Here is a 56,520-nt window from a genome sequence, read left to right as displayed (position 1 = left end):
GCAGCAGCACGACGCTCGACTGCTGGCTCCACTTCTGGTCGGCCGACGAGATGAACTCGTCGATGACCGACTGCGCGCCGTTGGCGAAGTCGCCGAACTGCGCCTCCCACAGGGTGAGCGTGTCGGGGCGCTCGACGGAGTACCCGTATTCGAACGCCATCGCCGCGTACTCGCTCAGCAGCGAGTCGTAGACGTAGAAGCGGCCCTGGTCTTCGGCGACGTTCGCCAGCGGCAGCCATTCCTGACCGTTGGCACGGTCGTGGAACACGGAATGCCGCTGCACGAACGTGCCACGGCGCGAGTCCTGGCCGGCGAGGCGGACGTTCGTGCCCTCGATCAGCAGCGAACCGAACGCGAGCAGTTCGCCGAAGCCCCAGTCGATGGCGCCGTTGCGGCTCATCTGGTGGCGCTTGTCGAGCAGCTGCTGCAGCTTCGTGTGCACCGTGAAGCCCTCGGGCTTGTTGACGAACGCGTCACCGATCCGGTGCACCGTGTCGACGGTGACCCCGGTCGTCTCGGGCTCGCCGACGGCGACGTCGACCGTGCCCGTGTCGGTGTTCACGATGCCCGACGAGCCGGTCTCGGCCGCGTGGGTCTCGGCGAACGCGATCTCGAGACGGTTCTGGAAGTCCTGCTTGGCCTTCTCGTACTCGTCCTCGGTGATGTCGCCGCGACCGACGAGCGATTCGGTGTACAGACGACGCACCGACCGCTTGGCCTCGATGAGGTTCGTCATCAGCGGCTGCGTCATCGACGGGTCGTCGCCCTCGTTGTGACCGCGGCGGCGATAGCAGACGAGGTCGATGACGACGTCGCGCTGGAACTCCTGGCGATAGCGGAAGGCCAACTCTGCAACGCGGATGACGGCTTCTGGGTCGTCGCCGTTCACGTGGAAGATGGGCGCCTGGATCGTCTTGGCGACGTCGGTGGCGTACACCGACGTGCGGGCGTCCTGCGGCAGCGTCGTGAACCCGACCTGGTTGTTGACGACGACGTGCACGGTGCCGCCCGTGCGGTAGCCGCGCAGCTGCGACATCTGCAGCGTCTCGACCACGACGCCCTGGCCCGCGAAGGCTGCGTCGCCGTGCACCAGGATCGGCAGCCACGAGAACGTTCCGAACGGCAGGCGGTCCTGCTTGGCGCGGACGATGCCCTCGAGCACACCGTCGACCGTCTCGAGGTGCGACGGGTTGGCCGCGAGGTACACGGGCAGCTCTTCACCGGCATCCGACACGAACGTGCCCTCTGTGCCGAGGTGGTACTTCACATCGCCCGAGCCGCGCTTCGAACCGATCGCGACCGATCCCTCGAACTCGCGGAAGATCTGGCTGTACGTCTTGCCGGCGATGTTGGTGAGGACGTTCAGGCGACCACGGTGCGCCATGCCGATGGCTGCGCCGTCGAGGCCCGCCCCGGCCGCACCCTGAAGAATCTCGTCGAGCAACGGGATGAGCGACTCGCCACCCTCGAGGCTGAAGCGCTTCTGGCCGACGTACTTGGTCTGCAGGAAGGTCTCGAACGCCTCGGCCTCGTTGAGCTTGCCGAGCACACGCATCTGCTCGTCGTGACCCGGCTTTTCGTACTTGACCTCGAGGTTCTGCTGGAACCACGCCCGCTGGGCGGGGTCTTGGATGTGCATGTACTCAATGCCGATCGTGCGGCAGTACGAGTCGCGCAGCACGCCGAGGATGTCGCGCAACTTCATCGTGCGCTTGCCGCCGAAGCCGCCGGTGACGAATTCGCGGTCGAGGTCCCAGAAGGTCAGGCCGTGCGACTCGATCTCGAGGTCGGCATGCGTGCGCTGCACGTACTCGAGCGGGTCGATGTCGGCCATGAGGTGGCCGCGCACACGGTAGGAGTTGATGAGCTCCTGCACGCGGGCGGCCTTGTCGATCCGCTCCGCGAGGTCGACGTTGATGTCGTTGGCCCAGTGGATCGGCGCGTACGGAATGCGCAGCGCCGCGAAGATCCCCTCGTAGAAGCCGCGCTCGCCGATGAGGAACTCTTGGACGATCTTGAGGAATTCGCCGGAACCAGCGCCCTGGATGACGCGGTGGTCGTAGGTGCTGGTGAGCGTGATCGTCTTGCCGATGCCGAGCTCGATGAGCGTCTTGGCACTCGAACCCTGGAACTCGGCCGGGTAGTCGAGAGCGCCGGCGCCGATGATGGCGCCCTGGCCCTTCATGAGGCGAGGCACCGAGTGCACGGTGCCGATCCCGCCGGGGTTGGTGAGCGAGATCGTCGTACCCGCGAAATCGGCCGCGGTGAGCTTGTTGCCGCGTGCTCGCTTGACGAGGTCTTCGTACGCGGCCAGGTACTCGTTGAACGTGAGCGACTCGGCGTGCTTGATGGACGGGACCATCAGTGCGCGGGTGCCGTCGGGCTTGGGGAGATCGATCGCGATGCCGAGGTTGATGTGGGCCGGCGCGACGACGGCGGGCTTGCCGTCCTGCTCGGTGTAGTACACGTTCTGGCTCGGGAACGCCTTGAGCGCCTGGATGAGCGCCCAGCCGATCATGTGGGTGAAGCTCACCTTGCCGCCACGCGTGCGCGACATGTGGTTGTTGATGACGATGCGGTTGTCGATCATCAGCTTCGCCGGAATCGTGCGGACGCTCGTCGCGGTGGGTACCGTGACGGACTCGTCCATGTTCGACGCGAGGGTCTTCGACATGCCGCGCAGCGGTGTGATGACGTCCTCGCCGACTTCCTTCTCCTCGACGGGAATCGCTTTGGGTGCCTGCGCCGGGATCGGCTGCGGGGCAGCGGGCTTGGCGGTCGTGCGTGCGACGGGCTGTCCGCCGGTCGCGGCGGGCTGCGACGCGGTCGCGGGGGCGGCCGGTGCGTCGGCGACAGGGTTCTTCGCGGGGGCGGGCGCTGCCGGTGCGGCGGCCTGCTCCTCCGTCGCGCCGTGCCCGGCGTGATAGGCCTCGAGGACGGGCCACCACTCCTTGTCGACTGAGTTCTTGTCCTCACGGAACTGCTCGTACAGCTCGGCCACGAGCCATTCGTTCGCCCCGAATTCGCCTTCGCTCGAAGTTCCCACGCCGGTCACCGGACTGGACACGGATTCGCCTGCTTTCATCGATGAAATTCCGTCGGTGCGGGCGATGCGAGCTCGCGTGCGCACACGTTTCTCTAGGTTATCTCAGTTCGCGGGGGTCGATGCGGCCCGCCGGCGCTCTGCTGGGCGGTGCGTGGCCGAACTTCGGCGGCGTCGGTAGCGTGGGCCCCATGCAGTTCTCGGGCGAACGACCCACGGTCGACCTCACGTATTCCGACGTGTTCCTGACGCCTCGGCGCTCGGCGGTCACGAGCAGACTCGACGTCGATCTGTCGCCCCGCGACGGGACGACGGCGACCATCCCGCTCGTGTCGTCGAACATGAACTCGGTCACCGGGCCGCGACTGGCCGCGACCCTCGCGCGCCGCGGCGGACTCGGCGTGCTGCCGCAGGACATGCCGCTGCAAGAATTGGATGCCGCGATCCGCTGGGTCAAAGACCAGCCGGTGCCGTGGGACACCCCGCTCGTGCTGCCGCCGGACACGACCGTCGCCGACGCCGCGCAGCTGCTCCCCGCCACCGACGGGCACGGGATCGTGGTCGCGGCACACGAGTCGCCGCACGTCGACGACATCCTCGGCATCGTGCCCGCCAGCAGGCTCGGCACGGCTCTGCCCGACGCGAGACTCGGCGACCTCGCCCGAGGCCGCGCCGCATCCATCGACGCCGACGACGTCGCCGATGCCCGTCAGGCCTTCGACCTGTTGGTCGCTGCCGAGGCCGAAACCGTGTGCGTGCTGCACCACGGGTACCTCGTCGGCACGTTGTCGCAGCGGTCGGCGCTGCGCTCCACCCTCTACCGGCCGGCGGTGGACGCCGACGGCCGACTCATCGTCGCCGCCGCGATCGGCATCAACGGCGACGTCGCGGCGAAGGCCCGCGCGCTCGCCGCGGCCGGCGTCGATGTGCTCGTCGTCGACACGGCTCACGGCCACCAGGAGGGCATGCTCGATGCGCTGCGTGCGGTCGCCGAACTCGGGCTCCACGTGCCGATCGCGGCAGGCAACATCGTGACGGCCGACGGCGTCCACGACCTTGTCGACGCCGGCGCCAACATCCTCAAGGTCGGCGTCGGGCCGGGTGCGATGTGCACGACCCGCATGATGACCGCAGTCGGGCGGCCCCAGTTCTCAGCGGTGCTTGAGACGGCGCAGGCCGCCGCCGAGCACGGTGCGCACGTCTGGGCCGACGGCGGCGTGCGCTACCCCCGCGACGTCGCACTGGCGCTCGCGGCGGGGGCGGCGTCGGTCATGATCGGCTCGTGGTTCGCCGGAACGATCGAGGCACCGGGCAGGCTGCAGGTCGATGCGGCCGGCCGGGTCTACAAGGAGTCGTGGGGCATGGCATCCACCAAGGCTGTGCAGGGGCGCTTCGGTCGCCTCGACGCCTACGAGCGTGCCCGCAAGGAGCTGTTCGCCGAGGGGATCTCGTCGTCGAAGATCTACCTCGATCCGCTGCGGCCTTCCGTCGAGGACCTGCTCGACATGATCACCTCGGGTGTGCGCTCTTCGTTCACGTACGCCGGAGCGGCGACGGTGCCCGAGTTCCACATCCGTGCCCTGGTCGGGCTGCAGTCGGCCGCCGGCTACGAAGAGGGCAAGGCGCTCCCCGTCAGCTGGTAGGCCACTCGCTGCGCAAGATGCCCATGACCACCGAGTCGTAGCGTTCGCCCCGCACGACGCGCGCGTCGCGGAAGCGCGCCTCTTCGCGGAAGCCGAGGCGTCTGCCGACGGCGAGCATGCGCTCGTTGCCCGACCAGGTCGAATAGTCGAGCCGCACGACGTCTGTCGCCCTGAACAGGTAGTCGGTCCAGAGGGCGAGCGCGGCCGTGCCGACGCCGCGACCGCGCTGCTGCGGGTCGTAGACCGTGATGCCCATGCGCCGCCAATCCGAGACCTCAGACTCCCAGTGCCACGACACGGTGCCGAGCATCACGTCGGGCTCAGCGATCGTCGCGATGACGGCGCGCTCCAGCGGCGCACGTGACGCGTATGACCCGTCGGCGAGCGATGTCGCGAGCCGATCGCACACGCCGTCGACCTCGGTGGCGGAGAGCTTCGGAAAGTACGGCCCGTCCCAGCGGTGCCAGTCCTGATCGGGCTGCAGCCACTGCCGGTACTGGTCGAGGTCGCCGGGCCCGAACGGGCGGATGCCGAAGGTATCGTCACGGCCGATCCAATGCATGGGATCGATCCTCGCATCCGAGCGTTCTCATGGCGTCAGTACCGTAAACTCGTCGCATCATGGACGACCCTCCTAGTTGTAGACGCTCGCCCCACCGACCCTTCTTCGCCCTGAGCGGGGGTGACGCGTGATGGATTACGTCATGTTGGGCGTGGGGCTGCTTCTGACAGTCGGCACCGGGCTGTTCGTGGCGAGCGAATTCGCGCTCGTCAACCTCGACAGGGCCGACCTCGAGGCCAGGCAGGCCGCCGGCGAAAGCCGACTCTCGCTGACGATCGCGGCACTGAAGATCACCTCGACCCACCTCTCCAGTGCGCAACTGGGCATCACACTCACGACGCTGCTCACCGGTTACACGATGGAACCGGCGCTCTCGAATCTGCTCGCGCCGATCTTCAGTGCGTGGGGTGTTCCGGAGTCCGCATCGCGCGCGGTCTCCACGGTGATCGCGATGTCGGTCGCCACCGTCTTCTCGATGATCATCGGCGAACTCGTGCCGAAGAACTTCGCGCTCGCCGTCCCACGGCAGACCGCCAAGCTCGTCATGCCGTTCCAGGTCGTGTTCACGACCGTCTTCAAGTGGGCCATCGCGGCGCTCAACGGCAGTGCCAACGCGGTGCTGCGTGGGATGGGCATCGAGCCCAAGGAAGAGCTGTCGGGTGCGCGCACCGCCGAAGAGCTTTCGAGCCTCGTGCGCCGGTCGGCGAGTGCGGGCGTGCTCGAAGAGGACACCGCCTCCCTGCTGGACCGCACGCTCACCTTCGCGCGTCTCACGACCGCCGATGTCATGACCCCGCGCCCCAGCGTGCACGCCGTACACGTCGCCGACAGCGTCGAAGAGGTCGTGCAGTTGGCACGCCGCACCGGTCACAGCCGTTTTCCGGTCTACGACGACTCGATGGATGACATCACCGGCATCGTGCACCTCAAGCAGGCCGTCAGCGTGCCTCGCGATCGCCGCCGCGACGTGCCGGCGGCCGCGATCGCCGAGGAGCCTCTGCGGGTGCCCGAAGCGGTGCACCTGGATGCGGTGATGTCCGAGTTGCGCAGCCGTGGCTACCAGATGGCCATCGTCGTCGATGAATACGGAGGGACGGCCGGCGTCGTCACCCTCGAAGACCTCGTCGAAGAGATCGTGGGCGAAGTGCTCGATGAGCACGACCGCAACCTCGCCGGTGTCGTGCGTGCCGCGGGCGCCGTCATCTTCCCCGGCGACCTGCGACCCGACGAAGTGCTCGACCGCACCGGCATCCGCGTACCCGAAGGCGACGTCTACGACACGGTCGGCGGTTTCATGATGTCGTCGCTGGAGCGCATTCCGCTCGTCGGCGACGTCGTCGAGCTCGAAGACGGCACCCTGTCGGTGCAGCGCATGGACGGTCGTCGCATCGACCGTGTGAAGTTCGTGGCGCACCCCGTGCCCGAAGGAGCCTCGATCGAAGGAGGTGAGCGTCGATGAGTGATTGGGCAGGCCTGGCATGGCTGGTCGTGCTGCTCGTGGCGAACGCGTTCTTCGTCGGCGCCGAGTTCGCCGTCATCTCTGCGCGCCGATCGCAGATCGAGCCCCTCGCCGAGAAGGGATCCCGCGCAGCGAAGACCGCGCTGTACGCGATGGAGCACGCGACCCTCATGCTGGCGACGAGCCAGTTGGGCATCACGATCTGTTCGCTGCTGATCCTGAACGTGTCGGAGCCGGCGATCCACCACCTGCTCGTCTACCCGTTGGGGCTGACGGGCTGGGGCGAGGCCATCATCGACACCGTCGCGTTCGTCATCGCGCTGCTGCTGGTGTCGTACCTGCACGTCGTGTTCGGCGAGATGGTGCCGAAGAACCTCGCGTTCTCGGTTCCCGACCGCGCGGTGCTGCTGCTGGCGACCCCGCTGGTGTGGGTGTCGAAGCTGTTCTACCCGGTGATCGTCGCGCTCAACTGGATCGCGAACCACATCGTACGACTGTTCAAGGTCGAGCCGAAGGACGAGGCCGCGTCGACCTTCACGCTCGACGAGGTCGCCACGATCGTCAACCAGTCGCGCATCGAGGGTGTGCTCGACGATGCGTCGGGCGCGGTCGCCGCGGCGGTCGAATTCACCGACAAGAAGGCGCGTGATGTCGCTGTGCCACTGTCGTCGCTCGTGACGCTCCCCGAGGGGGCGACTCCGGCCGACGTCGAGCGCGCCGTGGCCAAGCACGGTTTCTCGCGGTACGTCATCATCGACGCCGAGGGGGCGCCGCTGGGCTACGTGCACCTGAAGGACGTGCTGCGTGAGACCGAGGGTGAGGATGCCGCGCGCGCGTTCGAGCCGATCAAGCCCAAGCGCATCCACCACATGGTGCCGGTCGCCGAGACGACCGACCTCGAGGACGCCCTCGCGCTCATGCGCCGATCGAGCCGCCACCTCGCGCAGGTGCGCGATGCGCGCGGCGAGATCACCGCGGTGCTGTTCCTGGAGGACATCATCGAGGAGCTCGTGGGTGAGGTGCAGGACGCGACGCGTCGCGGCTACTGACCCTCCGCATCTCCGCATGTAGACGCGAACTCCGCAGCATCCATCCCGGATGCTGCGGAGTTCGTCGCAGACTGCGGAGTTCGCGCGCGGGTGCTATGCCCGCCGCCGCGCTCGCACGTACTGGGCCGGCCAGATCTCGGCATCCTCACCGAGTTCGCCGGCGGCGCGGAGCCCGAAGTGGGGGTCGCGCAGCCATTCGCGCCCGGCCAGCACGATGTCGGCGTCGCCCGCCTCGAGCACCTGCTCGGCCTGCGGGCCGCTCGTGATCTCGCCGACTGCGCTGACGAGCGCGCCGGTGCCACGGCGAACGGCGGCGGCGAGGGCGACCTGGTAGCCGGGGCCCGTCGTGATCCGGGCTTCGGCGACGAGTCCGCCGCTGGAGATGTCGAACGCGGCCACACCGCGCTCGACGAGCCAGCGGGCAACCTGCACGGTCTGTTCGACATCCCAGCCGCCATCGACCCAGTCGGTCGCGGAGAGGCGCACGAGCACGGGGGTGTCGCCGACGGCGTCGCGCACGGCATCCACGACCCGCAGCAGCAGGCGCGCGCGGTTCTCGAGGGAGCCGCCGTACGCATCGGTGCGCTGATTGGACAGGGGAGAGAGGAACTGGTGCAGCAGATACCCGTGCGCGGCGTGCACCTCGAGCATGCGGAATCCGGCCGCCACGGCGCGCACGGCAGCCGCGGCGAAGGCGGATACGACCGCGTCGATGCCGTCGAGATCGAGGGCCTCCGGGGTGTCGTACCCGGTGAAGGCCACCGCTGAGGGCGCGACGGTCGTCCAGCCGCCCTGATCAGCGGGAACCGATCCGCTCTCGGGTGCGAACGGCGCCCACGTCGACGCCTTGCGGCCGGCGTGTGCGAGCTGCACCGCAGGGACGGCCCCGCGTGCCTCGATCGCGGCGGTGATCGGCGCCCATGCGTCGCGCTGTTCGTCGTTCCACAGCCCTGTGTCATCGGGTGAGATGCGTCCCTCGGGAACCACGGCGGTGGCCTCGGCGATGACGACGCCGGCGCCGCCTGACGCGAATTGCGCGAGGTGCACGTGGTGCCAGTCGTTGGGCACCCCGTCGGCTGCCGAGTACTGGCACATGGGCGCGACCCACAGCCGGTTGCGCACCGTCACACCGTGCACGTCGATCGGGGTGAACAGCAGGCTCATGGTCTCTCCAGCGGTCAGGGCGCGCGGCCGAGGTAGGGTGACGCCATGATGGGCGCGTGGACGGCGGACGACACTGCGGGCGTCCTGTCTGAGCCAACCGGCTCCGACGACAAGTATTCCCGTGGCGTTCTGGGGGTGCGAACCGGATCGGACCGGTACCCGGGCGCAGCGGTGCTCGGCGTCGAGGCGGCGTGGCGCACCGGCGTCGGCATGGTGCGCTACCTCGGGCCCCGTCGCGCCGCCGACCTCGTGCTGCACCGCCGCCCCGAGACCGTGTGTGCGGACGGTCGGGTGCAGGCGTGGCTGATCGGGTCGGGCACGGATGCCGCGGCCCGCACATCGGACGAGACCGCGGCGCTGCGGGAGATCTTGCGGGGCGATGTGCCGGTGGTGGTCGACGCGGGCGCCCTCGACCTCGTGGGAGACACGTCGGCGCCCGTCATCGTCACGCCGCACGACCGTGAGCACGACCGTCTGCGCGACGTGTTCGGGCTGGCATCCGTCGACGGTGATCGGGTGGATGCCGCGGTCGAGACCGCTCGGGTCGCCGGTGTCGTCGTGCTGCTCAAGGGGGCGATGACCGTCGTCGCCGACCCGCACGGGGCGGTGCACCGCATCGACGTCGAGACACATCGGCTCGCGACGGCCGGCTCGGGCGACGTGCTCGCCGGTGTCGTGGGCGCCCTCGCCGCCGCGGTGTCGACCGGCACGCCGCTCGCGCCGGTGGCGGCCTCGGGGGCGTGGCTGCACTCGCGTGCCGCCCTGCTGGCGGTGCGCGCGAACGGGGGCGGCCCGGTCACGGCGCTCGACGTCGCAGCGTCGCTGCCCGCGGCGATCGGGGCGGTTGCGGACTGAGTGCCCGTTTCGTCTCGGTCGCGATTCTCCCTCGCTCAACGACCGGGAACCAAGCCGCACAGGGGCCCTGCCTAGGATGAGAGGCGTGTCGAGACGGGGTGTGCTCTGGGTGGCTTTCGCCGTCGTGCACCTTGGCGTCGCGTGGCTCGGGTTCGTCATGCCGAACGAGCCGATGGGGGACGTGTACCGGGTCTACGAACCCTGGTCGGCCGACGCGCTCGCCGGCCGCACGATCGTCGGCATCGACAGCGGGTGGGTGTATCCGCAGCTCGCACTCGTGCCGATGGTGCTCGCTCATGCGTTCGGCGTGGTCGGGGTCGGCTACACGGTGGGGTGGGCGATGCTGGTGACCGCGGTCGACGCGGTCGCGTTCGCGATGCTCATCGGGCGGGCCCGATCGACCGGACGTTCGGTCGCAGGCTGGTTCTGGTTGACATCGATCGCGCTGCTCGGGCCGGTGGGGTTGTACCGGCTCGACGCGCTCACCGTGGCGCTCGGGATCATCGGCTGTCTGTGGCTGGTGGCCAGGCCGTGGGCGGCCGCAATGATCCTCGCCGCAGCCACGTGGATCAAGGTGTGGCCGGCCGCGCTGCTCGCCGCCGCCGTCGTCGCTGTGCGGCGTCGCGGCGCGGTCATCGGCGGCGCCGCCGTCGTGAGCGCACTGATCCTCATCGCCGTCGTCGTCGCGGGTGGTGCCGGTCACGCGTTCGGGTTCATCACCGACCAGACCACACGCGGGTTGCAGGTCGAAGCGCCCGTGAGCACGCCGTACCTGTGGGGGGCGCTCCTGGGCGTCGAAGGGTTCTGGGTGTACTACTCGACGGACCTGCTGACCTTCCAGGTGACGGGCACGTCCATCGACCCGGTGATCGACGCGATGACGCCGCTGTTGATCGCGGTGATCGCGGCCACCGCACTGCTCGGCGCCCTCCAAATGTGGCGCGGCGCCGCGTTCGTCGAGATGTTCCCCGCGCTGTCGCTGGCGCTGGTGACCGGATTCATCGTGTTCAACAAGGTCGGCTCGCCCCAGTACCTGTGCTGGATCGTGCCGCCGCTGGTCATCGGACTCGTGTTGCGCCGCGAACGGTGGTGGGCGCCGGCTGCGCTCGGTCTCGTGCTGGCCGGGCTCACCCAACTCGTCTATCCGATCCTGTACGGCGGAGTGATCGTGCCGGACGCGCTCGCCGTCTCGGTGCTGTCGGTGCGCAATGCGCTGCTGGTCGTGCTGTTCGTGTGGATGGCGGTGCGCATCGTCCGACTTCCTGTGCGCGATCGGCGCCCCGTCTCCGCTCCCGTCTGACCGATCGAAAGGAATCGCAGTGCTCATCGCCTTCTCCGTCGCCCCCAGCGGCACCGGCCGGGCCGACGGCTCGGTGCACGACGCCGTCGCCGAAGCCGTCAAGGTCGTCCGCGCCTCCGGCCTGCCGCACCGCACGACCAGCATGTTCACCGAACTCGAGGGGGAGTGGGACGAAGTGATGGCCGTCGTCAAGCAGGCCACCGACGCCGTCGAGCCGTTCGGCTCGCGGGTCTCGCTCGTGCTGAAAGCCGACATCCGCCCGGGGTACACCGGCGAACTCGACGCGAAGATCGATCGGCTCGAAGCTGCGATCGACGACGCCGAGGACTGATCGACCCCTCCCGCATCCCTATCGGACGAGGGAGCGGAGCCTGCGCACGGCGACCGAGATCGGCGCGAGCCCCGCCTCGGCGGGGGCATCGATCGCGCCCAGCGCCTCCTCGAGCGCGCGGGCGCCGGCGGCGCCGCCCTGGTCCAGCCACGTGGCGACCCGGACTGCCGGGTCGCCGGGGTCGGTGTGCTCGACCACCGACGTGGTCAGTGCGATCATCAGCGCGTAGATGTCGTCGCGCATCGCGGCGCGCGCCATCGCTCCCCAGCGTTCGTCCTGCGGCAGCCCGCTCACCCGCGAGAGCAGGTCGTCGAAGCCGACGCGTGCCGAGAGTTCGAAGTACACCTCGGCGAGCCCGTCGAGGTTCCACTCTCGGAGCCGGGCCTGCTCCACGATGTCGAGCAGGGCGTACGAGGCCAGCATCCCGGCGCCGCGGCGCGCGAGCGGGGCCGGGACCCCGGCATCTTCCCAGCGCTGCACCTGTTCGTCGAACCGCGCGAGTTCGTCGCCGCGCAGCAGATCCCGCAGGCGGGCCGAAAGGTTCGCAACCGGGCCGGTGAAGGCCTCGACGTCGGCGCCGATGTCGACGCCGTCGGGTCGGTGCTGGGCGAACCAGCGCGTGGCGCGGTCGAGCAGGCGCCGGAAGCCCAGGTACAGCTCGGTCTGCACGAGGGAGGGGATGTGGTTGTCGGTGGCCTCGACCGCCGCGACGAAACCGCCGAGGTCGAACACCTCGCGCACCACGACGTACGCGCGGGCGATCTGCTCCACCGGCGCGCCGGTCTCGTCCTCGGCCCGGTAGGCGAACGTGACGCCACCGCGGTTGACCATCGAGTTGACCACGGAGTTCACGATGATCTCGACCCGCAGCGGGTGCCCGGCGAGGTCGTCGGCGTACTGGTCTCGGATCGGTCCGGGAAAGTACTCGGCGAGCGCGCGGCTGAGCCACGGGTCGTCGGCGAGAGCGGATGCCGCCAGATCGGCCTTCAGCGCCAGCTTGGCGTAGGCGAGCAGCACCGCGAACTCAGGTCGGGTGAGGCCCCGATGCTCGTCGATGCGTTCCTGCACCTCGGCCGAGCCCGGCAGGAACTCCAGATCGCGGTCGAGTTCGTCCCGGTCCTCGAGCCACTGCATGAGCCGATCGTGCGAGGGCAGCATCTCGGCGGCGTTGGCGCGCGAGTTGCCGAGCAGCACGTTCTGCTCGTAGTTGTCGCGCAGCACCTGCGCGGCGACCTCGTCGGTCATCGATCGCAGCAGTGCATCGCGTGCGGGGCGGTCGAGCCGCCCGTCGCGCTCGAGCGCACCGAGCAGGATCTTGATGTTGACCTCACGGTCCGAGGTGCCGACGCCCGCGGAGTTGTCGATCGCGTCGGTGTTGATGCTCACGCCGGACAGGGCTGCTTCGATGCGCCCGCGCTGGCTCACACCGAGATTGCCGCCCTCGCCGACCACCCGCACACGCAGCTCGTCGCCGTCGACGCGGATGGCGTCGTTGCCGCGGTCGCCGATCTCGGCGTGCGTCTCGTCGCTCGCCTTCACGTACGTGCCGATCCCGCCGTTCCACAGCAGGTCGACGGGCGCCAGCAGCACGGCGCGCTTGAGCTCGGCCGGGGTGAGCGTGCGGACCCCGGCATCCAATCCGAGCGCTGTCGCCATCTCGGCGCTGATCGGAATCGACTTCGCACTCAGCGGGAAGATCCCGCCGCCTGCCGAGATCAAGGAACGGTCGTAGTCGTCCCACGACGAGCCGGGCAGGTCGAACAGGCGCCGGCGCTCGGCGAACGAGGCCGTGGCATCCGGGTCGGGGTCGACGAACACATGCCGGTGGTCGAATGCGGCGACGAGGTGGATGTGCTCCGACAGCAGCATGCCGTTGCCGAACACATCGCCCGACATGTCGCCGATGCCGACCACCGTGAAGTCGTCTGCCTGCGTGTCATGGCCCAGTTCGCGGAAGTGGCGTTTGATCGACTCCCACGCGCCGCGCGCCGTGATGCCCATGCCCTTGTGGTCGTAACCGGCCGACCCGCCCGACGCGAACGCGTCGCCGAGCCAGAACCCGGCGGCCTCCGAGATGCCGTTGGAGATGTCGGAGAACGACGCGGTGCCCTTGTCTGCGGCCACCACCAGGTACGAATCGTCGTCGTCGCGACGCACGACGCGCTCCGGCGCGGTGATCTCGGTGCCGTCGCGGTTGTCGGTGACGTCCAGCAGTGCGCGGATGAAGGTGCGGTAGGCGGCCTTTCCCGCCTCCAGCCACGCCGCGCGGTCGGTGGCGGGCGGGAGCCGCTTGGCGAAGAACCCGCCTTTCGAGCCGGTGGGGACGATGACGGCGTTCTTGACCATCTGCGCTTTCACGAGCCCCAGCACCTCGGTGCGGAAGTCCTCGCGCCGATCGCTCCAGCGCAACCCACCGCGGGCGACCTTGCCGAACCGCAGGTGTGTGCCCTCGACCTCGGGGGAGTACACCCAGATCTCGGCCATCGGATGCGGTTTGGGCAGGTCGGGCACGCGCTTGCAGTCGATCTTCATCGCCACCCACGGCTTCGGGGCGCCGTCTGCGGTGACCTGGTAGAAGTTCGTGCGCCAGGTCGCGTCGATCACGCCGATGATCCGCCGCAGGATGCGGTCGTGGTCCAGGCTCGACACCGCGTCGAGTGCGTCGAGCAGCGCGGCGCCCAACTCCTCGGCCTGTGCCTCGCGGTCACCGGGCAGGTCGGGATCGAAATGCACCTCGAACAGGCGCACCAGGTCGGCGGCGATCGCCGGGTTGCCGATGAGTGCCTGCTCGATATATTCGACCGAGAACGCCGACCCGATCTGCCGCAGATACATCGTGATCGCGCGGAGCACGACGATGCGGCGCCAGTCGAGCCGGCCCAGCAGCACCAGTGCGCCCAGCCGGTCGCTCTCGGCGGCGCCGGTCCACGCCGCGCCGAACGCATCCTCGAACGCGGCGCCCCAGGCAGGGTCGGCCCAGCGGGTCGTCTCGCTGCACGTCAATCCGAAGTCGGACAGGTGCCGGGTGCTGCCGTCGGGGAGAGTGAGCGTGTTCGGGCGCTCGTAGACGACGTCGACCCCCAGATCGGTCAGGATCGGCAGCACCTGTGTGAGCGGATACTGCTCAGAGGTGGCGATCGTGAGCACGCGCAGTTGCGGGTTGCGCTTCTCGGGTTCGTAGAGGCGGACCGCGAACGCCTCACCGCCGTCGAGGCGGTCCAGCAGTGACAGGTCGCCGAGCGCTTCGTGCGGTTCGACGAACTCCTTGTAGGACTCGGGAAAGGCGGCGCCGTAGCGACTGAGCAGGCTGGCCGCGGCATCCTCATCGTGACGGTGGTGCACCTCATCGACGAACGCCTGATCCCAGCTGCGGATGGCGGCATCGACCTGCGGTTGGAGGGTCGCCTCGTCGACATCGGGGATCGAGACGCCGCGCGGCATCCGCAGGACGAAGTGCAGCTGCGCCAGCGGAGCGTCGCCGACGCGAGTGGCGTGGTCGACGTGCTCGGCCCCGAACACGTCTCGCAGCAGCGCCTCCAGGCGCAGGCGCACCGTCGTGTTGTAGCGGTCACGGGGCAGGAACAGGAGCGCCGAGACGAACCTGCCGAACTCGTCTTTGCGCAGGAAGACGCGCGCCCGACGCCGCTCGTGCAGACGGGTCGTCTCGGTGGCGACGGCGAGCAGGTGTTCGGGCGAGTCCTGGAACAGCTCGTCGCGCGGGTACTGTTCGAGCACCTGCAGCAGGTCTTTGCCGGAGTGCGAATCCGGCGCGTGGCCCGAAGCCTGCAGCACCGCACGCACCTTGGCGCCGACGATCGGCAGCGTCAGCACCGACGCCGCATAGGCGACTGAGGTGAACATGCCGAGGAATCGCCGTTCGCCGGTCACCCGGCCCTCGCCGTCGAAGGTGCGGATGCCGATGTAGTCCAGGTACACGTCGCGGTGCACGGTCGCACGCGAGTTCGCCTTCGTGATCGTCAGGAGCCGGGGCTCGCGCGCGGTGCGTTGCGCTTCGGGGCGCAGGCGGGCCACGTCGGCGGTCGGCTTGCGCAAGATGCCGAGGCCGGAATGCGCGACCGGACGCAGTGCGTCTTCGCCGTCCACTTCGACGAGGAGCTGTTCGCGGTACCCCAGGAACGTGAAGTTGTCCTCTGCCAGCCAGTCGAGGAACTCGGCGGTCCGCGCCACTTCCGCCGGATCGGCGGTCGTCGGGGGCGCGGCGCGCAGGTCGGCGACGATGTCGAGGCACGCCCGTCGTATCGCCGGCCAGTCGGCGACGGCGGCGTGCACATCGGCGAGCACGGCACGCAACCGCGCTTCGAGCTCGGCTCGCCCCTCTTCGGTCGGCACGCGGTCGACCTCGAGGTGGATCCATGATTCGCGGTCGCCTCCCGGCGCGTCGAGTTCGAGCACTTCACCATCGTCATCGCGACGCACCGCGATCACGGGGTGCAGCAGCAGATGGACGGTCAGTCCGAGCCGGGCGACGGCGGCCGTGACGGAGTCGACGAGGAACGGCGAGTCGTCGGTGGCGATGTCGACGATGGTTCTGCGGGAGGCCCAGCCGTCCTCGCGCAGGGTCGGCGTGAACACCGAGACGAGGGTCTCGCCGGGTGCGCGGCGAGCGGCGAGCGCGCTGAGCGACGAGGCCGCGCCGACCACATCGCGGGGTTCGCGCTCGGCAAGGTCGTCGGCGTCGAGGTGCTCGAGCAGACGTTGGATGCCGGGGCGCAGTTCGGGTTCGACCCCGTCGACGATCGTGCGGAGGGATGCGAACGCATCATCGTCAGTCATGAACGTCATCGTCCTTGCCTCGCCGGTGACGCCGGCGCAAGGCGTCGAACCCAGCCTAGCGATCCGAGGTCGCGGCGTCGCGGGCTCGAATCGATTCGACACCGCTCTGGCGAATCGATAGCATCGCCTCCATGACCTCCTCGAATCGCTCGAGGGGGGCGGCGACGTGGGCGCTCCTCTCCCTCGCCGTCGGCAGCTTCGGCATCGGCATGACCGAGTTCACCGTCATGGGCCTGCTGCCCGACATGGCGCGCGACCTGCTGCCCGAACTGTGGGCCGCCGACGCCGAGACCGCGATCGCGCACACCGGCTGGCTCATCTCGTTCTACGCCCTCGGTGTCGTCGTGGGCGCACCGACGATCGCCGGGGTCGTCGCACGGTTCCCGCGTCATCGCGTCATGCTCGTGCTCGCCGCAGCGCTCACCGTCTGCAACGCACTCACCTTCGTGCTGCCGACCTTCGAACTCGTCGCGGCTTCGCGCGTGCTGGCGGGTCTGCCCCACGGTGCGTACTTCGGCATCGGGGCGCTCGTCGCCGCCGACGTGCTGGGACCGGGCCGGCGCGCGCAGGGCGTCGCCTTCATGCTCACCGGGCTCACGGTCGCCAACGTCGTCGGCGTGCCGGCCGGAACCTTCCTTGGTCAGCAGTTCGGATGGCGGGTCGCCTTCGCCGTCGTCGCCGGCATCTTCTTGCTGGCGGCGGTGCTCATCGGCTTGTTCGTGCCGGCGCACGAAGGCGATGCCAGTCGCACCCTGCGCGCCGAGCTGCGCGTCTTCCGCATCCCGCAGGTCTGGTTCACCCTCGGAGTGGGCGCCATCGGCTTCGGCGGCTTCTTCGCCGTCTACAGCTACGTCGCGCCGCTCGTGACCGAGGTGGCCGGGTCGCCCGAGTGGGTCGTGCCCGTCATCCTCGTCGTGATGGGGCTCGGCATGACGATCGGCAACCTGCTCGGCGGGCGCCTGGCCGATCTCGACCTGCGCCGGACGCTGGTGGGCGGGTTCGTGCTGCTCATCCTGGTGCAGGTGCTGTTGGCGCTCACGGCGCACTGGATCGTCGCGGTCGCCGTGCTCGTGTTCGCGGTCGGGTTCGCCTCGTCGGTGCTCAGCCCCGCCATCCAGACTCGGCTCATGGACGTCGCTGAAGACAACCAGTCGATCGCCGCCGCGCTCAACCATTCGGCGCTCAACATCGGCAACGCGATGGGGGCGTACCTCGGCGGTCTGGTGATCGCGGCAGGGTTCGGGTACGTCGCGCCGGTCTGGGTCGGGGCCGCGCTCGCTGTTGCCGGACTGGGCCTGGCAGTGACCAGCCTCTCGGTGCAGTCCCGGCGTTCGGCGCCGGCCCGTACCCTGGCGGGATGACGACGACGTCTCACAACACGCCCGCACGGCTGCCCGAAGCGGCGACCGTGGTGCTGCTGCGCGACGGCGCGGCAGGCATCGAGACGCTGCTGCTGGAGCGCCCCGACCGGGGCAGTTTCGCCGGCGCGTGGGTGTTTCCCGGCGGCAAAGTCGAAGCCGGCGACGCCCGGGACGACCACGACGCCACGCTTCGCGCCGCCGCGGTGCGCGAGACCGCGGAAGAGACCGGGATGCACCTGCAGGCGGGCGACCTCGTGGCGCTGTCGAGGTGGACGCCACCCGAACGGATGCCGGTGCGCATCCGCACCTGGTTCTTCCTTGCGGCCGATCCCGGCGGCGACCTCACGCTGCAGCCCGACGAGGCTGTCTCGGCGCAATGGCTCGGCCCCGCCGACGCGCTCGCGGCGCACGGCGCCGGCGCGCTCGTGCTCTACCCGCCGACGTGGGTGACGCTGCACGCGCTGACGCGCGTCGCCACGGTGGCCGAGGCACTCGCGATCGCTGACGGCGCGGGGGTGCAGCGGTTCGACACGGTGGCCGCCGATGGCGGCCTCATGCTGTGGCAGGGCGACGCCGAACACCCCGGTGAACCGACCGAGAACGGCATCCACCGTCTCGAAACGGCCACGCTGCCGTGGCGGTACCGTCGCACCGTGTGAGGAGGGCTCTGTCGCCGCCCGATTCGGCGACGTGCTCTGCCCTCGAGACCGTGCTCGCACCTGGGTCCGACTGCGAGGTGCGCCATCCCGCGTGAGGGGAGGGTCAGGCCGCCATGAGGCGGCGCAGGTGGGCGCCGACGGCCGCCGTCTCGATGAGGAAGCCGTCGTGCCCGAAATCGCTCGACAGCACGACCGCGCCGTCGTCGATCGTCGTGCGGATGCCGCGCGCGATGCTGTGCTGCCCTTCGATGGGGAAGAGGCGGTCGCTGTCGATGCCCAGGACGAGCGTGCGCGCCGTCACCAGCGCCAGAGCGTCGTCGACGCCGCCGCGGTCGCGCCCGACATCGTGCGAGTTCATCGCCTCGACGAGCGCGATGTACGAGTTGGCGTCGAAGCGGCGCGTGAACTTGTTGCCGTGGAAATCGAGATAGCTCTCCACCGCGAACCGCCCGCCGTGTCCGAGCGGGCTCTTGTCGGACTGCCACGACCGCTGGAACCGCTGGTTGAGCTCAGTGGGGCTGCGATAGTTCAGCAGGGCCATCCGGCGGGCGAGCGCGAGCCCCCGGTGCGGGCCGTCCCCGTCGCCCGCGTCGTAGTACTCGCCGCCGGCGAACCGCGGGTCGACCCGGATCGCGTCCAACTGCACCGAGTTGAGGGCGATCTGGTCGGCGGTGGTCGTCGGGGGCGACGACAGCACGGCGAGGCGCTGCAGTCGCTCGGGGTGACCGACACCCCACTCGAGGGCATGCATGCCGCCCATCGAGCCGCCCACGACCGCAGCCCACACCTCGATGCCGAGCGCGTCGGCCAACCGCACCTGCGCCGACACCTGGTCGCGGATCGTGAGGTACGGAAACCGCGACGCCCACTCGTAGCCGTCGGGCGCAATGCTGGCGGGCCCCGTCGAGCCCTGGCATCCGCCGAGCATGTTCGGGGCCACGACGAACCAGCGGTCCGTGTCGATGGGGGCGCCGGGGCCGACGATGTCGTCCCACCACCCTGCCGTGGGATGGCCAGGCTCGGCGGGCCCCGCCAGATGACTGTCGCCGGTGAGTGCGTGGAGGACCAGGATCGCGTTGTCACGCGCCCCGTTCAGCTCACCCCACGTCTCGTATGCGAGGCGGACGCCGGGAAGCTCGCGGCCGCCCTCAGTCGTGAACCGGCCGAACGAGGCGAAGCGGCGCCGCCCCACCAGGTCGCCGTCGCGCCACGCGCCCGTCGTGGGCGGGCGCCCGAGCAGCAGCCGCGCGTCGGCCTCCGTGATCGGCGCCGACGGCACCGTGTCTTCGGAGGTCTGCCAGTCCATGCGTCCATTCTCCCGTCAGCCCGCTGTCGGGGTCGTCGTATTACGGCTCGGTCGCCGATCCTCCTCGGCTTCGGGTCGTAAACGGTGGGTGCGGCGGGTTGCGCACCGGCGATTCGCGACCCGAACTCGGAGGGGGGAACGCCGAAGCGCCCCGGCCCGTGGAGACGGGGCGGGGCGCTTGTGGCCTTGAGGAGGAGGACGGTCAGGCGCGGGCGGCCTCGGAGACGCGTCGCGCGGCGGCCAGGGCCTGCTCGAGGTCGGCCTTGAGGTCGTCGATGTTCTCGAGGCCCACCGACAGGCGGACGAGGCCGGGCGTGACACCCGCGGTGAGCTGCTGCTCGGGCGTGAGCTGGGCGTGCGTCGTGGATGCCGGGTGGATGACGAGCGAGCGGACATCTCCGATGTTGGCGAGGTGGCTGAACAGCGTGAGCGAGTTGACGAACTCGCGCCCGGCTTCGACGCCGCCCTTGAGCTCGAACGACAGGACGGCGCCGACGCCCTTGGGCGCGTAGCGGTTGGCGGCCGCGTACCACGGCGATGACGGGAGGCCCGAGTAGTTGACGCTCGCGACGTCGTCGCGGTTGTCGAGCCACTCTGCGATCTCCTGCGCGTTCTGCACGTGGCGCTCAATGCGCAGCGACAGCGTCTCGACACCCTGGATGAGGTTCCACGCGCTCTGCGGCGCGATGGCCGAACCGAGGTCGCGCAGCAGCTGAACGCGAGCCTTGATGATGTAGGCGAGTCCGTCGCCGACCGCCGTCGTGTAGCTGGCCCCGTGGTAGGACGGGTCGGGTTCGGTGAGTCCGGGGAAGGTCTCGACGTGCTGGGACCAGGGGAAGGTCCCGCCGTCGATGACCACACCGCCGATCGTGGTGCCGTGGCCGCCGAGGAACTTCGTCACCGAGTGGACGACGATGTCGGCACCGTGCTCGAAGGGGCGGATCAGGTACGGGGTCGCGATGGTGTTGTCGACGATGAGCGGCACGCCCGCCTCGTGGGCGACGTCGGCGACGGTGCGGATGTCGAGCACGTTGATGCGCGGGTTGCCGATCGTCTCGGCGAACAGCAGCTTCGTGTTCGGACGCACGGCGCGCCGCCACTCTTCGGGGTCATCCTGGTTCTCGACGAAGGTGACGTCGATGCCGAGCTTGGCGAGCGTGTACTTGAACAGGTTGTAGGTGCCGCCGTAGATCGAGCTCGACGCGACGAAGTGGTCGCCGGCCTGCGCGATGTTGAGGATGGCGAACGTCGATGCGGCCTGGCCGCTTGACAGGACGAGGGCACCGGTGCCGCCTTCCAGCGCCGCGAGACGCTGTTCGAGGACATCCTGGGTCGGGTTCTGGATGCGGGTGTAGATGTTGCCGAACTCGGCCAGCGCGAACAGGTTCGCGGCGTGGTCGGCGTTGTCGAACACGTAGGAGGTGGTCTGGTAGATCGGCGTCGCGCGGGCCTTGGTCACCGGGTCGGGTGCGGCCCCGGTGTGGATCTGCTTGGTCTCGAAGCGCCAGTTCGCGTCAGCGGTCATGTCGGGTCCCCGTCCTGCGGTCTGCGGCCGACGACGGTCGCCGTGGCCTGCACCCGAGCGTACGGAGGCGGGAATCCGCAAACAACGGCGCGGAAATGTGACGTAACGCGCCGCGGGGCTAGCGTGGGGGCATGACTGACACCGAGGCACCCCGCACCACCGCCAGACGCGCCGTCGTGACCGGCGCCAGTTCCGGCATCGGCGAGGCGACGGTTCGCGCGCTGCGTGCCGCAGGGTGGGACGTCGTGGGCGTCGCGCGCCGGGCGGAGCGGCTCGCCGCGCTCGATGCCGAGGTCGGGTCGGCATCATTCGCCGCCGACCTGTCGAAGCAGGCCGACATCGACGCACTCGCGGCCCACTTGGAGCAGACGGGACCGGTGCACGCACTCGTGCACATCGCCGGCGGCGCGCGCGGCACCGACAAGGTCGAGGACGGCGACCCCGACGACTGGCGCTGGATGTTCGAGGTGAACGTGCTGTCGGCGCAGCTCGTGACGGCGGCGCTGCTGCCGCTGCTGCGCGGCTCGATCGGCGACGGCGGTCACGCTGACACGCTCTACGTCACCTCGACGGCCGCGCAGACCGCGTACCCGGGCGGTGCCGGCTACAACGCGGCCAAGGCGGGGGAGTCGATGCTGGTGCGCGCGCTGCGTCTCGAGCTCAACGGGGAGCCGATCCGGGTCACCGAGGTCGCGCCCGGCATGGTCTACACGCCGGAGTTCACCTTGAACCGGCTCGGCGGGGACCAGGTCGGCGCCGAGCGCGTGTATGAAGGCGTCGAACGGCCGCTGGTCGCGGACGACGTCGCCGATGTGATCTCGTACGCCCTGAACGCGCCGGGCCACGTGAACCTCGATCTCATCACGATGCGCCCCGTCGCGCAGTCCGCGCAGCACCTGCTGGCCCGCGGTCCGCTGCGCCCCCGCATCCCCGGGTCGCACTGACCCGCGTGCCGGAGGACGGTCAGACTGCGGACACGTCGGAATCGGCGAACGCGACCTTCGGCACGAAGAACAACAGGATCGCGGCGACGAAGCCACCCGCGGCGCAGATCGCCCAGACCGTCATGTAGCCACCCAGCGATGCCGCGGTCTGACTGGCGACAGTGCCGGCTCCCGCAGCGAGCACGACCCCGAACACGGCAGACGAGAAGGTGCCGCCGATCGTCTTGGTCGTGTTGGTGAGGGCTGAGGCGACGCCGGTCTGCCCGATCGGTGCCGCTGCCGCAGCGGCGGCGGGCATTGCGCCCACGAGCGCACCGCAGCCGAGCCCCGCGATCGACAGGTTCAGCAGCACCTGCCACAGCTCGAGGTGGAACGGCAGGAACAGCGTGTACCCGACTCCGACGAGCAGTGCAGCGGCGATGAGGACGATTCGCGGCGACGCGCGCCGGGACGTGACCGCGAACAGCACCGCCCCGACGATGAGCGAGACGAGATACACCCCGATGATGTTGGAACGTTCCGTGGAGTCGAGCCCCAGCCCGTAGCCGAGCGACGGATCGGTGCCGGCGTAGGTCGATAGGGGCCCCTGTGCGCCCAGCAGGCTGATGCCGATGAGGAAGGCGGTGGCCTGCACCGGCCACATCTCGGGCCGCCGCAGCACGCGGATGTCGATCCCGGGGTCCGCCTGCCGCAGTTCGTAGAACACGAACCACACCAGCACCGCGACGCCGGCGAGCAGCAGCGCCACGACCCACAACCAGGCACCCTCGCCCAGGTCGAGCTCGCCGATCATCCGTATCCACGCCAGCGCCCCGGTGACCAGCAGCAGGCCCCATGCGAGGATCACGAAGCCCCAGGTGTCGAGCGAGCGTCCGGGTTGCGGCGTCGACTCCGGTACGAACAGCCAGATCACGACCGCCACGATCGTCACGGCGACGGCGGGCACGATGAGGGTGACGGTCAGATCTCCCGTCGCCGCATAGATGCGCCCGGCGGCCAGCGCGCCGATGATCGCGCCGGCCTCGAGTCCGACGACCAGCAGACCGGCAGCCCGACGCGTCAACGAGACGCCGTGGTTCTGCCGGCGACCCCGCTCGAAGATGAGCGCGATCTCCAGGGGCAGCCAGACGACGTAGAACCCCTGCAGCGCCCAGGCGATGAGGAACGTCGTGAACGAGTCGGCGAATGCCAGCCACCAGGTTGCGCCGGCGGTGAGGACGGCGGCGATCAGCAGGATCTTCTTGTGGCCGTACATGTCGCCGAGCTTTGCCAGCACCGGCACGACGAGGGCTGACAGCAGCAGCTGGGCCGCCTCGAACCAGTTGACATCGGAGTCGTGGATGCCGAGCTCGATGACGATGTCGCTGAACAGCGGCACGTAGTAGCCCTGCAGGATGCCGGAGACGATCTCGACGAGGATGAACCAGCCGATGAGGCCGGCGGTGATGCCCAGCGCGGAGTCGCGCAATGCGGTTCGGGATGCCACGGCGTCAGTCTAGGAGTGCCGTGCGGGCGCACCCTCGCGGATCGCCGCGCGCCTATTGTGGTCTCGTGGCGGAGGAGGACCGGTGAGCACGCAGCGCGAGATTCTGACCTGGGACGGGTTCGGTGAGGCCAGTCGCGATCTCTCCCGCCGAATCATCGGCGACGGCTTCGTGCCCGAGGTGGTCGTCGCGATCGCACGCGGCGGGCTGCTGCCGGCCGGCGCGATCGCCTACGGGCTCGGGGTCAAGAGCTGCGGCGCGCTGAACGTCGAGTTCTACACCGGGATCGGCACCGTGCTCGATGCCCCCGCGCTGCTGCCGCCCGACCTCGACCTGGGATACCTGCCGGGTAAGCGCGTACTGCTGGTCGACGACGTCGCAGACAGTGGGCGCACGCTTGCGCTCGCCGTCGCGATGCTGACCGAGGCCGGTGCCGATGTCCGTTCGGTGTGCATCTACTCCAAGCCCGGATCGGTCGCGATGCCCGACTACGTGTGGCGTGAGACCGACCGGTGGATCGACTTCCCCTGGTCGGCACGCGGAACCGTGACCGAAGAGGATGCCGGTGTGAGCGGCGACGCAGCGAGCGCGTGATGCCCGCGACGCTCGAGGGACTCGCCGCTGCAGGCCTGATCGATCCCGGCTGGGCGAGGCAGCTCGAGCCGGTCGCACCGCAGCTTGCGGCGCTCGGCGATCGGCTGCGGGCCGAGGCCGCCGAGGGACGACCGTATCTGCCCGCGGGCGATCGGGTGCTGCGGGCGTTCGCGGAGCCGTTCGACGGCGTGCGCGTCCTGATCGTCGGGCAGGACCCCTACCCGACGCCCGGTCACCCGATCGGACTGTCGTTCGCGGTCGACGCCGACGTGCGCCCGCTGCCGCGCAGCCTCGGCAACATCTACCGCGAACTCCACGATGACCTCGGCATCGCACCCGCATCGCACGGTGACCTGTCGTCGTGGAGCGCGCAGGGCGTCATGCTGCTGAACCGGGTGCTCACCGTCGCGCCCGGATCACCCGGGTCGCACCGCGGCTGGGGCTGGGAGGAGATCACCGAGCACGCGATCCGCGCGCTCGTCGCCCGTGATGCGCCGCTCGTCGCCATCTTGTGGGGCAAGGATGCCGCCGGCCTGCAGCCTCTGCTCGGGCAGACGCCGATCATCACCTCGCCGCATCCCTCGCCGCTGTCTGCACGTCGGGGCTTCTTCGGATCGCGGCCGTTCTCGCGCGCGAACGACCTGCTCGCGGGGCTCGGCGCGCGCCCCGTGGATTGGCAGGTCGCCGGATGACGAGGGACGCGTAGGCTGGCCGCATGCTGGAGGAGGAGTACGAACGCGACCGGCGCAGGCTGCCGCGGCACCTTCGTCGAGCGCCCGAACCGGAGCGGCCCTTCAGCTTCGAGATCCGGCCCGCACGCAAGGCCGACATGCCCGATGTGCGCGAGATCTACAACTACTACGTCACCAACTCGGTCGTGACCTTCGACGAGAAGCGCTGGTCGCACGCGCAGTGGGTCGAGAAGTTCGAGTATCTCGAGAAGTTGAAACTGCCGTTCCTCGTCGCGGTCTCACCGACGGGGCAGATCCTGGGCTACGGGCTCGTCTCGCCGTGGACCGGCAAGAGCGGCTACCGCTACACGGTCGAGAACTCGATCTATCTGGGGCAGGCAGCGACGGGCAAGGGCCTCGGCAGTGCGCTGCTGCAGGCGCTCATCGTGGCGTGCGAGCAGCAGGGCATCCGGCAGATGGTGGCCGTCATCAGCGACAAGGGGGCTGAGGCGTCGGTCGCGATCCACGAGCGCCTCGGCTTCGAAGAGGTCGGTCGTATGGGGCGCGTGGGTCGAAAGTTCGGTCGCTGGCTCGGCACCATCTACATGCAGAAGTCGCTCAAGCCCACCGGCAAGCGCTCACTGTTCGGTCGGCGCTGACGGGGCTTCGCCGCCCGAGGTGGGTGGTTGCGGGAGAGCCGGCGCCTCGTCGTCGGCATCACGCACGGCATCGATGAGTTCTCGCCACGCGCCGGCGAGGTCGCCGTCGTCGATCTCGGCGGAGCGGGCACGTTCGTCCTCGATGGCATCGACGGTCCAGACGAACCGGTCGGCGCCGCGGGCGGGGGTGTCCGCTTCGGCATCCCACGGGCACTGTTCGATGAGCGTGATCCACTGCGCGGTGCCGTCGCCGCGGGCCGTGACCGACCAGGTCCGCGTGCGGCCCGCGATGCCGCCGGTGCGGGCGACGGTGATCTCGATGAGCGTCGCTGACGCGGCGGGTTCGCGGTCGTCGAGCGCGTCGTCGCGCGGGGCGCTCGGGTCATGCGTGTCGGGCTCAGGCGGTCGGTGCATCCTCGGTCACTCCGACGCCGATCCAGGCATCCCGGACGGCGGCGGCCTCCTCCGAGTCCTCACCGTACTCCTGCTCGGCGGTCGCTGTCGTGGCGGCAGCGAAGTCCGTGAACGAGGCTGTGCGCGAGAGGGTGCCGCCCGTGAGTGCGCCGTACCAGATGCGGCCGGCGCGCTCCCAGGCGTACCCGCCGAGCGTCGTGGCGACGAGGTGGAAGGCCTTGTTGGGGATGCCGGAGTTGATGTGCACGCCGCCGTTGTCGCCGGTCGTGACGACGTAGTCGCGCATGTGCCCCGGCTGGGGGTCTTTGCCGAGCACATCGTCGTCGTACGCCGTGCCGGGGGCGCTCATCGACCGCAGCGCCGTCCCCGTGACGACCTCGGTGAAGATGCCGGCACCGATCAGCCAGTCGGCCTGGTCTGCGGTGTGGCCGAGCCGATGCTGTTCGGTCAGCGCGCCGAAAACGTCGGCGATGGACTCGTTGAGGGCGCCGGACTGCCCCTGGTACTCGAGGCCGCCGGCGTGTTCGACGACGCCGTGGCCGAGTTCGTGCGCGATGACGGTGACCGATCGTGTGAAGCCGGTGAACACCTCGCCGTCGCCGTCGCCGAACACCATCTGCTGTCCGTCCCAGAACGCGTTGTCGTAGTCGACGCCGTAGTGGACGGTCGCGCGCAGCGGCGCACCCGCGCCGTCGAGCGAGGACCGCTCGAACGCCTCCCAGAAGAAGCGATGCGTGTACCCGAGGCCGTCGAACGCGTCGTCTGCTGCGGCGTCGCCGGTCGGCGGGTCGTCTTCTGCGCGCACCAGCACGCCGGGCAGTTCTTCACGGTTCTGCGCATCGGAGATGACGCGATCGGGCACCGGCGAGGCCTCGAACACGAGCGCGTCGCCTTCGACCGTGACGTCGATGACAGCGCGCACCGGATCGTAGGTGCGTGGCACCGCGAGCGTCGCGCGCGCCGCCTGTGCCGCGCGCGCGAGGTGAGGCTCGTCGGTGGCAGCGAGTCGGGCCAGGAGATAGGGAGGGACGATCGCGTGCATGTGCCACAGGCTACGCGCACCCTCCGACATGGGCGACGGGTCAGTGCCCCGACGGCGGACGAGGCGTCGCGATGACCGGGATCGACGCGAGCAGTCGCCGCGTGTAGGCGACCTGCGGTTCGAGCAGCACCTTCTCGGTCGGGCCCTCTTCGACGATGCGACCGTCCTTCATGACGATGACCTCGTCGCACAGGTTCTGCACGACGCCGATGTCGTGCGAGACCATCACGAGGGTGAGGTCCTGCGTCGCCCGCAGGTCGCGCAGCAGGTCGAGGATCTGCGCGCGCACCGTCACGTCCAGTGCCGAGAGCGGTTCGTCGCCGACGAGGATGCGGGGGCGGTGCACGATGGCGCGGGCCAGCGCGATCCGCTGCCGTTGACCGCCCGAGAACTCGTGCGGGTAGCGCTCGGCCATCTCGGGCTCCAGCCCCACCTGTCGCAGGACGTCGCGCACCCGCTCCCGGCGGTCGCCGTCGATCTCGAGCGCCCACAGCGGTTCAGCGATGACGCGGCCGACGCTCATACGCGGGTCGAGCGACGCATACGGGTCCTGGAAGACGATGCCGGTCTGGCGACGCAGCCAGTGCAGGTCTCGCGCGCGGGCCCGAGCGTCGACCTGTGTGCCGTCCACGGTGACGGTTCCTTCGTCGGGGACGTCGAGGCCGGTGAGCAGTCGCACGAGCGTCGACTTGCCCGAACCGGACTCGCCGATGATGCCGACCGCCGAGCCCGCACGCACGTCGACGTCGGCGTCTTCGAGCGCGGTCGTCCATTGCGCGGGGGCGAAGAGCCGCTTCGCCGGTGCGCGGAAGCGGCGGGTGAGCCCCCGTCCGGTGATGAGCGCGTCGCTCATGCGGCACCTCCCGGGCGCCACAGGGTGGTGGTCGCGTCGCGCAGGAGCCCCTGCGTCACGGGGGAGGCCGGCTCGGTGAGCAGGGTCGAGAGGGCGCCCTGTTCGACGACACGGCCGTCTTCGAGCACAACGGCGTGCGTCGCGATCTGCGACAGGACGGCGAGGTCGTGCGTGATGAACACGAGTGACATTCCGTCGTCTTCGACGAGGTCGAGGAGCAGCTCGAGGATTTCGGCCTGGATGGTCACGTCGAGGGCGGTGGTCGGTTCGTCGGCGATCAGCAGGCGTGGCCTGCATGCGAGTGCCATCGCGATCGCGACGCGCTGCCGTTGGCCGCCCGACAGCTGGTGCGGGTAGCGGGCGACGATCGACGCGGGTGCGGGCAGCCGCATCCGCTCTGCCTCCGCGACGGCCCGCTGGGCGGCTTCGCGCCGCGAGACGGGTTGGTGGATGCGGATCGACTCCGCGATCTGGCGGCCGACGGTGCGGATGGGGTTGAGGGCGGTCCGCGGCTCTTGGAAGACGATGCCGATCTCGTCGCCGCGGAGCTCTGCCAGCTCGCGGTCGCGCATGCCGACGAGTTCGCGGCCGTTCCAGAGGATGCTGCCGCTCGCCGTCGCGCCGTCGGGCAGCAGCCCGAGCAGCGCGAGGGCGGTGAGGGACTTGCCTGATCCCGATTCGCCGATCAGTCCCACGCGGGCACCGTCGGGCACCTCGAACGACACGCCGTCGACGACGCGCCGGTCGCCGATCGTGATCACGAGGTCGCGGACGATGAGGCTCATGCCACCACCGCCGGCGTGTGCGTGCGCGCAGCAGCGGTGCGCTGCGACAGGGTCGGATCGGTCGCTTCGCGCAGCCCGTCGCCGAGCAGGTTGAGTCCCAGGACGGTCAGGGTGATCGCGAGTCCGGGCCAGACGACCGAGAGCGGATGGGTCGTGATGTGCAGCTGCAGGTCGCTCAGCAGCACGCCCCACGACGGCTCGGTCACGGGTGCGCCGAAGCCGAGATAGCTCAGGCCTGCTTCGGCGAGCACGGCGACGGCCATGCCCCACGACAGCTGCACGATGAACACGGGCGCGACGTTGGGCAGCAGGTGACGCATGAGGACCTGCCCACCGGTGAGGCCGGACGCGCGCGCGGCGACCACGAAATCGCTGTGCAGCACGCGGCGCAGTTCGGGGCGCGTGACGCGGGCGACGTTCACCCCGAAGCCGATGCCGACCGAGACGATCACGACCAGGAGCGACCCGCCCCACACCGACGAGAGCATCATGGCGATCAGCAGCACGGGAAAGGCGACGAGGATGTCGACGAGCACCGCGGTCGATTCGCGCACCCACCGAGCGGTCAGGGCGCCGAGCGCGGCGAGCGCGAGACCGAGCAGCGTCGCGACGAGCCCTGCACCCGCGGCCACCCACACCGTCGTGCGCGCGCCGGCCATGAGCAGGCTCAGGATGTCGCGCCCCGTGTTGTCGGTGCCGAGCAGGTGCGGCCAGTTCGGGCTCTGCCAGGCACCCGGAATGTCGACGTCGATCGGGTCGAACGGGGTCCAGAACCGTGCGATGAGTGCCGTGACGCCGACGACCACGACGACGATGACGCCGAAGCGGCCCGATGCCGTGCGCCAGAGGCGACGCAGCCAGCCGGGGATCCTCATGCCGCCTCCCGCTGTCGGGGGTCGATCACGCGGTGCAGCAGGTCGACGAGAAATCCGATGAGCAGCACGATGCCGGTCATCACCAGCAGTTCTCCCTGCACCTTGGGCAGGTCGCGCAGGCCGACATCGGCCACGAGCATCCGTCCGATGCCGGGCAGGGTGAACAGCTGCTCGATGACGACGGCGCCGACGATGATGCCGGCCACCTGCAGGCCGAGCACGCTGATGATCGAGAGCCCGACGTTGGGCAGGCCGTGGCGCAGGAGCGCCTGCGTGCGGGTGAGCCCCTTCGCCGCAGCGGTGCGCACGTAGTCCTGGCCGATCGCCTGCAGGGTGGCGCTGCGTACGAATCGCATCAGCATGGCGCCCTCGACGATGCCGATCGTCAGTGCGGGCAGCACCAGCGAGCGCAACGCACGTCCCGGCTCGTCCCAGCCGTCCCGGGGAAAGCCTTGCGCGGGGAGCCAGCCCAGCCACACCGCGAACACGACGACGAGCATCATGCCCGCCCACACGACCGGCACGGCCGCGATCGCCTGAGCGCCCACCGAGAGCGTCGTGCCGTCGGCCCGGCCGCGGCGGATCGCCGAGAGCACGCCGAACGGCAACGCGATCAGCAGCGCGATCACCATCGCCAGCAGTCCCAGCGGCACCGTGACGGCCGCCTTCTCGACGAGCTCTTCGACGACGGGGGTGCCGGTTCGCAGCGAGGCGCCGAGATCGCCGCGGAGGACGCCCGTCGCCCACTGCACGTACTGCGTCGTGAGCGGCTCGTTCAGTCCCAGTCGCTCACGGATCGCGTCGACCTGCGCCGGCGAGGCGTTCGTTCCGGCGATCTGCTGCGCGACGTCGCCGGGCAGCACCCGAAGCGTGAGGAAGATCAGCACGCTGGCCACGACAAGCCCCAGCACGAGCAGGGCCAGTCGGGTCAGCGCGTAGCGGATCACCCGTCGCTCTTGGTGATCTCGGCGAGGTTGATGCGCGAGTTGACGTTGTCGGTGGGCATACCGGCCACATCGGGCGAGACCGCCACGACCGACGACCAGTTGTACAGCCAGTCGGCGGCGTGGTCTTCGGACACGATGCGCGCGGCCTGTGCCAGCAGTTCTGCCGCTTCGCCCTCGTCAGTGGACGACAGCGACTGCTGGTACAGGTCCTGCACCTCGGTGTTGTCGTACGTGAAGTAGTAGTCGGGGTTCGCCCAGTTCTCGAAGTCGCGGGGCTCGGCGTGGTTGACGATGCTGAGCTCGTAGTCCTTGTTCGAGTAGACGTCGCTGATCCACGTGCCGAAATCGACGGCATCCACCTTCAGCGTGATGCCGACGGCGTTCAGGTTCGAGACCAGGATCTGCTGCAGCGTCGTGCCGTAGGCCGACGGGATCGTGAGGGTCAGGTCGAGCTCTTCGGCATCCGCCTCGGCCAGCAGCGCCTTCGCGGCCTCGGGGTCGTACGAGACGACGTCGGAGAGGTCTTCGAAGCCCGGGTCGGGTTCGGGGATCGGTCCGTACAGGGTCTGGCCCGAGCCGACCGCCGCGACGATCGAGTCGTGGTCGATGGCCAGACGGATCGCCTCGCGCACCCGCACATCGGCCAGCGGCCCGCTCGTGCTGTTCATCGCGAGCACGCTCTTGTCGGTCGCGCTGCCGATCTCGACCGAGAAGCCGCTGCCCTCGATCTGCTCCGTGAGGGTCGCATCGAACCCGGTCAGCACGTCGACGTCGCCGTCGATGGCCGCGTTGATGGCGGCCTGGTTGTCGGGGATGAACGGGAAGACGACCTCGGCGACCTGCGCCACCTCGCCCCAATAGCCGTCGAAGCGGGTCAGCGTGATGCTGTCGCCCTGCTTCCAGTCGGTGAGGGTGAACGGACCGGTCCCGTTGGCCGCGGTCTCGTAGGTGACCTTGTCGTCCTTCTTCAAGACGATGCCGGCGCGGCCGGTGAGGTTCCACAACAGTGATGAGTCGGGCTCGCTCAGCGTGAGGGTGATGGTCTGCCCCTCCGCGGCGATGCGGTCGACGCGGGCAAGCCGGTCGGCGTCGCTCCACGTGTCGGAGTCCCTGCGGGTCTGCAGCGACCACACGACATCGGCCGCGGTGAGCTCCTGCTCGTCATGGAACAGCACGCCCTCGCGCAGCTCGAACGTGTAGGTGAGGCCGTCCTCGCTCACGTCGAACGATTCTGCGAGCGAGGGCACGATCTCGCCCTCCGCGGTGCGCGCGACGAGGCCCTGGTAGACGTTGTCGATCAAGATCTGGTCGAGCGAGACGCCGGCCGTCTGCCGGATGTCGAGGTTGCCGGGCTCGAGCACCAGGCGGATGGCGACGCTCGCGTTCGGGTCGGGTGTGCCGGTGGTCGCAGAGGGGGATTCGGCGGGTTCGCCGGTGCAGCCCGCAAGTGCGAGGATGCCGGCGGTCACGAGGGCCGCGGCGACGAGCGCTGTACGACGGGGCATGTGCGGGGGTCCTTTCACAAGGGGCAGGGAGGCGTCGTTGCTGTCGTGCCGCCCTGCGAACTCAGGTGCGGAGTACAGCCTAGGCTCCTGCGCGGACGGCGGGTGCATCCGCCGTCATGCAACGGCTTCGGGTCGTCAGCTGTTCCCGGTGCCGCGGGTTGCGGCATCCACGACGAGCGCGGCCAGTTCGGCGGGGCGCTGCTCCTGCACGTTGTGCGGTGCGTCGAGTTCGACGATCGTCGCCTGCGGCACGCGCTCGGCGAACGTGTTGCGGTCTGCGTCGGTGAGATATCCGCGGGTTCCGCGCACGAGGGTGAGGGGTGCGATCACCCCGGCGAGGTCGTCCCACCCAGACGCTGCGAGCACGCGCGCGACACCGTCCTGCTGCCGGTCGTGCTCCGCGGCAGCGTCCGCGTCGGAGGCGAGGGCGTTCGCGAGGCGCGCGAAGTGGTGCTTCCACTCGACGCGTCCGTCGGGGCGGACGCGCGAGTTGAGGAGGACGCCCTTCGTGGCCGCCTCACGCGTTCCGCCGAGCCCGAAGGCCAGCGCCCGCTCGACGAGCTCTTCGCGCGAGGCCCAGTCGGTTGGCCCGGCGAAGAACTTCCGCAGTTCGGCGGCGCCGCCGTTCGGGTCGATGCCGGGGGTGATGTCGACGACGATGAGTTCGCGGACGAGGTCGGGGCGCGATGCCGCGAGCGCCGCACCGGTGAGACCCCCGAGCGACTGGCCGACGACGACCTGCGGGCGATCGGTCCAGGCGGTGATCGCGGCGGCGACGTCTGGGGCCAGTGCGCGGCCGGTGTAGACGGCGTCGTCGCGCCACGACGAGTCGCCGTGGCCGGGCAGGTCGATCGCGAGTGCGGGCAGGCCCGTCGCGAGGATCGTCACGTCCCACGTGTGGGCGTTCAGCCCTGCCCCGTGCAGGAACGTGGCAACGGGCGGGGCGTCGCCGAAGCGCAGGGCGCTCACGGTGCGACCGTCGGGCAGCGTGTGCGTCAGGCGCTCGACCGGCGGCGCGGCATCGATGCCGAGGGCTGCGGCCTGCTCGGCGAGGAACTGGAATTCGCTCATCCGCACCATTGTGCATGAGCCGGTGCGGCGGTCGTCGAAATAGGCTGGGTGCATGACCACTGAGCGCCGCGTCCACCTGTCCCGTTCTGCGCGTCCGGCGTACGACGCGCTCGAGGAGTTCTCGAAGACCGTCGGCACGATCGCCGCCGACGCCGGCATCGACGACCGGCTCAAGGAGATCGCGCTCATCCACTCCTCGCAGCTCAACGGCTGCGCCTACTGCGTGCGGGTGCACGTCGACCGCGGGGTCGCGGCGGGACTCACGGCCGATGAGATCGCCCAGATCGCCACGTGGCGCGAATCGGGTGTGTTCACGGGGCGGGAGCGTGCGGCGCTCGACCTCGCCGAGCGGTACGTGTACATCCACGAAGAGGGCGTGCCGGACGACGTGTACGACCACGTCGGCGGCATCCTCACCGAGCAGGAGTACGTCGCGCTGAGCTGGCTGCTCGTCTCGATCAACGCGTTCAACCGCATCACGATCGCGGGCAAGTACCCCGTGCCGCCGCGCCGCGGTGAGCACGCATGACCGACGTTCCCGGTGCGCTGAATCTGCGTGATGTCGGCGGGCTCAGCGCCGGCGCGGGCACGACGCGGTCGGGCGTCCTGTTCCGCTCCGGCAACCTGGCACGTCTCGGTGCCGACGGAGAGCGGGCGCTGCGGGCGCTGGGGCTGCGTCGCATCGTCGATCTGCGCGACGACGCCGAACGCGCCATGGAGCCGACGGCGCCCGCCTTCGATGGCCTCACGGTGCGGTTGCCGCTGTTCGCAGGCTCTGCGGCGTCGTTCTTCGCCGAGGACCTCACCCTCGCCGACCTCTACCGCTCGCTCGTCGACGATTCGGGGGAGCGGATGGTCGAGGTGGTTCGCGCCGTGCTGGCCGATCAGCCCGTGCTCGTGCACTGCACCCTCGGCAAAGACCGCACCGGGGTGACGGTCGCGCTCGCGCTGGCCGCGGCGGGCGTCGACGACGATGCCGTCGTCGCCGATTACGCGCGAACGGAGGCGCTGCTGCCGCCTGCCCGCAACGAGCGGGTGCTCGGGTATCTGCGCCGCGCGTTCCCCGCGGCGCGCCACCTCGAGGAGCTCGCGACCCTGTCGCCGGCGTCGGCGATGGCGGGAATGCTCGCCGATCTGCGAGGTCGGTTCGGTGGCGCTGCCGAGTACCTGGCGGCCAATGGGCTCGGCGACGACGAACTGCGTGCGCTCCGCCGCGTGCTCGTCGCCTGACGTCCGCCTGCCGCGTCACCCGGTGTCATCTGAGGTAAGGCATACCTATCTTTGCGGGTATACTCGAGGCATGACCACGACCACCACGCACTCCGCCGCACAGACCGCCGCACACAGTGCGACCGCCTGCCGGGCGTCGAAGCATGCGCGCGTGCAGCATCTGGTCACCGCCGACGAGACGTCGCTCGCAGAGCTGCAGGCGCTGGTGGCAACGCTCCCGATCTGCTCGACCGGTCGCGTGTTCATCGAAGTGCCCGACGCGTCGTGGATCGGCGAGATCGCCGCGCCCGCGCGCATGACGGTGACGTGGCTCGATCGTTCGCAGCGCACCGGCGCACCCGGCAGCGGCCGCTCCTGCAGCGCCGGTCAGGCGCTCGCCCGCGCCGTCACCGGCTGGGCCGACGAGATGCTCTGCGCCGACGACCGCGGCACGCGTGTGCACCTGCTGGGCGGGTTCCTCGGCACGGCCGACATCTTCGACCACCTCACTGAGACGCTCGGCATGGATGCGGCATCCGTCAACGTGCCGGCTCGGTTCGGCCTCGTCTCGGCCTGAGCACTCCGCGACTGCGCCACTTCGCGGCACCCGCGCCATCGATCGGCGCAGCAGTCGTCGTCTTATGGCGCAGTCGTGGTGCTGGGGGTGCGGCGACGGCGCACGTAGTTGCCGTCTTCGAGCCCGGCGAGCACCTCGAACCGGTTCGTGAGCGGATCGCGACCCGCAGCCCAGTAGAGGAACGGCATGAGCGCGCCGTATCGACGCCACTGCCGGGCGTGCACCGCTTCGTGGCGCAGCAAGGCGTCAGAGATGCGGGTATCGCCGGTGAGGAAGCACCCGCCCACGCACACGCCGCCGCGACCGAAGGTCCAGTTCGGCATGCCCGAGAAGACCCACAGTCCGGCGCGACGTTGGACGCGACCGGTCGACCACAGGCTGCCCCACACGAACCCCACTGCCGTGCCCCACGCGTAGCCGATCGCGCTGATGGGGGAGTCGAGCAGGATGCCGGGAATGAAGCGGTCGAAGCGCTCGCCGCGCGCGACGGCGCGCTCGGCCCTGGCTTCCCAACCGGCCGTGGGCCGTGCGCTCACGCGAGCGCTCCGACGATGCGCAGAATCGCGCCCATGTCGTCGACCGCGGCCGCGGGGCTTGCCGGCGCGAAGGCAGCCAGTGATGCGCCGGCGAGGGGGAAGCGGGCTCGCAGCGCTGTGATCGCGGCGGTGAGTTGCGGCACCGTCATGCCGAACGGCACCGGGTCGCTCAACCCGGTGACCTCCGCCGGGTCGAGCACATCCAGGTCGACATGGAGGTAGACGGCGTCGGCGCCGGTGGCTGCGACGGCCTCGACGAACGCGTCGGGATCGGCGTCGACGCTGATCACCGTGATTCCCTCGGACGCGATCAGGTCGGATTCGGCGGGGTCGAACTCGCGGGCGCCCGCCAGCACGACGCGGTCCATCCGGACGGGATGCGGGGCTCCGAGCGCACCGTCGCCGGCGGCGGCGCGCAGCGCCATGCCCGCGAAGGCCCCGGACGTCGACGATGCGGCTGTGTGCAGATCGGCGTGCGCGTCGAACCACACGACCGCTGCGTTCGGGTGGCGGGCAAGCGCGTCCGAGATCGCGGGCACGGCCACGCCGCAGTCGCCGCCGACGACGATCGCGTCAGCGTCGGCGAGGGCCTCCGCCACGGCATCCTGCACACGGCGCAGACTGCTGTAGCGGCGGATGCCGGTGTCCAGCATCTCGCCGGCCTCGAGCGGCACGTCGATCGTGCGGCACGCGGCGCGCGGCAGGTCGCCCGCGATCGCCTCCGCGCCGTCGGCCTGGAGCATCGGCCGCGTGGAGGGGGAGCCCTGCCACTGCGGCACCACGAGGAAACGTGCCATCAGTCGGTCCTTCGGGGAGGGGGAGAAGACGACGGTGCGGCGCCGGAACACGTCCGACGCCGCACCGGTGCGATCACTGACCGATCGCGGGGGCGCTGCTGCCGCCGGTCTTCAGCGCGGCCAGGCGCGCCTCGACCTCGGTCAGCTCACCGATGTCCTCGAGCGCGTTGAACTGGGCGTCGAGCGTCGAGGCGGCGAGCTCCTGCTTGCCGGCCGCGAGCGCCTCCTGGCGGCGCACCTTGTCTTCGAACCGGCCCAGCTCGCTGGTCGGGTCGAGCACGTCGATCGACTTGACCGCGTCGTGCACCTTGTTCTGCGCCTCGGCGGTCTTGGCACGCGCCAGCAGTTCGGAGCGCTTCGACCGAAGCTGCTCCAGCTTCTGCTTCATGCCGTTGAGGCCGTCCTTGAGCTTCTCGACGACCTCGGTCTGCGACTCGATCGAGGGCCCGATGGCCTTGGCCTCGTTCTCCTCGCTGATCTGGCGCTGCAGCGCGATCTTGGCGAGGTTGTCGAACTTGTCGGCATCGGTCGTGTTGCCCGCGGTGCGCAGCTCGTCGGCCTTGCGGCTGGCGGCGAGGGCCTTGTTGCCCCACTCCTCGGCCGCCTTGACGTCCTCCTGGTGGTCGCGCTCGAGCAGGCGCAGGTTGCCGATCGTCTCGGCGATCGCCGCCTCGGCGTCCGCGATGTTGTTGGTGTAGTCGCGGACGAGCTGATCGAGCATCTTCTCCGGGTCTTCCGCGGCGTCGATGAGGGCGTTGATGTTCGCCTTCACCAGCGTCGAGATGCGGCCGAAGATGGACTGCTTTGCCATCGTGTTTCCTTTCATCGGGAATCTGTCGGATCGTGATCGTGAGGATCTGCGGAAGAGGCTCAGAAGCGTCCCCCTCCTCGGCGGGCGCGTGTGCCGCCGCCGCCGAAGCTTCCGGGGCGGATGCCGCCGCCTCCACCGCCGAACATGCCGCCGCCGCCGAACATGCCGCCGCCGGAGGAGCGTCCGCCACCTCCGCCGAACATGCCGCCGCCACCGAGGACGGAATTGAGCACAATGCCGCCGAGGACGGCGCCCATCATGTCGCCGCCACCACTCGAGCCGCCGCCGAACATGCCGCCGCCGCCGGAGAAGGCGCCGACGTCGTTCTGCGCGTGCTGAATGGCTTCGCCGGCAAGCTGGTGCGCACGCTGGGCGAGGCCGAGTGCCTGCGTCGGGTCGGTCTGGGCCAGCTGGCGGGCATGCACGAGCGATGAGCCGGCTTCGGCAAGCCGCGTGCGTGCGGTCGCGCCGACGGCGCCGCGGCGGGACGTGATGAAGTCCTCGGCCGCGGAGACCTGCGAGGCGGCCTGCATGAGCGTCTGATCGAGCATCTGGCGCGCGCGGTCGGCCTGCTCCTGCGCGGTGCGCACCCCCGCGATGGCCGCGTCGATCTCGGCGTTGGCCTGTTCGAGGGCCTGCAGGGTCACGAGCGGCCGCTTGGCCGCGCCGGACAGGTTCTCCCGTGCGGCGCCGACCTGCTGCCGCGTACCGGCGATGATCGGGGCGAGGCGCCCGTCGCCGTCGGGCAGCGCGGCCGCCGTGGCGAGATCCTTCTCGAGGTCGGCGATGAGGGCCTGCGCGCTCTGCTCACCGGCGGCGAGATCGTCACCGAGCTTGTCGATCGCGTCGTCGAGGAGCTTCGCCTGCCCGACCGCCTCCTCCGCGGCACGGATGCCGACGGCTGCCGCCGACCCGTCGCCGGCGCCGATCGCCTGCTCGGCGACCGCGAGCTGTTCGGTCGCGAACGCGAGACGGGAACGCGCCTGCGTCGGATTGTCGGCGACGGTCGCGAGCGCTTCGGGCGCGTAGCTCGCCTGCAGAGTCGAGAGCCGTGTCGCGGCGGCGTCCAGCCCGCCGCTGACGGTGGCATGCAGCTCCTGCACCCGGGCGAGGGCTTCGGGGGCGTTCTGCTCGAGCTGACGTAGCTCGTCGAACGACTCGGCCTTCGCGTCGAGTTCTTCATTCGCCGTCTCGGTCAGCTGCAGGATCTGCGTGCACCATTCACGCTGCTGCGCCTCGGTGTCCTGCGTGGCGTCATCGAGCTGCTGCTGCAACGAGAACGCGGTGTCGAGTGCCTTCTTCGCGGCATCCAGCACACCGGCGAACTCGGCTGTGGCGGCGTCCCCGAACTGGGCTCGCGCGAACCCGAGCTCCTGCTCACTGGTCTTGATGGCGTCGTCGGTCTGCACCAGCGACGCCTTCGCGCGCTTCTCGAGCTGTTCGAGGGGCTCCGCCGGCGCCTGGCCGGGAAGCTGCGCGCCGCCACCGGCGGTGCCCTTGCCGCGTCGGCGAACCATGATGATCGCGACGATGACGCCGGCGACGACCAGCACGCCGAGCAGGATCAGCAGACCGGTGCCGCCGCCGCTCGAGTCGGAGACTCCGCCGCTGCCACCGCCCGCGGCATCCTCGAGTCCGTCTGCCGCGGCGACCGCCGCACCCGCCCAGTCGTCGGCCGCCAACTCGGGTTGGATGCGCTGCTGCTCGATCGCGGTGAGCGCATCACCGTTGACCGGCCCTTCGGAGTCGCCTGACAGGTAGAACTGCCGACCTTCGGTCGAGACCGCGAGCAGGTATTGGTTCGTGCCGAGGCCGTTCGCGAGCGCCGTCGCGTTGGCCCACTCCTCGCTGCTGGTCGGATTCGTGAAGTCGTCGACATAGACGACCCACAGGTCGACGTCGGTCTCATCGGAGAGGGCGACCAGGCGATCCTGCACGGTCTGCTCCTGCGAGGCGGAGAGCACATCGGACGCGTCGAGGAACTGGTTCTCGTCGAGCGAGACGGGGCCGGTTGCGGTCGCGGCGGACGCGCTCCCGAGCACGACCGCGGCCGCAGCCGTCAGCGTCAATGCCCATCGGGAGCCCATCGGTCCACCCTTCATCGCCGGAGAGCCCATCCTTGCAGAGTGAGTCTATGCGTCCGCCGACATACGGCATAGGGAAGGGACAGGAAACAGCAGGGTGGCCGCGCGGGCGGGTCGCTGCGTCGGGCTTCGGCGAGTCCGGGCTAGGCTCACGCGGTCGGAGGGAACCCATGGACGACCGTTACGGATCCGATGTGCTGGCAGCCGGTTGGCGCGATGTCGGACGTCGGCAGACGCCGCGTGTCGAGGCCGAACGCGACCTCGTCGTCGAGGTCGCAGCCGACGGCTACTGCGGCGCCGTGGTCGGCTCGCAGTCGGGCATGGTCGAGCTGGAGGACCGCAATGGCCGTCGACGGCTGTTCCCGTTCGGCCCCGGCTTTCTCATCGACGGCGGGCTCGTCGAACTGGTGCCCGCGAAGCCGAAGGCCCCGCAGGGGCGCGCCCGCACGGCATCCGGGTCGTTCGCGGCCCCGCAGGAGCGGGCGAGGGTCGCGCGGGCCAGCCGTATCCTCGTCGAAGGCCGTCACGACGCCGAACTGGTCGAGAAGGTGTGGGGCGCCGACCTGCGGGTCGAAGGCGTCGTCGTCGAGTACCTGCAGGGTGTCGATCTGCTCGGCGACCTGCTGCGTGAGGACCCGCCCTCACCTGAACGCCGCTACGGGGTGCTCGTGGACCACCTCGTGTCGGGGTCGAAGGAGTCGCGCATCGCGGAGCAGATCCTTCGGGGGCCGCACGGGCGGCACCTGAAGATCGTCGGACACCCCTACATCGATGTCTGGGAATGCGTGCGGCCGTCTTCGCTCGGCATCGCCGCGTGGCCGAAGGTGCCGCGCGGCATCGAATGGAAGGTCGGCGTGAGCAGGGCGCTCGGGTGGCCGGCCGACGACCAGGCTGACCTCGCCGGCAACTGGCAGCGCATCCTCGGCGCCGTGAAGACCTACCGCGACCTCGACCCCGCACTGCTGGGCCGCGTCGAGGAGCTCATCGACTTCGTCACCACCGACTGACACCGTTTCGTCTCGCTGAACCCTTCCGGTGGTCGAGTGCCGCGGCGCAGCCGCGGTGTATCGAGACCCGGCACGCCGGCATCCCACCCGCTCGGTAGCCTGGAGACCATGCCGCAGCACGACCCGTCCACCTCCGCCGAGCCGCGCCGCTTCCGCGACACGCCCGTCTCGTTCGTGCGCCGCAGCGGCCGCATGAGCGACGGGCAGGAGCGCGCCTGGGCAGAACTCAGCGGGCACTACGTCATCGACGTCGAACGGGATGCCGCGGCCACCAGCATCCGCCCCGGCACCACCGTGGACCCGGCCGCCGTGTACGGTCGCACCGCGCCGCTGGTCGTCGAGATCGGGTCGGGGCAGGGGCACGCGATCGTGCATGCCGCCGCACACACACCCGAAACGGACTTCCTCGCCGTCGAGGTGTTCCGGGCGGGCCTTGCCCGCACGATGCTCGACGCCGACCGAGCCGGCGCCCGCAACCTGCGCCTCGTCGAGGCCAACGCCCCCGAGGTGCTCGAACACCTCCTGCCCGAGGCTTCGGTCGACGAACTGTGGATCTTCTTCCCCGACCCGTGGCACAAGGCCAAGCACAACAAGCGGCGCCTGATCGCACCCGCCTTCCCGCCGATCGCGGCACGCGCGCTGCGCGACGGCGGGCTGCTTCGGCTGGCGACCGACTGGGAGGACTACGCGCTGCAGATGCGCGAGGTCATGGCAGGCGCCGACGGCTTCACGCCGGCGTTCGAGGGGGAGTGGGCCGACCGGTTCGAGGGACGCGTCATGACCGCGTTCGAGCGCAAGGGCATCGCGAAGGGGCGGCAGATCCGCGACCTCGTCTACCGCCGTGCCCAGCGCCGCTCTGACCGGCCATGACCGCAGGAGGAACGCGCATGAAGACGGATGCCGCAGCCGCCCGCCCGGTCGTCTCGCTCGGCACGATCCCGGCGCTGCTGGTGTGTCTGGCGGCCCCGGCGTTCTTCGTGCTGCTGCTGCCGTGGCTCGGGTGGACGCTGCTGGCGGCCGGAATCGTGGCGGCGGCCGTCCTCGAGCGTCGCTCGGTCACGGCATCCGGTCCGAGCCTCACGCGCGACCTGTCACTCATCGCGATCGGCCTCGTGATCGTCAGCCTCATCGAACTGAAGGCTGAGCTCGACGATGCGGCGATGGTGCGCTTCACGCTCGCACTCGGGGGAGCGGTTGCCGTGCCGTACGTGATCTCGCGGTTCGTCTACCGCGATCACGCCATCCGGTTCCCGTGGCGCGGCGGCGGGCGCTGGTCGACGTTCCAGTGGGTGTGGCTTGCCGTGGTGCTCGTGCTCGGCTGGCTCATCCTGCCGTACTACTTCATCACCTCGGGCGTGTACCTGAACTGGCCCGTCGTCGACACCCCGAACCTCATCGCGCGCCTGTTCGTGGGGGTCGGCGCGGTCGGCATCTGGGACGAACTGTTCTTCATCTGCACGTGCTTCGCGTTGCTGCGCCGTCACTTCGCCGATGCCGCGGCGAACGTGCTGCAGGCGATCGTCTTCGTCTCGTTCCTGTGGGAGCTCGGCTACCAGGCGTGGGGACCGTTCCTCACGATTCCGTTCGCGCTGCTGCAGGGCTTCATCTTCTTGCGCACCCGCTCCCTCGCCTACGTGGTGACGGTGCATCTGCTCTTCGACGCCGTCGTGTTCGGCGTGCTCGTCCACGCGCACAACCCGGGACTGCTGGACGCGATCTTCCTCGTCTCGCCCTGACCGTGCCGGGGCAGCCGATCGGGCAGGATGGTGCGGTGAACACCGCGCGCATCGCCCTTGCCACCGCGTCCGAGGTCGAGGGAGGGCTCGACGCCGAAGGCATGCAGCTGCGCGATGCGCTGCGTGGCGCGGGGGCGGCGGCCGAACCTGCCGTCTGGGACGACGAGACCGTCGACTGGGGCGGGTTCGATGTGGTCGTCGTCCGCTCCACCTGGGACTACGCGCGTCGCCACGACGAGTTCATCGCGTGGACACAGCGCGTGTCGCAACTGACCCGGCTGCACAATCCTGCCGACGTGCTGGCCTGGAACACCGACAAGCGGTACTTGCGCGACCTCGCCGCCGCCGGGGTACCGACCGTGCCCACCGAGTTCCTCGAGCCGGGTGATGACCCGAGCACCCACGCCTTTCTCCACGAGGAGCACGTCGTCAAGCCCGTCGTGTCGGCCGGGTCGAAAGACACGCTCCGGTTCACGGCCGACGAACCCGAGCGTTCGATCAGCCATGCCGGCTCGCTCCTCGACGCAGGCAGGGTCGTCATGGTGCAGCCGTACCTCGCGAGCGTCGATGAGGTCGGTGAGACCGCGGTCGTCGTGATCGGCGGAACGGTCTCGCATGCCATGCGCAAGGGGCCGCTCCTCACCCGCGGCATGCAGCCGGCGGCAGGACTTTTTCTGCAAGAGGAGATGTCGCGGCGCGACGCCGCGCCCGACGAGCTCCTCGTCGCCGAGCGTGCGCTCGCCGCCGTCCCGAACGTTGCTGACCTGCTCTACGCCCGCATCGATCTGCTCCGCGCTCCGGACGGACCGGTGGTGCTCGAACTCGAGTTGACGGAACCGTCGCTGTTCCTCGACCACGTGCCGGGGTCGGCCGATCGGCTCGCCGCGGCGATCCTCGCCGCCGTCGGTCGCTAGGATCAAAGAGACGACAGCCTGGAGGTCACTGTGTTCATTCTGTACGCCCTGTTCTTCCTGCTGGGCATCTTCCTGTTCGGACTGGCGTTCACCATCCCCGCGTGGGGCGGACTGATCTTCGTCGGCGGCATCCTCTCGATCTCGCTCGCGCTCGCGCTGCCGTTCCATTTCGGCAGCCGCACCTGACGCGTCGCGGTCTGCCCAAGGTTTGATCAGGGCCGATCTGGAATCCTCGAAGCCGTCTGGGCGACCGCCCTCGGCACGTCCGAAGGCTTCACGAAACTCGGGCCGTCGATCGTCTTGGGCGTCTCGCTGATCGCGAGCATGGCGGCTGTGTGGTCGGGCTCAAGCTCGTCGGCCACGAATGGCCGCGCAGAATGATCGCCCCGAGGCTTCGGCCCCGGGGCGATCTTCGTGTGTCGTGCGCCGGAAACAGAAGAGGACCCGCGTATATGCGGGTCCCTCTTCACCGGTGTCGTGCCCCCGACAGGAATCGAACCTGCGACCTTTGGTACCGGAAACCAACGCTCTATCCCCTGAGCTACGGAGGCGTACCGACCGAGGATATCACCGCGGCGCCCGCCTCCCAGACGCGGCGGGCCCGTCAGAAGCGGGCGAGCAGCGCCGGGGCGAAGGCGAGCGCCGCGGCCAGCGGGACGACGGCGAGGGCGACGAAGGCGACACCGACCAGCACGATGTTCCCGGCGATGGCCAGCAGCGCCGCGACCGGCGCGGATACTTCGCGCGGGAGGCGGTCAGAACGGGGGAGCGGGACGGTCGCGGTGGCCATACCTCGACGGTACGAAGCCGCGCAAGACCCGCACATCGGCCGGTGGATGCACGAGCATCCCCCGCGAGGATGATCCGCGACTACTCGGAGAGCTCCGCGACCGCCTCGGCGAGCCGCTGCGCGAGGTAGCGGTGACCCGCGCTCGACGGGTGGTCGGCGCCGGTCTTGCTGGTGTCGATGACGTCGAGGTAGTTGGCCTCGGTGATCCAGCCCTCGCCGAGGGGAGAGATGTAGAACCAGCCCCGGTCGGATGCGAGTTCAGCCAGATCGCTGTCGATGCGAGACGTGGCGCGCTCGACGGGCAGCACCTGCGGGGCGGGGCCGAGGATGACAATGCGCGCGTTCGAGTACGTCGCGGCCAGGGTGTCCCACGCCGCGGTGACGGCGTCCTTGTAGCCGGATGCCGGGAGCCTGCGGTCGTTGATAGAGCCCTGCACGATGATGAGGTCGGGCGCGAGCGTCGGGTCGAGCTCGGCCATGCGGGTACCGAAGTCGGGGCCGTCGATGCCGGGCTTGAGGTAGCCGCTGCCGCGCACGCCGTCGACGATCGTGACCCAGCCCGCTGCCTCCGACACGATGTAGGCGTAGCCGAGCCGGGGACTCGCTGCGGCCGACCCGTAGGTCCACGAGTCGCCGAAGATGAGCACTCGGGGCGAGTCCGGAAGGTCGAGCGGCGCGATCTCGACCGCTGCTGCGACGTCGTCGGACCCGGCCGCGACGGTGGCCGCCGGAGTCGCCCACGGGCGCCAGATCGAGACGGCGATCACTGCGATCGCGGCCACAGCGAGCACTGCCTTGAGCCACGACGGCACGCGTGAAACGGTGCGGTCGGGTGCGGGCATGCGATGAGGGTATGTCACCATCGCCACACATCCAAATGATTCTTTCCGATCGACGTCGAAGGGTTCGGACGAGCGTGTCCGCAGCGGGCTCGCGGCATGCGAGGATACTTCGGTGCAACGCATCCTGACCGCTGAACTCGACCTGGAATTGGGGTCGTCCGTCGACCTGATCTTCCAGATCGCGGCGGCTCAGCCTGCGCCGATCGTGCGCGAGCAGCTGACGTTCTCGACGGGCGATCGTGTGTACACGCCGACTGAGATCATCGACCAGTCCGGCAGTCGTCTGCACCGCTTCTTCGGCGACGCGGGCTTGCTGCAGGTGCGCTACGAAGCCGCCGTCGAGGGGCAGGTGGCGGCGCGCGCGACGAGCGACCTCGAGGCCATCAGCTATCTGCGGCCGAGTCGCTATTGCCAGTCCGATGAGGTGTTCGCGCAGGCTCGCAGGCAATTCGGCGGCCTGCAGGGGCACGACCTCATCTCTGCCGTGAGCGAGTTCGTGACGGCATCCACGACGTACAGTCCGGGACTCAGCCAGGGCACCGATTCGGCCGTCACGACGCTGATGACAGGCCAGGGGGTGTGCCGCGACTACGCGCACCTCGTGATCGCGCTGCTGCGCGCGATGGACATGCCCGCCCGCTATGCCGCGTGCTACGCGCCCGGCCTTCGCCCCATGGACTTCCATGCCGTCGCCGAGGCGTACCTCGACGGGCAGTGGTACGTCATCGACGCGACGCGGCTGTCGAACCGCAACGGCCTGGTGCGCATCGCGACGGGGCGGGATGCCGCAGACTGCGCCTTCCTCTCCTATTACGGCGGTGGCCTGTCGCTGCGTCGGATGCGCGTGGACGCCGTCGTCTTGCCGGACGATGCTGCCGACGTCGAGGCGCTCGAGCAGGCGTCGAGCGCGTCTGATCCGGCCGCCGACGATCCGGCACTGCTGGTGCAGATCGGCTGACCGCCCGCGCAGGGTCATGCTCGCCCGCGACCGTAGAATTGACGGGCTATGAATCCTGATGCCCTCTCCGCAGCACTCCTCGCCGTCATCGCCCCGCTCGCCGAGGCGCGACGCCCGGGTTCGAGTGAGGGACTGACGGCCGCCGACCTGCCGCTGGAACGCCCGAAGAACCGCGATCACGGCGACTGGGCCTCCAACGCCGCGCTGAAGCTCAGCAAGGTGGTCGGCGCGAGCCCGCGCGAGTTCGCCGCAGAGATCGCTGCCGGGCTCGAGACGGTCGACGGCGTGGCCTCCGTCGAGGTGGCGGGTCCCGGGTTCATCAACATCCGCTTGGATGCCGCGGCCGCCGGCGCGCTGGCGAAGACCATCGTCGAAGCCGGCGCCGCATTCGGCACCAATGACAGCCAGCGGGGCAACACGATCAATCTGGAGTTCGTCTCGGCGAACCCGACCGGCCCCCTGCACATCGGTCACACCCGCTGGGCGGCGCTCGGCGACGCAATCGCCCGCCTGCTGCTCGCGAGCGGGGCGACGCTCGTGCGCGAGTTCTACATCAACGACGCGGGCGCGCAGATGGAGCGCTTCGGGCGCTCCGTGCTCGCCGCGATCAAGGGTGAGCCCACGCCGGAGGACGGCTACCCGGGGTCGTACATCGACGACCTCGCGCGCCGTGTGCTCGAGAAGGAGCCCGAGCTGCTGGGTCTGCCGGCCGACGAGCAGCTCACCCTCGCCCGCGACGCGGCCTACGCGTTCCAGCTCGGCGACCTGCAGGCGTCGCTGGAGCAGTTCAACGTGCATTTCGACGTGTTCTTCAGCGAGCGCGTCCTGCACGCGAAGGGCGAGGACGGCGCGCCGAGCCTCGTCGACGAGGCGGTCGACCGTCTTCGCGAGCAGGGGCATGTGTTCGACCAGGACGACGCCGTGTGGGTGCGCACGACCGACTTCGGCGACGACAAGGATCGTGTCATCCGCCGCTCCAACGGCGAGTACACCTACTTCGCCGCTGATGCCGCGTACTACCTCAACAAGGGCGACCGCGGCTTCGCGCACAAGATCTACCTGCTCGGTGCTGACCACCACGGCTACGTGCACCGGCTCAAGGCGCTCGCCGGCGCGGCCGGTGACGACCCTGAGAAGGACATCGAGGTGCTCATCGGGCAGCTTGTCTCGGTCAACGGGGCGCGACTGTCCAAGCGTGCGGGCAACATCATCGAGCTCGACGACCTGCGTGACTGGCTCGGTACGGATGCGTTGCGGTACTCGCTCGAGCGCTACCCGGCCGATTCGCCCCTGACGCTCGACCCCGAGATCCTGCGCAAGCGCACGAACGACAACCCCGTCTTCTACGTGCAGTACGCGCACGCCCGCACGCACAACGTCGCTCGCAACGCCGCCGATTCCGGTGTCGCCCGCGATGCGTTCGCGCCCGAACTGCTCGAGCACGAGACCGAGTCGGCGCTGCTCGGCGCATTGCAGGAGTTCCCGCGCATTGTCGCCTACGCGGCCGAGGTGCGCGAGCCGCACCGCGTGGCCCGTTACCTCGAAGAGCTCGCGGCGCTGTACCACCGTTGGTATGACAACTGCCGGGTCACGCCGCTGGGCGACGAGGAGGTCACCGACCTGCACCGCACCCGCCTGTGGCTCAACGACGCCACCGGTCAGGTGCTGCGCAACGGCCTGGATCTGCTGGGGGTGAGCGCGCCGGAGCGCATGTGACATGAGCGGCGACACGCAGCCGACCGCGCCGATCCCGCACCAGGACGCGCAGTGGGTGCTGTCGGCGCCCGCCGAGCCGAAGCGCACGCGACGACGGCGCTGGCCGTGGTTCGTCGCGCTGGGCATCGTCGTCGTCCTGCTCGCGGTCGGCGTCGTGATCGCCGAGCAGGTCGCGCGCAGCGCGACCGTCTCGACGGTGCGGTCGATGATCATCGACCAGCTCGACCTGCCCGCCGATCAGCAACTCGACGTGGAGATTCCCGGCATGGTGCTGCCGCAGCTCATCACGGGAACGCTCGGCGAGGTGCGTGTCGCATCAGACGACGTGTCGTTCGAGGGGCTGAGCGGAGCGATCGAAGTGGTGGCCAGCGGCGTGCCGATCCGCGGCGATGCCGCCGCCGATTCCGCGCACGCGCGGCTGACGCTCGACCAGGCGCAGTTGCGGAGCCTGCTCGCGCAGGTCGACGGCATCCCGGTCGAAACCGTCACGATCGACGATGACCGCGTCGGCATGCTCGCCGAGCTCGACCTGTTCCTGACGACCATCGAGGTCGGAGTCACGCTCGAGACCGAGGTGGAACAGGGTGACCTCGTCCTGTCTCCCGACACTCTGACCGTCGCCGGCGCGGAGCTGTCGGCGGGCGCCCTGCTCGAGCAGTTCGGTCCCGTCGCAGAATCGATCCTCGGCTCGTGGACGATCTGCCTCGCCGACCGCCTGCCCGCCGGGCTCACGCTCGAAGCGGTCACGGTCGAAAACGACCACATCGTCGCCGACGTCGACATCGACGGCGCGATCATCGTCGACGAAGCGCTGCAGCAGCCCGGCACCTGCACCTGATCTCGCAGGCAGGAGAAATCGCCGAGACAGGACGATGTTGCCGAATTCGGCCTGTCCCGGGGATTTCTCCTGTCACCGAGGGGACGTCACACCGACAGGCTGCCGTGCGGCGGTGCCCTAGACTGTGGGGACTGTCGGGGCGTGTCCATCCCGCCCCCAACACCCCACCTTCTTCGTTCGAATCGGTGATGCCCGTTGTCTGACCCCCGCCCGCTCGTGCCCGACTGGCTCGTCGCGCCGGGCGACGCCAACGCGCTCGTCGAGCAGGTGTGGCCCGCGTCCGCGACTCGCGACGAGCACGGTGTGCTGTCGATCGGCGGCGTTCCGGTGACGGATCTGCGCGACACCTTCGGCACTCCGCTCTACGTCTTCGACGAGCCGGGCGTGCGTGCCCGCGCGCGTCGGGTGAAGGCAGCGTTCGACGCGGCGGCTGCCCGTCACGGCGTGCGGGCCCGCGTCTACTACGCCAGCAAGGCGTTCCTTTCCAGTGAGGTGCTGCGGTGGGTCACGGCCGAGGGTCTGGCCGTGGATGTCGCCACCGGGGGAGAGCTCGCCGTCGCGCTCGCGACCGGGGTGGATGCCGCACGTCTCGGCCTGCACGGCAACAACAAGTCGGTTGCCGAGCTCGAACGCGCCGTCGACGTGGGCATCAGCTCGGTTGTCGTCGACAGCCCCATCGAAGTCGAGCGACTTGCGACGATCGCCGACCGCCGTGGCGTCGTGCAGCCGGTGCTCGTGCGCGTCAACAGCGGCGTGCACGCCGAGACGCACGACTTTCTCGCAACGGCCCACGAAGACCAGAAGTTCGGATTCGCGCTCGATGCTGCCCCCGGCATCGTCGCCCGCATCCGCGAGCTGCCGTCGCTGCAGTTCGTCGGACTGCACTGCCATATCGGGTCGCAGATCTTCGGCACCGCGGGCTTCGAGGAGTCCGCGTCGCGCGTCGTCGAGCTGCACGCGCAGCTCAGCGAAGACGCGCCGGTGCCCGTCCTGAACCTTGGCGGCGGCTTCGGCATCGCCTACACCTCGGTCGATGACCCGACCCCGATCGAGCAGCTCGCCGACGGCATCGTCGACGCGGTCGCTCGCGAGTGCGAGGTGCGCGGCATCCCGATGCCGAACGTCGCCTTCGAGCCGGGCCGATCGATCGTCGGCCAGGCGGGTGTCACGCTGTACGAGGTCGGCACGGTCAAGCCGGTGCAGGCCACCGATGACCTGCAACGCCTGTACGTGAGCGTCGACGGCGGTATGAGCGACAACGCCCGCCCTGCGCTCTACGGCGCGCACTACTCGGCGCGCATCGCCTCTCGCACATCCGACGAGGAGCCCGCGCTGGCTCGTGTCGTCGGCAAGCACTGCGAATCCGGCGACATCGTGGTCGACGCAGAGTACCTTCCCGGCGATGTCGCACCCGGTGATCTGCTCGCGGTGCCCGCGACCGGCGCGTATTGCTTCTCGCTCTCGAGCAACTACAACTTCGTCCCCCGGCCGCCGGTCGTCGCCGTCGGGGACGGGCGCGCGCGTGTCATCGTGCGTGGTGAGACCATCGACGACCTGCTCGCCCGCGATGAGGGGCTCCACGCCCCGACCACGGAGGACACACTATGACCGACTACCGCCGCCTGCGCGTGGCGCTGCTCGGCGCGGGAGCCGTCGGCTCCCAGGTCGCCGACCTGCTGCGCAAGCACGCCGATGAGCTGGCCGACCGTGCCGGCGCCGCCCTCGACCTCGTCGGCATCGCCGTCCGCAACCTCGACGCGCCGCGCGACGCCGACCTGCCGCAGGAACTGTTCACGACCGATCCCGAGGCCCTCCTGGTCGGCTCCGACATCGTGATCGAGCTGATGGGCGGCATCGAGCCGGCTCGCACCAACATCCTGCAGGCACTGAACGCCGGCGCCGACGTGGTCACCGCCAACAAGGCGCTGCTGGCCACCCACGGTCCCGAGATCTTCGACGCAGCCGACCAAGTGGGTGCCTCCGTCTACTACGAGGCGGCCGCGGCCGGCGCCATCCCGATCATCCGCCCGCTGCGCGACTCGCTCGCAGGCGACCGCGTCAAGCGCATCATGGGCATCGTCAACGGCACGACGAACTACATCCTCGACCGCATGGACCGCGAGGGATCCGAGTTCGCCGACGTCCTCGCCGACGCGCAGTCGCTCGGCTACGCCGAAGCCGACCCCACCGCAGACATCGAAGGCTACGACGCCGCGCAGAAGGCCGCGATCCTGGCATCGCTCGCCTTCCACACCGCTGTGCCGCTCGATGCCGTGCACCGCGAAGGCATCACGAAGATCGACAAGCAGATGATGGATGCCGCGCGCCACGCCGGCTTCGTCATCAAGCTGCTCGCCGTCTGCGAGCGCCTTGAGGGCGCCCCGCGCTACCCGGCCGAGCCCGCCGCCGAAGTAACTGCCGACGGCGAGGCCATCTCGGTGCGCGTCTACCCGGCGCTCGTGCCGCGCGACCACCCACTGGCGAGCGTCCACGGTGCCAACAACGCCGTGTTCGTCGAGGCGGAAGCCGCCGGCAGCCTCATGTTCTACGGCGCCGGAGCCGGCGGCGTGCAGACCGCGTCGGCGGTGCTCGGCGATGTCGTCTCGGCTGCCCGCCGCCACATTGCGGGCGGTGTCGGGGTGGGAGAGTCCACGCGCGCCAACCTGCCGGTCGTGCCGATCGGCCGGGTCACCACCAGCTACCAGATCACGCTCGAGGTCGACGACCGACCCGGCGTGCTGGCAACCGTCGCCGGCATCCTCAGCGAGGGCCGGGTCTCGATCGCAACGGTCGAGCAGACCATCGTCGCCGAACCCAACGGCGATGCGGGGCGTGCCCGCATCGTCATCGGCACCCACCGAGCCGTCGAACAGGACCTGTCCGACACTGTCGATCGCCTCGCCTCCAGCGGCGTGGTCGACCGTGTCGTCTCGGTGCTGCGCGTAGAAGGAGACTGACATGGCACACGTCTGGCGCGGAGTGCTCCGCGAATTCGCCGATCGACTGGGCGTCACCGACGCCTCCACGGTCGTCACGCTGGGTGAGGGCGGCACGCCGCTGATCCCCGCAAGGTCGCTGTCGCAGATCACGGGCGCGAACGTCTTCGTCAAGTTCGAGGGCATGAACCCGACCGGCTCCTTCAAGGACCGTGGCATGACCGTCGCGCTCTCGCGCGCCGTCGAGCACGGTGCGAAGGCCGTCATCTGCGCCTCCACGGGCAACACGTCGGCCTCGGCCGCCGCCTACGCGGCGCACGCCGGCATCACCGCCGCCGTGCTCGTGCCCGAGGGCAAGATCGCGATGGGCAAGCTCAGCCAGGCCGTCGCGCACGGCGGCACGCTCATCCAGATCCGCGGCAACTTCGACGACTGCCTCGAGATCGCCCGCGAACTGGCCGACAACTACCCGGTACACCTGGTCAACTCAGTCAACCCCGACCGCATCGAAGGCCAGAAGACTGCGGCGTACGAGGTCGTCAGCCAGCTCGGCGACGCGCCGGACTTCCACTTCATCCCGGTCGGCAACGCCGGCAACTACACGGCCTACTCCCGCGGCTACCGCGAAGAGGCAGATCGTGGCGTGTCGACGAAGGTGCCGCGCATGTTCGGCTTCCAGGCCGAGGGCTCGGCGCCCCTCGTGCGCGGCGAGGTCGTCAAGAACCCCGAGACGGTGGCCTCCGCCATCCGCATCGGCAACCCGGCCTCGTGGGAGCTCGCACTCGAGGCGCGCGACGCCACCGACGGCTGGTTCGGCGCCATCGACGACGACCGCATCCTCGCCGCCCAGAAGCTGCTGTCGAGCACGGTCGGCGTCTTCGTCGAGCCGGCGTCGGCGATCAGCGTGGCGGGCCTGCTCGACCGTGCTGAGGCCGGTATCGTCCCCGCGGGCTCGACCGTGGTGCTGACGGTCACCGGTCACGGCCTGAAGGACCCGCAGTGGGCCCTTCGCAACGCCGACGGCAGCGACGTGCAGCCGACCGTCGTCGATGCGACCACGAGCGAGGTCGCGTCGGTGCTCGACCTGGCACAGGGCTGACGGTGACGGCGGGGGCTGTGGCCGGGCGCACCGTCTCGGTGCGTGTGCCGGCCACGAGCGCCAACCTCGGACCCGGGTTCGACACACTCGGGCTCGCGCTCAGCGTGTACGACGAGCTGACCGTCACGGTGCTGCCCGAGCCAGGGCTTCGCATCACGGTCACCGGTGAAGGTGCGGACGACGTGCCCACCGACGCGTCGCACCTGGTCGTCCGCGCGATGTCGTACGCGTTCGAAGCCTTCGGGCGGGAGCTTCCCGGCATCCACCTCGACGCGCACAACGTCATTCCACACGGGCGCGGCATGGGGTCCTCCGGTGCCGCCGTCGTGGCGGGCCTGCTCGCCGCCAAGGGCCTGCTCGCGGGCGACGTCGACCTCGGCGACGACACCCTGCTGCGGTTGGCGACCGAGCTCGAAGGGCACCCCGACAACGTCGCACCCGCACTGTTCGGCGGTCTCACGATCGCGTGGATGGACGAGCACGGTCCGCAGCACAAGAAGCTCATCGTGCACCGCGGTGTCGCGCCCCTCGTCTTCGTGCCCGACTTCAAAATGTCTACGAGCGTCGCCCGAGGTCTTGCGCCGCTGCAGGTGACCCGTGAGGATGCCGTCTTCAACGTGTCACGGTCGGCGCTGCTGATCGCAGCGCTCACGCAGAGCCCCGAACTGCTGCTCGCGGCGACCGAGGACAAGCTGCACCAGTCGTACCGCGCCGCCGCGATGCCGGCGACCGACGCGCTCGTACGAGCGCTGCGTGCCGAAGGGCTCGCGGCGGTCGTTTCGGGTGCGGGACCGAGCGTCCTCGTGCTCGCAGACGGCCCCGGTCAGCGCCTGATCGCGGCCGAGATCGCGGGCCGGATGACAGACACTCCGTGGCAGGCCCTCATGCTCGCCGTCGACGTCAAGGGTGGTACAGTGAGGGACCATACGGAGGGTTCCACGGCATCGACGTGAATCTGGCCTCCATCGCAATTCTGCGAACCACCGCATAACCCCCGCTTCGGCACCCGCGCTCCATCATGGGAGCCCGACGGCGGCTGGGCGGCGCCGGGTGGACGGCGCCTGTGCGGCTGTGAACGTTTCCACTGTTTCTTACGAAGGAGTACTCGTGGAGTCCATCTCCGAGACCCAGACCGACGACACCGCCCGCGACGACGCGAGCGCCGAGCAGCAGGCTTCGGCCGTCGAGGCCCCGGCCGCGACCGACCAGGCTCCCGCCGCTGATGCGCCCGCCGCCGACGCGCCCGCCGCCGACGCGCCCGTCGCCGAGGCACCGGCCGAAGACGCCGCACCCGCCAAGGCGCCGCGCAAGCGCGCACCGCGCCGGGCCAAGAGCACCGATGCTCCGGCCGAAGACGCGCCGGCTCCCGCCGAGCAGCCCGCCGACGCGCCCGCCGCCGACGCAGCCCCCGCCGACGCGCCCGCCGCCGAGGCGCCCGCCGACGAGGTGGCCGAGGCCCCCGCCGAGAAGGCGCCCGCCAAGAAGGGGCGTGGCCGGGCCAAGAAGACGGTCGACGCGGATGCCGCCGCATCCGACGCACCGGCAGCCGAGGCGGCTCCGGCCGACGCAGCCGCCGAGCAGGCCGAGCCTGCGAAGGGCGACGACCAGGGTGACGCGCCGTCGGCCGGCGAGGGCGACAAGAGCGCCGAGACGGCCGACGCCGACAAGAACGACGCGGGTGAGGGTGACGGCGAGGGCTCCGGCCGCAGCCGCAGCCGTTCGCGCAGCCGCAGCCGCAACCGCAACAAGGGCGGTGACGGCACCCAGAACGGCGGCCAGAACCAGGGCGGCAACCAGCAGGGCGGCCAGCAGAACAACAACAGTGGTTCGGATGCCGACGACGACCAGTCGCAGGGCTCCGGCCGCGGCCGCCAGCGCAACAAGCGTCGCGGCCAGGGCCAGAACGACGAGTTCGAGACCGAGATCGGCGAGGACGACGTCCTCATCCCGATCGCGGGCGTGCTCGATGTGCTCGACAACTACGCGTTCGTGCGTACCACTGGCTACCTGCCCGGCCCGAGCGACGTCTACGTCTCCCTCGGCCAGGTCAAGAAGTACAACCTGCGCAAGGGTGACGCCGTCGTCGGCGCCATCAAGCAGCCGCGCGAGGGCGAGCAGTCGAGCCGCCAGAAGTACAACGCGCTCGTCAAGGTCGACGCCGTCAACGGCCTCTCGGTCGACGATGCCGCCAACCGCGTCGAGTTCAGCAAGCTCACGCCGCTCTACCCGCAGGAGCGCCTGCGCCTGGAGACCGCGCCCGAGAAGCTGACCCAGCGCATCATCGACCTTGTGGCCCCGATCGGCAAGGGCCAGCGCGGGCTCATCGTCGCGCCGCCCAAGGCCGGCAAGACGATCGTGCTGCAGCAGATCGCGAACGCGATCGCGCAGAACAACCCCGAGGTCCACCTCATGGTCGTGCTCGTCGACGAGCGCCCTGAAGAGGTCACCGACATGCAGCGCACCGTCAAGGGCGAGGTCGTCGCCTCGACCTTCGACCGTCCCGCTGAGGACCACACGACGGTCGCTGAACTCGCCATCGAGCGCGCCAAGCGCCTCGTCGAGCTCGGTCGCGACGTCGTCGTGCTGCTGGACTCGATCACCCGCCTCGGCCGCGCCTACAACGTGTCCGCGCCCACCTCGGGCCGCGTGCTCACCGGTGGCGTCGACGCGTCGGCGCTGTACCCGCCCAAGCGCTTCTTCGGCGCCGCGCGCAACATCGAGAACGGCGGATCGCTCACGATCCTGGCCACCGCGCTCGTGGAGACCGGTTCCAAGATGGACGAGGTCATCTTCGAGGAGTTCAAGGGCACCGGCAACAGCGAGCTGCGCCTGAGCCGTCAGCTCGCCGACAAGCGCATCTTCCCGGCCGTCGACGTGAACGCGTCCTCGACGCGTCGCGAAGAGATGCTGCTCTCGTCCGACGAGGTCAAGATCACGTGGAAGCTGCGTCGTGCGCTCGCGGGTCTCGACCCGCAGCAGGCGCTCGAGGTGGTGCTGGGCAAGCTCAAGGAGACCCAGTCCAACGTCGAGTTCCTCGTGCAGATGCAGAAGTCGATCCCGGCGCCCGCGCGCGACTCGCACGGCGGCGGACACAGCCACGGGCACGAGAACAACATCCGCTGATCGTGTTCGAGTCGGTCCAGGCGCTGATCGACGAGCACCGCGCGGTGCAGGAGGAGCTTTTCGACCCCGCGGTGCACGCCGATCCCGCCCGCGCCAAGCGCGTCAACCGGCGCTACGCCGAGCTGTCGAAGATCGTCGCGGCCCACGATGCGTGGGTCGCGGCGGGTGACGACCTCGAGGCGGCGCGTGAGCTCGCCCGTGAGGACGACGCGTTCGCCGAGGAGGTGCCGGTGCTCGAGGCCGGGCTGGATGCGGCGCAGGAGAAGCTGCGGCGCCTGCTCATCCCGCGGGACCCCGACGACGCCCGTGACGTGATCATGGAGATCAAGGCGGGGGAGGGCGGCGCCGAATCCGCGCTGTTCGCGGCCGACCTGCTGCGCATGTACCTGCAGTACGCGGCCTCGAAGGGCTGGAAGACGGAGCTGCTCGAGCGCAACGAATCCGACCTGGGCGGCTACAAGGACGTGCAGGTCGCGATCAAGGGCGCCTCGACAGATCCTGCGCAGGGCGTCTGGGCGCACCTGAAGTACGAGGGTGGGGTGCACCGCGTCCAGCGGGTACCGGCGACCGAGTCGCAGGGCCGCATCCACACCTCGACGACCGGCGTGCTCGTCTTTCCCGAGGTTGATGAGCCTGAAGAGATCCACATCGACCCGAACGATCTGAAGATCGACGTCTTCCGTTCGTCGGGTCCCGGTGGGCAGTCGGTGAACACGACCGACTCGGCGGTGCGCATCACGCATGTGCCCACGGGCATCGTCGTGTCGATGCAGAACGAGAAGTCGCAGCTGCAGAACCGTGAGGCCGGCATGCGTGTGCTGCGCGCCCGCCTGCTCGCGAAGCAGCAGGAAGAACTGGATGCCGCGGCATCCGACGCGCGTCGCTCGCAGATCCGCGGCATGGACCGCTCCGAGCGCATCCGCACGTACAACTTCCCAGAGAACCGCATCGCCGATCACCGCACCGGCTACAAGGCGTACAACCTCGACCAGGTGATGGACGGGGCGCTCGAGCCGATCATCGAATCGGCGATCAGTGCCGATGAAGAGGCGCGGCTGGCCGCGCTCGGCGGCAGCGACTGATCAGATGTAGTACTCGGGCGCCGTCAGGATCGCGCGGGTGTCTTCACCGGCGCGGCGGGGGCGCGCCTTGGCGGGGATGCCGATGAGCACCGAGTCTGCGGGGGAGTCCTTCGTGACGACGGCGTTCGCGCCCACCGCCGATCGGGCGCCGATCGTGATGGGGCCGAGGATCTTGGCGCCCGCGCCGACCAGCACGCCGTCTTCGAGGGTGGGGTGCCGCTTGCCGGCGTCGCGGGTGCGGCCGCCGAGGGTGACCCCGTGGTACAGCATGACGTCGTCACCGACCTCTGCGGTCTCGCCGACGACCACACCCATGCCGTGGTCGATGAAGAAGCGGCGACCGATCGTCGCGCCGGGGTGGATCTCGATGCCGGTCAGCCAGCGGGTCACCTGACTGATTGCCCGGGCGGGAAACCGCCAGCCGCGCTGCCACAGCGCATGCGTCGCACGGTGTGCCCAGATGGCGTGCAGCCCCGGGTAGAGCAGGGCGATCTCGAGGTCACCCCTCGCTGCGGGGTCGCGCAGGCGTGCTGCCGCGATGTCTTCGCGGATGCGTGCGGTGAACGTCTG

At 69.9% G+C, this 56,520-nt stretch carries 51 protein-coding genes, 1 tRNA gene and 1 pseudogene (1 of these 53 only partly in view); 30 read left to right on the top strand and 23 right to left on the bottom strand.

Annotated elements, in window-relative coordinates; all coding sequences use genetic code 11:
- On the bottom strand, positions 1-3,067 hold the 5' portion of the coding sequence (locus AC3ENX_RS13650) for a multifunctional oxoglutarate decarboxylase/oxoglutarate dehydrogenase thiamine pyrophosphate-binding subunit/dihydrolipoyllysine-residue succinyltransferase subunit (protein WP_434812351.1). Its footprint begins 641 nt before the window's first position; only the first 3,067 of its 3,708 coding nucleotides appear in the window; the start codon lies at positions 3,065-3,067; its stop codon lies beyond the left edge, outside the window.
- 167 nt (positions 3,068-3,234) lie between these two features.
- Between AC3ENX_RS13650 and guaB1 the strand changes: the two genes are divergently transcribed.
- Positions 3,235-4,686, top strand: a complete 1,452-nt coding sequence (guaB1, locus tag AC3ENX_RS13645) for a GMP reductase (protein ID WP_434812350.1) — start codon at positions 3,235-3,237, stop codon at positions 4,684-4,686.
- On the opposite strand, the gene AC3ENX_RS13640 is transcribed toward guaB1, so the two are convergent.
- The gene (locus AC3ENX_RS13640; RefSeq protein ID WP_434812349.1) at positions 4,676-5,248 is read right to left on the bottom strand and encodes a GNAT family N-acetyltransferase; all 573 of its coding nucleotides are present in this window, start codon (positions 5,246-5,248) and stop codon (positions 4,676-4,678) included. The two genes, guaB1 and AC3ENX_RS13640, sit on opposite strands and share 11 nt — an antisense overlap.
- Positions 5,249-5,378: 130 nt before the next feature.
- Here AC3ENX_RS13640 and AC3ENX_RS13635 point away from each other — a divergent pair, with 130 nt between their 5' ends.
- Entirely contained in the window at positions 5,379-6,707 is a 1,329-nt protein-coding gene (locus AC3ENX_RS13635) for a hemolysin family protein (protein WP_434812348.1), read from the top strand.
- Positions 6,704-7,756 (top strand): hemolysin family protein, encoded by a 1,053-nt coding sequence (locus AC3ENX_RS13630; protein WP_434812347.1) that lies wholly within the window; start codon positions 6,704-6,706, stop codon positions 7,754-7,756. Before AC3ENX_RS13635 ends, AC3ENX_RS13630 begins: the two co-directional genes overlap by 4 nt.
- Before the next feature lie 93 nt (positions 7,757-7,849).
- Here AC3ENX_RS13630 and AC3ENX_RS13625 read toward each other — a convergent pair whose 3' ends face one another.
- Positions 7,850-8,920: an NADH:flavin oxidoreductase/NADH oxidase gene (locus AC3ENX_RS13625; protein WP_434812346.1), complete on the bottom strand. Its 1,071-nt coding sequence runs from the start codon at positions 8,918-8,920 to the stop codon at positions 7,850-7,852.
- A 45-nt stretch (positions 8,921-8,965) separates the two neighbouring features.
- Here AC3ENX_RS13625 and AC3ENX_RS13620 point away from each other — a divergent pair, with 45 nt between their 5' ends.
- The 3 genes from AC3ENX_RS13620 (at position 8,966) to AC3ENX_RS13610 (ending at position 11,406) form a co-directional block, all read left to right on the top strand.
- Entirely contained in the window at positions 8,966-9,775 is an 810-nt protein-coding gene (locus AC3ENX_RS13620; protein ID WP_434812345.1) for an ADP-dependent NAD(P)H-hydrate dehydratase, read from the top strand.
- An 85-nt stretch (positions 9,776-9,860) separates the two neighbouring features.
- Positions 9,861-11,075, top strand: coding sequence for a hypothetical protein (locus tag AC3ENX_RS13615; protein ID WP_434812344.1), 1,215 nt, complete (start codon positions 9,861-9,863; stop codon positions 11,073-11,075).
- 19 nt (positions 11,076-11,094) lie between these two features.
- The gene (locus AC3ENX_RS13610; RefSeq protein WP_434812343.1) at positions 11,095-11,406 is read left to right on the top strand and encodes a thiamine-binding protein; all 312 of its coding nucleotides are present in this window, start codon (positions 11,095-11,097) and stop codon (positions 11,404-11,406) included.
- Positions 11,407-11,424: 18 nt separating this feature from the next.
- Here the strand turns inward: AC3ENX_RS13610 and AC3ENX_RS13605 are convergent, their stop codons facing one another.
- Positions 11,425-16,200 carry an NAD-glutamate dehydrogenase gene (locus AC3ENX_RS13605; RefSeq protein WP_434812342.1) on the bottom strand — a complete coding sequence of 1,592 codons (4,776 nt, stop codon included), beginning with the start codon at positions 16,198-16,200 and terminating at the stop codon, positions 11,425-11,427.
- Positions 16,201-16,331: 131 nt separating this feature from the next.
- Here AC3ENX_RS13605 and AC3ENX_RS13600 point away from each other — a divergent pair, with 131 nt between their 5' ends.
- Together AC3ENX_RS13600 and AC3ENX_RS13595 are read left to right on the top strand one after the other, a co-directional pair.
- Positions 16,332-17,561, top strand: a complete 1,230-nt coding sequence (locus AC3ENX_RS13600) for an MFS transporter (RefSeq protein ID WP_434812341.1) — start codon at positions 16,332-16,334, stop codon at positions 17,559-17,561.
- Complete coding sequence (locus AC3ENX_RS13595) at positions 17,558-18,220, top strand: NUDIX hydrolase (protein ID WP_434812340.1); 663 nt, start codon at positions 17,558-17,560, stop codon at positions 18,218-18,220. Before AC3ENX_RS13600 ends, AC3ENX_RS13595 begins: the two co-directional genes overlap by 4 nt.
- Positions 18,221-18,323: 103 nt before the next feature.
- Here AC3ENX_RS13595 and metX read toward each other — a convergent pair whose 3' ends face one another.
- Positions 18,324-19,526, bottom strand: coding sequence for a homoserine O-acetyltransferase MetX (metX, locus tag AC3ENX_RS13590; protein WP_434812339.1), 1,203 nt, complete (start codon positions 19,524-19,526; stop codon positions 18,324-18,326).
- Between the two features lie 202 nt (positions 19,527-19,728).
- A complete protein-coding gene (locus tag AC3ENX_RS13585; RefSeq protein ID WP_434812338.1) occupies positions 19,729-21,051 on the bottom strand; it encodes a bifunctional o-acetylhomoserine/o-acetylserine sulfhydrylase in 1,323 nt (440 codons plus the stop codon).
- Positions 21,052-21,182: 131 nt separating this feature from the next.
- Between AC3ENX_RS13585 and AC3ENX_RS13580 the strand changes: the two genes are divergently transcribed.
- Positions 21,183-21,995 carry an SDR family oxidoreductase gene (locus AC3ENX_RS13580; RefSeq protein WP_434812337.1) on the top strand — a complete coding sequence of 271 codons (813 nt, stop codon included), beginning with the start codon at positions 21,183-21,185 and terminating at the stop codon, positions 21,993-21,995.
- Between the two features lie 19 nt (positions 21,996-22,014).
- Here the strand turns inward: AC3ENX_RS13580 and AC3ENX_RS13575 are convergent, their stop codons facing one another.
- A complete protein-coding gene (locus AC3ENX_RS13575; RefSeq protein ID WP_434812336.1) occupies positions 22,015-23,481 on the bottom strand; it encodes an MFS transporter in 1,467 nt (488 codons plus the stop codon).
- Positions 23,482-23,563: 82 nt separating this feature from the next.
- Between AC3ENX_RS13575 and AC3ENX_RS13570 the strand changes: the two genes are divergently transcribed.
- The 3 genes from AC3ENX_RS13570 to AC3ENX_RS13560 are packed head-to-tail and all read left to right on the top strand — an operon-like array spanning position 23,564 to position 25,403.
- Complete coding sequence (locus AC3ENX_RS13570; RefSeq protein ID WP_434812335.1) at positions 23,564-24,073, top strand: phosphoribosyltransferase; 510 nt, start codon at positions 23,564-23,566, stop codon at positions 24,071-24,073.
- Entirely contained in the window at positions 24,073-24,765 is a 693-nt protein-coding gene (locus AC3ENX_RS13565; RefSeq protein ID WP_434812334.1) for a uracil-DNA glycosylase, read from the top strand. Before AC3ENX_RS13570 ends, AC3ENX_RS13565 begins: the two co-directional genes overlap by 1 nt.
- Before the next feature lie 23 nt (positions 24,766-24,788).
- Positions 24,789-25,403, top strand: coding sequence for a GNAT family N-acetyltransferase (locus AC3ENX_RS13560; protein ID WP_434812333.1), 615 nt, complete (start codon positions 24,789-24,791; stop codon positions 25,401-25,403).
- Here the strand turns inward: AC3ENX_RS13560 and AC3ENX_RS13555 are convergent.
- From AC3ENX_RS13555 to AC3ENX_RS13520, 8 genes are all read right to left on the bottom strand, one after another.
- The gene (locus tag AC3ENX_RS13555) at positions 25,383-25,817 is read right to left on the bottom strand and encodes a protealysin inhibitor emfourin (RefSeq protein WP_434812332.1); all 435 of its coding nucleotides are present in this window, start codon (positions 25,815-25,817) and stop codon (positions 25,383-25,385) included. The genes AC3ENX_RS13560 and AC3ENX_RS13555 overlap by 21 nt on opposite strands.
- A complete protein-coding gene (locus AC3ENX_RS13550; RefSeq protein ID WP_434812331.1) occupies positions 25,801-26,859 on the bottom strand; it encodes a M4 family metallopeptidase in 1,059 nt (352 codons plus the stop codon). Before AC3ENX_RS13550 ends, AC3ENX_RS13555 begins: the two co-directional genes overlap by 17 nt.
- Positions 26,860-26,899: 40 nt before the next feature.
- A complete protein-coding gene (locus AC3ENX_RS13545) occupies positions 26,900-27,712 on the bottom strand; it encodes an ABC transporter ATP-binding protein (RefSeq protein WP_434812330.1) in 813 nt (270 codons plus the stop codon).
- Complete coding sequence (locus tag AC3ENX_RS13540) at positions 27,709-28,497, bottom strand: ABC transporter ATP-binding protein (protein ID WP_434812329.1); 789 nt, start codon at positions 28,495-28,497, stop codon at positions 27,709-27,711. Before AC3ENX_RS13540 ends, AC3ENX_RS13545 begins: the two co-directional genes overlap by 4 nt.
- Positions 28,494-29,372, bottom strand: a complete 879-nt coding sequence (locus tag AC3ENX_RS13535; protein ID WP_434812328.1) for an ABC transporter permease — start codon at positions 29,370-29,372, stop codon at positions 28,494-28,496. Before AC3ENX_RS13535 ends, AC3ENX_RS13540 begins: the two co-directional genes overlap by 4 nt.
- Positions 29,369-30,319 carry an ABC transporter permease gene (locus AC3ENX_RS13530; protein WP_434812327.1) on the bottom strand — a complete coding sequence of 317 codons (951 nt, stop codon included), beginning with the start codon at positions 30,317-30,319 and terminating at the stop codon, positions 29,369-29,371. Before AC3ENX_RS13530 ends, AC3ENX_RS13535 begins: the two co-directional genes overlap by 4 nt.
- Positions 30,316-31,824: an ABC transporter substrate-binding protein gene (locus AC3ENX_RS13525; protein ID WP_434812326.1), complete on the bottom strand. Its 1,509-nt coding sequence runs from the start codon at positions 31,822-31,824 to the stop codon at positions 30,316-30,318. Before AC3ENX_RS13525 ends, AC3ENX_RS13530 begins: the two co-directional genes overlap by 4 nt.
- Before the next feature lie 135 nt (positions 31,825-31,959).
- Positions 31,960-32,895, bottom strand: a complete 936-nt coding sequence (locus AC3ENX_RS13520) for an alpha/beta fold hydrolase (RefSeq protein ID WP_434812325.1) — start codon at positions 32,893-32,895, stop codon at positions 31,960-31,962.
- A 52-nt stretch (positions 32,896-32,947) separates the two neighbouring features.
- On the opposite strand from AC3ENX_RS13520, the gene AC3ENX_RS13515 reads away from it, so the two are divergent.
- From AC3ENX_RS13515 to AC3ENX_RS13505, 3 genes are all read left to right on the top strand, one after another.
- Positions 32,948-33,424 carry a carboxymuconolactone decarboxylase family protein gene (locus tag AC3ENX_RS13515; RefSeq protein ID WP_434812324.1) on the top strand — a complete coding sequence of 159 codons (477 nt, stop codon included), beginning with the start codon at positions 32,948-32,950 and terminating at the stop codon, positions 33,422-33,424.
- Complete coding sequence (locus tag AC3ENX_RS13510) at positions 33,421-34,125, top strand: tyrosine-protein phosphatase (protein WP_434812323.1); 705 nt, start codon at positions 33,421-33,423, stop codon at positions 34,123-34,125. Before AC3ENX_RS13515 ends, AC3ENX_RS13510 begins: the two co-directional genes overlap by 4 nt.
- 70 nt (positions 34,126-34,195) lie before the next feature.
- Positions 34,196-34,681: an SIP domain-containing protein gene (locus tag AC3ENX_RS13505; protein WP_434812322.1), complete on the top strand. Its 486-nt coding sequence runs from the start codon at positions 34,196-34,198 to the stop codon at positions 34,679-34,681.
- 62 nt (positions 34,682-34,743) lie between these two features.
- Here the strand turns inward: AC3ENX_RS13505 and AC3ENX_RS13500 are convergent, their stop codons facing one another.
- The 4 genes from AC3ENX_RS13500 to AC3ENX_RS13485 form a co-directional block, all read right to left on the bottom strand.
- Entirely contained in the window at positions 34,744-35,217 is a 474-nt protein-coding gene (locus AC3ENX_RS13500) for a Fe-S oxidoreductase (RefSeq protein ID WP_434812321.1), read from the bottom strand.
- A complete protein-coding gene (locus tag AC3ENX_RS13495) occupies positions 35,214-36,014 on the bottom strand; it encodes an arginase family protein (RefSeq protein WP_434812320.1) in 801 nt (266 codons plus the stop codon). Before AC3ENX_RS13495 ends, AC3ENX_RS13500 begins: the two co-directional genes overlap by 4 nt.
- A 73-nt stretch (positions 36,015-36,087) precedes the next feature.
- Entirely contained in the window at positions 36,088-36,825 is a 738-nt protein-coding gene (locus AC3ENX_RS13490) for a PspA/IM30 family protein (protein ID WP_434812319.1), read from the bottom strand.
- 59 nt (positions 36,826-36,884) lie between these two features.
- Positions 36,885-38,912 (bottom strand): TPM domain-containing protein, encoded by a 2,028-nt coding sequence (locus AC3ENX_RS13485; RefSeq protein WP_434812318.1) that lies wholly within the window; start codon positions 38,910-38,912, stop codon positions 36,885-36,887.
- Positions 38,913-39,079: 167 nt separating this feature from the next.
- Between AC3ENX_RS13485 and AC3ENX_RS13480 the strand changes: the two genes are divergently transcribed.
- The 6 genes and pseudogenes from AC3ENX_RS13480 to AC3ENX_RS13455 all read left to right on the top strand — a co-directional run.
- Positions 39,080-39,916, top strand: coding sequence for a DUF3097 domain-containing protein (locus AC3ENX_RS13480; protein WP_434812317.1), 837 nt, complete (start codon positions 39,080-39,082; stop codon positions 39,914-39,916).
- A gap of 108 nt (positions 39,917-40,024) precedes the next feature.
- A complete protein-coding gene (gene trmB, locus AC3ENX_RS13475) occupies positions 40,025-40,786 on the top strand; it encodes a tRNA (guanosine(46)-N7)-methyltransferase TrmB (RefSeq protein ID WP_434812316.1) in 762 nt (253 codons plus the stop codon).
- 17 nt (positions 40,787-40,803) lie between these two features.
- A complete protein-coding gene (locus AC3ENX_RS13470) occupies positions 40,804-41,652 on the top strand; it encodes a CPBP family intramembrane glutamic endopeptidase (RefSeq protein WP_434812315.1) in 849 nt (282 codons plus the stop codon).
- 35 nt (positions 41,653-41,687) lie between these two features.
- Entirely contained in the window at positions 41,688-42,566 is an 879-nt protein-coding gene (locus AC3ENX_RS13465; protein ID WP_434812314.1) for an ATP-grasp domain-containing protein, read from the top strand.
- Positions 42,567-42,596: 30 nt separating this feature from the next.
- Positions 42,597-42,752, top strand: coding sequence for a hypothetical protein (locus AC3ENX_RS13460; protein ID WP_434812313.1), 156 nt, complete (start codon positions 42,597-42,599; stop codon positions 42,750-42,752).
- Positions 42,753-42,794: 42 nt separating this feature from the next.
- Positions 42,795-42,902: pseudogene (locus AC3ENX_RS13455) on the top strand (QacE family quaternary ammonium compound efflux SMR transporter); the annotation flags it as partial.
- A gap of 142 nt (positions 42,903-43,044) precedes the next feature.
- Here the strand turns inward: AC3ENX_RS13455 and AC3ENX_RS13450 are convergent.
- From AC3ENX_RS13450 to AC3ENX_RS13440, 3 genes are all read right to left on the bottom strand, one after another.
- Positions 43,045-43,117 (bottom strand) — tRNA-Arg (locus AC3ENX_RS13450).
- Positions 43,118-43,170: 53 nt separating this feature from the next.
- Positions 43,171-43,356, bottom strand: coding sequence for a hypothetical protein (locus tag AC3ENX_RS13445; RefSeq protein WP_434812312.1), 186 nt, complete (start codon positions 43,354-43,356; stop codon positions 43,171-43,173).
- An 80-nt stretch (positions 43,357-43,436) separates the two neighbouring features.
- Positions 43,437-44,198: an SGNH/GDSL hydrolase family protein gene (locus tag AC3ENX_RS13440; protein WP_434812311.1), complete on the bottom strand. Its 762-nt coding sequence runs from the start codon at positions 44,196-44,198 to the stop codon at positions 43,437-43,439.
- 112 nt (positions 44,199-44,310) lie between these two features.
- On the opposite strand from AC3ENX_RS13440, the gene AC3ENX_RS13435 reads away from it, so the two are divergent.
- The 9 genes from AC3ENX_RS13435 to prfA all read left to right on the top strand — a co-directional run bounded on the left by AC3ENX_RS13435 (position 44,311) and on the right by prfA (position 55,950).
- Complete coding sequence (locus AC3ENX_RS13435) at positions 44,311-45,156, top strand: transglutaminase-like domain-containing protein (protein ID WP_434812310.1); 846 nt, start codon at positions 44,311-44,313, stop codon at positions 45,154-45,156.
- A gap of 48 nt (positions 45,157-45,204) precedes the next feature.
- The gene (locus AC3ENX_RS13430) at positions 45,205-46,872 is read left to right on the top strand and encodes an arginine--tRNA ligase (protein WP_434812309.1); all 1,668 of its coding nucleotides are present in this window, start codon (positions 45,205-45,207) and stop codon (positions 46,870-46,872) included.
- Position 46,873: 1 nt separating this feature from the next.
- Positions 46,874-47,710, top strand: a complete 837-nt coding sequence (locus AC3ENX_RS13425) for an LmeA family phospholipid-binding protein (protein ID WP_434812308.1) — start codon at positions 46,874-46,876, stop codon at positions 47,708-47,710.
- A gap of 195 nt (positions 47,711-47,905) precedes the next feature.
- Positions 47,906-49,318 carry a diaminopimelate decarboxylase gene (lysA, locus tag AC3ENX_RS13420; RefSeq protein WP_434812307.1) on the top strand — a complete coding sequence of 471 codons (1,413 nt, stop codon included), beginning with the start codon at positions 47,906-47,908 and terminating at the stop codon, positions 49,316-49,318.
- Positions 49,315-50,667, top strand: a complete 1,353-nt coding sequence (locus AC3ENX_RS13415) for a homoserine dehydrogenase (protein ID WP_434812306.1) — start codon at positions 49,315-49,317, stop codon at positions 50,665-50,667. The genes lysA and AC3ENX_RS13415 overlap by 4 nt, the downstream gene beginning before the upstream one ends.
- A gap of 1 nt (position 50,668) precedes the next feature.
- Positions 50,669-51,745, top strand: coding sequence for a threonine synthase (gene thrC / locus AC3ENX_RS13410; protein WP_434812305.1), 1,077 nt, complete (start codon positions 50,669-50,671; stop codon positions 51,743-51,745).
- A gap of 2 nt (positions 51,746-51,747) precedes the next feature.
- Complete coding sequence (gene thrB / locus AC3ENX_RS13405) at positions 51,748-52,698, top strand: homoserine kinase (RefSeq protein ID WP_434812304.1); 951 nt, start codon at positions 51,748-51,750, stop codon at positions 52,696-52,698.
- A gap of 154 nt (positions 52,699-52,852) precedes the next feature.
- Positions 52,853-54,868, top strand: a complete 2,016-nt coding sequence (gene rho / locus AC3ENX_RS13400; protein WP_434812303.1) for a transcription termination factor Rho — start codon at positions 52,853-52,855, stop codon at positions 54,866-54,868.
- 2 nt (positions 54,869-54,870) lie between these two features.
- Positions 54,871-55,950 (top strand): peptide chain release factor 1, encoded by a 1,080-nt coding sequence (prfA, locus tag AC3ENX_RS13395; protein ID WP_434812302.1) that lies wholly within the window; start codon positions 54,871-54,873, stop codon positions 55,948-55,950.
- On the opposite strand, the gene epsC is transcribed toward prfA, so the two are convergent.
- The gene (gene epsC / locus AC3ENX_RS13390) at positions 55,951-56,502 is read right to left on the bottom strand and encodes a serine O-acetyltransferase EpsC (protein ID WP_434812365.1); all 552 of its coding nucleotides are present in this window, start codon (positions 56,500-56,502) and stop codon (positions 55,951-55,953) included.
- Between the last annotated feature and the right edge of the window lie 18 nt (positions 56,503-56,520).

It is taken from the genome of Microbacterium sp. bgisy189 (assembly GCF_057707225.1).
The sequence above is the reverse complement of the archived record's forward strand: the minus strand, read 5'-3'. Positions and strand labels throughout refer to the sequence as shown.

What these genes read in the sequence shown, in the direction of transcription:
- guaB1 (WP_434812350.1), top strand. Translation starts at nt 3,235, where the DNA reads ATGCAGTTCTCGGGCGAACGACCCACGGTCGACCTCACGTATTCCGAC.
- AC3ENX_RS13640 (WP_434812349.1), bottom strand. Translation starts at nt 5,248, where the DNA reads ATGCATTGGATCGGCCGTGACGATACCTTCGGCATCCGCCCGTTCGGG.
- AC3ENX_RS13635 (WP_434812348.1), top strand. Translation starts at nt 5,379, where the DNA reads ATGGATTACGTCATGTTGGGCGTGGGGCTGCTTCTGACAGTCGGCACC.
- AC3ENX_RS13630 (WP_434812347.1), top strand. Translation starts at nt 6,704, where the DNA reads ATGAGTGATTGGGCAGGCCTGGCATGGCTGGTCGTGCTGCTCGTGGCG.
- AC3ENX_RS13625 (WP_434812346.1), bottom strand. Translation starts at nt 8,920, where the DNA reads ATGAGCCTGCTGTTCACCCCGATCGACGTGCACGGTGTGACGGTGCGC.
- AC3ENX_RS13620 (WP_434812345.1), top strand. Translation starts at nt 8,966, where the DNA reads ATGATGGGCGCGTGGACGGCGGACGACACTGCGGGCGTCCTGTCTGAG.
- AC3ENX_RS13605 (WP_434812342.1), bottom strand. Translation starts at nt 16,200, where the DNA reads ATGACTGACGATGATGCGTTCGCATCCCTCCGCACGATCGTCGACGGG.
- AC3ENX_RS13600 (WP_434812341.1), top strand. Translation starts at nt 16,332, where the DNA reads ATGACCTCCTCGAATCGCTCGAGGGGGGCGGCGACGTGGGCGCTCCTC.
- AC3ENX_RS13595 (WP_434812340.1), top strand. Translation starts at nt 17,558, where the DNA reads ATGACGACGACGTCTCACAACACGCCCGCACGGCTGCCCGAAGCGGCG.
- metX (WP_434812339.1), bottom strand. Translation starts at nt 19,526, where the DNA reads ATGGACTGGCAGACCTCCGAAGACACGGTGCCGTCGGCGCCGATCACG.
- AC3ENX_RS13585 (WP_434812338.1), bottom strand. Translation starts at nt 21,051, where the DNA reads ATGACCGCTGACGCGAACTGGCGCTTCGAGACCAAGCAGATCCACACC.
- AC3ENX_RS13580 (WP_434812337.1), top strand. Translation starts at nt 21,183, where the DNA reads ATGACTGACACCGAGGCACCCCGCACCACCGCCAGACGCGCCGTCGTG.
- AC3ENX_RS13565 (WP_434812334.1), top strand. Translation starts at nt 24,073, where the DNA reads ATGCCCGCGACGCTCGAGGGACTCGCCGCTGCAGGCCTGATCGATCCC.
- AC3ENX_RS13560 (WP_434812333.1), top strand. Translation starts at nt 24,789, where the DNA reads ATGCTGGAGGAGGAGTACGAACGCGACCGGCGCAGGCTGCCGCGGCAC.
- AC3ENX_RS13555 (WP_434812332.1), bottom strand. Translation starts at nt 25,817, where the DNA reads ATGCACCGACCGCCTGAGCCCGACACGCATGACCCGAGCGCCCCGCGC.
- AC3ENX_RS13550 (WP_434812331.1), bottom strand. Translation starts at nt 26,859, where the DNA reads ATGCACGCGATCGTCCCTCCCTATCTCCTGGCCCGACTCGCTGCCACC.
- AC3ENX_RS13545 (WP_434812330.1), bottom strand. Translation starts at nt 27,712, where the DNA reads ATGAGCGACGCGCTCATCACCGGACGGGGGCTCACCCGCCGCTTCCGC.
- AC3ENX_RS13540 (WP_434812329.1), bottom strand. Translation starts at nt 28,497, where the DNA reads ATGAGCCTCATCGTCCGCGACCTCGTGATCACGATCGGCGACCGGCGC.
- AC3ENX_RS13535 (WP_434812328.1), bottom strand. Translation starts at nt 29,372, where the DNA reads ATGAGGATCCCCGGCTGGCTGCGTCGCCTCTGGCGCACGGCATCGGGC.
- AC3ENX_RS13525 (WP_434812326.1), bottom strand. Translation starts at nt 31,824, where the DNA reads ATGCCCCGTCGTACAGCGCTCGTCGCCGCGGCCCTCGTGACCGCCGGC.
- AC3ENX_RS13520 (WP_434812325.1), bottom strand. Translation starts at nt 32,895, where the DNA reads ATGAGCGAATTCCAGTTCCTCGCCGAGCAGGCCGCAGCCCTCGGCATC.
- AC3ENX_RS13515 (WP_434812324.1), top strand. Translation starts at nt 32,948, where the DNA reads ATGACCACTGAGCGCCGCGTCCACCTGTCCCGTTCTGCGCGTCCGGCG.
- AC3ENX_RS13510 (WP_434812323.1), top strand. Translation starts at nt 33,421, where the DNA reads ATGACCGACGTTCCCGGTGCGCTGAATCTGCGTGATGTCGGCGGGCTC.
- AC3ENX_RS13505 (WP_434812322.1), top strand. Translation starts at nt 34,196, where the DNA reads ATGACCACGACCACCACGCACTCCGCCGCACAGACCGCCGCACACAGT.
- AC3ENX_RS13495 (WP_434812320.1), bottom strand. Translation starts at nt 36,014, where the DNA reads ATGGCACGTTTCCTCGTGGTGCCGCAGTGGCAGGGCTCCCCCTCCACG.
- AC3ENX_RS13490 (WP_434812319.1), bottom strand. Translation starts at nt 36,825, where the DNA reads ATGGCAAAGCAGTCCATCTTCGGCCGCATCTCGACGCTGGTGAAGGCG.
- AC3ENX_RS13485 (WP_434812318.1), bottom strand. Translation starts at nt 38,912, where the DNA reads ATGGGCTCCCGATGGGCATTGACGCTGACGGCTGCGGCCGCGGTCGTG.
- AC3ENX_RS13480 (WP_434812317.1), top strand. Translation starts at nt 39,080, where the DNA reads ATGGACGACCGTTACGGATCCGATGTGCTGGCAGCCGGTTGGCGCGAT.
- trmB (WP_434812316.1), top strand. Translation starts at nt 40,025, where the DNA reads ATGCCGCAGCACGACCCGTCCACCTCCGCCGAGCCGCGCCGCTTCCGC.
- AC3ENX_RS13470 (WP_434812315.1), top strand. Translation starts at nt 40,804, where the DNA reads ATGAAGACGGATGCCGCAGCCGCCCGCCCGGTCGTCTCGCTCGGCACG.
- AC3ENX_RS13445 (WP_434812312.1), bottom strand. Translation starts at nt 43,356, where the DNA reads ATGGCCACCGCGACCGTCCCGCTCCCCCGTTCTGACCGCCTCCCGCGC.
- AC3ENX_RS13440 (WP_434812311.1), bottom strand. Translation starts at nt 44,198, where the DNA reads ATGCCCGCACCCGACCGCACCGTTTCACGCGTGCCGTCGTGGCTCAAG.
- AC3ENX_RS13430 (WP_434812309.1), top strand. Translation starts at nt 45,205, where the DNA reads ATGAATCCTGATGCCCTCTCCGCAGCACTCCTCGCCGTCATCGCCCCG.
- AC3ENX_RS13425 (WP_434812308.1), top strand. Translation starts at nt 46,874, where the DNA reads ATGAGCGGCGACACGCAGCCGACCGCGCCGATCCCGCACCAGGACGCG.
- AC3ENX_RS13415 (WP_434812306.1), top strand. Translation starts at nt 49,315, where the DNA reads ATGACCGACTACCGCCGCCTGCGCGTGGCGCTGCTCGGCGCGGGAGCC.
- thrC (WP_434812305.1), top strand. Translation starts at nt 50,669, where the DNA reads ATGGCACACGTCTGGCGCGGAGTGCTCCGCGAATTCGCCGATCGACTG.